The following is a 57671-nucleotide window of genomic DNA, read 5'->3' as shown; positions in this document are numbered from 1 at the left end:
TTGCGCCATTAACGGTTGATTGCTATAGCGGTAACGGCCGGATTGATCGATCGAACTGAATACCGTATGCGGATCGTAGGCATCCATGAATGCGCACGGTCCGTAGTCGATCGTTTCACCGCTGATACTCATGTTGTCGGTATTCATGACGCCGTGAATGAATCCTGCCAGCAGCCAGCGCGCAACCAGCGCCGCCTGACGCTCGATCACCCGGTGCAACAGCGACAAGTAGCGGTTTTCGATATTGTCAAGATCCGGATAATGCCGCTGAATGGCATAATCCGCCAAAATCCGGACAGCCTCGGCACCGCCTTGCCGCGCGGCGTATTCGAATGTGCCGATGCGGATATGGCTGGCCGCGACGCGCGTCAGAATCGCACCGGGCAGCAGGGTTTCCCGCACCACTTGTTCACCGGTGGTAACCACGGCGAGACTGCGTGTGGTGGGGATATGCAGTGCATGCATCGCTTCGCTGATGATGTACTCGCGCAACATCGGTGCGAGCGCGGCGCGACCGTCGCCGCGCCGCGAAAATGGCGTCTGCCCGGAACCCTTGAACTGGATATCGAAGCGCTCGCCTGCCGGAGTGAGATGCTCGCCCAGCAATAGGGCCCGCCCATCGCCCAGCATCGTGAAATGACCGAACTGATGGCCGGCATAGGCTTGTGCAATGGGCTGCGCGGTCTCCGGCACGGCATTGCCGGAAAACAGCGCGGCGGCTTCAGCGGCGGATAATGCGTGCAGATTCAATCCGAGTGATTCGGCCAACGCGTGATTCAATATCGCCACCTGCGGTGCGCGCACCGGCACCGGATTCTGCGGCACGTAAAAATAATCGGGCAAGCGGGTATAGCTATTGTCGAAGCGCCAGCCTACAGCGTTGTCAGCAGGTTGTGTGTTTGGTTTAATCTGTTCGTGTGACATGACCGGAGCCGGATATTTCAATGAGATGTCGATTTTATAGTGGACTCTGTTTATCGGAATTTGTTCTCATTTTACACCCACAGGATGTGAGGAATCGAATTCAAGGCATTTGAGAATTATCACACGGCTGAAATCGAAAATAAGCGATGCGGGAATGACGTGAATATGGAATCTGTCACGCTAAACTAAACAAGAAAAAAGGGGCTGGCACTCACTTATGTCAGCCCCTTCTTTTATTTTTGGTAGGTCGTGGCAGATTCGAACTGCCGACCAACGGATTAAAAGTCCGGCTTCCAAGCAATTTATGGACATTCATAAAAATTTACAGAAACGTTTAGAACTTGATAGTAAGCCGTTCTTCGGGTAACCTGACATTCATGCGCATGTATAAAAATTCATTAAAATGCGCGCAAATTGTAACCCCAAAGTAACCCCGTCGTAACCCCAGGATGGCTAAAAAATTTAATTTCACCAAAGCGGACATTGATTCACTTCCAATTCCGGCACCAGGAAAACGAGACACCTATCAAGATACCAAGGCCAACGGCTTGCAGTTGCGTGTATCGCACACCGGCGTAAAAACATTCAGCGTGTTCAAGCGCATCAAATGCGGGGAACCGGAACGCATTACGCTTGGCCGGTATCCTGACATGACAATCGATCAGGCGCGCCGCAAAACGATGGAGATAAACCTTTCCATATCGGATGGAAATAACCCGGCAGAAGTTAAGCGTAGCGCAAAAGCAGAGATGCAATTCAGTGAATTGTTTTTTGAGTATATCGACCGGCACGCAAAACTGAATAAAAAGACGTGGGGTGAAGATGTTGAGAAATACCGCAATCACCTTGAGAAAAGCATCGGCAATAAAAAACTTTCATCGATCGATCGCGCATCAATATCGCTGATTCACGGCTCAATCACAAAAGACGGATCACCCATCGCCGCCAACAGGGTGCTTGCTCTTATATCAAGCGTGTTTGGCTGGGCAATATCGGTTGACCTATGGGACAGGAATCCGGCCCTTGGTATCCGGAGAAATAAGGAAAAGAGCAGGGACCGGTTCATCCAGGGCGATGAACTGCCGAGATTCTTTGCTGCATTGGCCGAGGAACACAACGAAGTAATCCGCGATTACGTTCTAATATCGCTTCTGACCGGCGCGAGGCAATCGAATGTTTGCGCTATGCGCTGGCAAGACATCAATTTCGAACGGGCAGAATGGCGCATTGAGGAAACCAAGAATGGCACACCGCAAACGGTGGCTTTGTCGCCCGAGGCTATCCATGTTTTATTGAATCGCAAACCATCGAAACCGGCTGTGTTTGTTTTTCCGGGGACCGGTAAGAATGGGCACTTAGCTGAACCACGAAAAGGGTGGGCAAGGATACTCGCTCGATCTGGAATCGATAACCTAAGAATCCATGATCTTCGCCGTACACTCGGTAGCTGGCAGGCTAAAACCGGTGCGTCTCTGGCTATTATAGGGAAATCACTGAATCATAAGCACCAAAACACAACGGCTATTTATGCCCGGCTTGATCTTGATCCGGTGCGTGAGAGCGTGAATACAGCAACAAGCGCTATGTTAACTGCTGCTGGGTTGAAGGATGCCGCCGAGGTGATAAAAATCAGGAAGAAACAGAATAATAACTAAGCTAGTTGTGATCTGAATAGTGCGTTTATAACCATTTCCTTGTCAGCGCCATCGATATTCCAAAGTTCAGCACCAATCTTGTTATCTCGATAATGTGGCTTAAACATATGATCGATTATTATTCTTGCTTGGTAATCTGAAAACACTACTTGATCGGTACTGAGAATTTTTGGCCTGACGTTTAATGGCATAGCATTTTGCTTTCCACCTGAAAACGTAACAAAGCACTTTGGCGGTCTTTTGGCGTATCGTTTTCTTTGGGAATTCCCTATTCTGATCTTCACAGATTCCGGCATATCGAACTGTCCGCCACCAGGCAATATGTTGTAGCCATTCCTGACAGAATCAAATTTACCTATGTAGTAAATTTCTTTGTCGTTAAGATCATTCGGATGACACAATTCTAAAACCTCAAAATAAAATCGTTCTTTCCCGTACTTCCTTATCGCTTTTCCGATGCGGGAATTCCCGTAACGGAGGTGATCATTCCATCTTTTAGAAATATTCCGTGATTGACCGATATACATCTTTCCTGATTGGACATGCTTAATCATATATATGCCGCAAACTCTCATAATGATTAAGCAACCCGCTGCTGATCAATATAATCAAGAATATCTTTTTCTCTGTAAAAAACCTTGCTGCCGATTTTAACGTAAGGAATGTTTTCCTTCTTGGTGCAGCGCCAATTAACCAGTGTTCCAGGCTTTACACCAACCATTTCAGCGGCTTCGTCTGTAGTTAACAGATCTGTTTTTTTAATGATCTCGCTCATTGCTGTTTCAACCATTATTTAATGAATACGTTAATTCAAAAATTTTCTATTAAAAGATAATGATCCTGGTCTTACAGCAACATTATCGCCATTGCAAAGTGAGATGTTCTCGTAAGGTGAGATGGGTACGCAGAACACTATAGCGCCTAATTTATTTCTAGATAAAATAAAATATTCAATTTTTAACGGGCTGCCAATTAATGGAGAGAAGATTATATCCTCTATGTTTTTATATACATCCCCATAAAGCCGAAACTTTACCTGAAGTCTCTCGTATCCGCGGTAGCTGCACTCATATTTCGACCCGCACATACCAACATATAATTTAATGTCATTATTTTCTTCATTTAATTCTTGGTCAAATAGTGAAGATAGCCATTGAATGGCATTTTTAAGCCGTAAGAATATGATTGCTTTTTTTATTACCTCTCCGATTTCTGTTTGGTTCATTTCTAATCCCCTAATCTCATTGCTTGGTGATATAAATGGGTTGATTTGTCATATAAAGATGGAGGTTGTGTTTGTTCTATTTTAAGTGGTCCGTGTGGAGTGAAACTTGTTCTTGATGCATAATGATTTCCTTTTATCCTTAGATTCCTAATCAGTGCGTGCCGTCTTTCAAGATATTTTAGATACCTTTTTTGTGCAGCTTCGTGCTCTTGATAGCCAACTTTCCTATTGCTTACGATGCGTATCCAGCCAAGGTGAATAAAATTGTTATTTGTAACACCATACGCCACTGTATCGTTAATTTTCTGCCCACAGAAATCGCATAAATAGCCGATGAGTCTTGCATTCAAGGTTGATTCGTACTTTGCTGTCCATGCCTTCCATCGTGGATGATGGTTTTTTGAGCAGTAATCTCGCTTTACCCTGTTCATCTTATTTATCCATAATAGTAAAACCAAGTTCCATCATTAACTCAATTTTCTGGTAGTAAGTTCTATGGAATTCAATTCCTTCCAATTCCGCAGTACATTCACCGTGGTAATAATCCAATCTTTTAAATTTAACCAGGCCGAAATTTGGATGCTTAAATATTTGACCTGGAACTATAGTCTGTATTTCTATGGGAAATTCTAGTAAGCATGGCTTAATTTCTTCTAGTTTTATAGGTCTTGCATGAATCCATCCCACTCCGTTCAGTGGAATATAATGATAATTTGAGTCTTTTCTGTAACATTTTATTAGATCTGTAAATTGATACTGTTTCTGATCTTCATAGTTCCACACCCAGCAAAGAATAAGTTTTCCTTTACCTAAACTATCTACCCATCTTTCAGTGGTGCTATCTAATGTGGTCACTTTTCTTGCTCCCGTTGGCTATTAACCAGCGCAATTAACTCATCGCGGAATTTAATTGCTTCCGCGTCCGCATCAAATATCACATAGGTTACAGAATCACCATATTCAATTCTCACGGCGGCTTTTGAACGACAACCTAACACCAAATCGGATGATGGCTCATAAATTACGCCAGTAACAAGGCTTATATTAATTCCGTTACCATTCGGCAGCACATGCAATTTATTCATGATTTAATCCCGTGTGCGTGATGCAAGTGCTGAGACATTACGGCGAATGATTTTCCGCATATCTTGCATGGATACCGTTTCATTTTTGATTTCGGTTTTTTACTTCTTTGCTTGGCTTCTGGATTGCCATTACCTTTTAAGCAATTACTGCAAGTGACCGCGAATCCTTCGCCATTGCCGTCGCCAATAACAGCACCGCATTCTTTGCACAAAGAGCCGTCAAGCATCATTTCTGCAATTTCATCCATGTTCCACCTCCACAAACCCACAATCATCAGTTTTTAAATCAGCAAAATCTATCGGTGGATTGTCGCCGCACCACCACGCTTTTGCGCGAGCCAGCACGTCATCGTTGAAATTGCGAGAGCATTCACGATTGGCGCATTGTTGGCTGCAAAATCGCCTGTCTCGGTAGCAGATCATTTAAAACTTAACCGGCATCAAATTTTTCGGCAAATAAAGCGGGTGCCCAGGATGCCCGTCTTTAGTCAATCTCAAGCAATGCAGACCACGGATTAATTTCTTTACTTCATCGCCACGCCCAAGGTGGGCGCCGTGAGTACCCCAGGCTGCCACGATCACGCTGGAGCTCTGCGCCATTTGCTGAAGGTAATGATCATTTTCCCTTCCAACCGGCTCATGATGCGCTTTCATTACAGCCGGATCGGTGGCTCGAAACGCGAATATGTTGGCCATGTACATGCCGTCGTATCCCCATCCTTTTGCGTAGTTGATGCACCGCCTTACGGTAGGATCGTTTTGCACCTCGTCGGCCGTTGATGGGTTTAAGCCCACGAACATCACAACCTTGTCGCCCGGAGCCCATTCCCGGTAAAGCGTGTACCGGTAATTGCGGCAGGGTGAAAATATGGTTTCTTTGATCATTGTTTAGAGATCCACGCGATGGCCTGCTCTATAGTCCAAAATATCTCGCATCTATCATGATGCAACCATATGATCCAATTGGGCGGTAAGTAGGTGGTTCAAAGAAAGGCTCTCCCGGCAGAACTACGGCTACTGGTTTTCCCATGCCTATCGCCATTCCAGCTTCGATCAATGCTCCCTTGAGCGGGAAATCATTTTTTTCGGCGTATAGGATAAGCCCGTTGCTGCTGCGTATTTCAGATTCTATTCGATGCCACAAATCGGCGAAGTCATCAGTTTGACCTTCCTCTGCTTCGTCAATCCATGACGAAGAAATTCTTAATCCTTGAGCGCGAAGTGCGCGCCACATAGCCGGACGTTCTGGAATGCTGGCTCGTGACGCTACGTAAATTATAGGACCGTTGTTCATACCGCCTCCCGATCAGACTTAATCCTTTTAAACTCAACCACCCAAACAAAAGGATTCAGATCCCACGATCCTTTGCCGTTGATTGATTCCCATAACGATCGATAGCCCCATTTGTAGCAGCCCTGATTGCTGCGCTGATCAAGCATAATTCTTCCGTGGTAATCGCAAACATAACTGCCTTCAGATTTTGCATCATCTTCACTAATATCCTGCAACCGCTCAACACGGATACCGGTTATTTCGAGCGAGATACGGCTTGCCCAGCGCGGCATATGGATTGATGGCATGCATGCGGTACTTATGTTGTCGTCTGGGTCGACAAATTCCAGGATTCCATCTGTCGCCGGATAACTTATTTTGTATCCGTCCCCGGTTTTAAAGTTTGTTTCGGAATGATATTCAATGCCTTCGGCAAACAATGGCTGAAATGTCTCCCTCACCCAAAGCCTGTCACCTGGTTTGCCGTACGGGCAGTACATGACGAGATCATCTATTTTTGGTAGCAACAGGCCATCAAAAGGTTTATTAAGCCAATAGCTGTCACGAATGTAACCATTCTCATCAATTACTGGCTGGTTTCTAACGATCCGGCGAGTATGGGTTTTTCTGTCATCCAGAATAGCCAGTACCATCGGCTGAGAAAACAGAATTGAGCGTTCTTTTGGTGTGCTCATGATTCGCTCGACGCAGGTTCGATGAATTGAATATGATTGGGTGACCATGTGGTAACAGTCCCATCGTGCAATTCAAGAATTGCTACGCTGCAGCTTTGGCCACCTGTGTCGTACTCTACAAGTTCAAGGCCGAACTGATGAAAAGTAACGTTTTCATGGATTAATTCACCGGTTTTCCAGTCGCGTGCATTTACTTTTCTCATGCCGCCACCTCAGCAACATGACCGGCAATAACCCCATCCTGCAACCAATGCACCGAGAATTGCGGCGGAAGTTTTGGAGGTTGCTTCAGCGTGCCGAAGATGATCGCCGTGTCTATTTCATTTTTCTCTGCCAGCTCAATCAGCCAATTCAGGTAATTGCTGCGGCTTTGCATGTCCAGCAGGTCAAATTCGTCGACCATAAAGAACTTGATCCCTGATACATGGCTAATTGCCTCGGCAATCATTGAATCGATCAGCAAGCGCGTAGCTTTTGAACTCAGCGAGTACAGCTTGCAATCATCCTCCAAAATCGTCATATCAGGAGTGATGAAAACATCACCGTAAAATCCGAGTCTTTTTACGCTTTCTGTAATCCTTTTGTTTATTGGATCAAGTGATGCACTAAGCATTTCACTTGGGATCCCATTCGGCGCCAGTGCTGAGGCTATTTTGTCCCATTCCTGCAAGCTGACATGGTGCTCTGCCGCTTTTTTTGTTTTTGCTTCAGCTTCGCTGGCCAGTCTCACATTTCTTTCTATTTCATCCAGCTTTGTTTTAGCATCTTTGCGCGATGTTTTCATTACTTCTATATTGGCTTTAAGCGCTACCAATGCCTGTTCATCTGGAGCGGATTTGTTCTCGGCTTCCATTACCGCAATTCTTTCACCGGCTGCAGTCGCGGTTACAAGATCGCGCTCACCGCTTGCCACAGATTTTTTGAGCAATTCGAGAGTTGCTTCATACGTTTTCAAGTTCATGGCAGCATCTTCATCACCATGCAAATCGCCGCCGCGCTCGATCAGTTTTTCACCATCAAATACGAGCTCAGTTCCGCAAGATGGGCATGAGCAAGAAATTGCACCTGGTTTTGATCCATTGGCTATCAAGCGCGTGTCATCAACTTTGACCATCCACATAGCCACTTCCTGCCGGTCTTTGTCCAGCTTGGTTCTGATCCGGTCAAATTTTTCGTGCTCGGTACGCAGTCTTACAATTTCAGCGTTGCGGGCTGCCGCACCGTTGAATTGTGCTTGCAGTTTCCCCAGCTCTTGATTTGCAGCGTCCAGTTCAGCGTCTATTTTTAACAAGTAATCGGAGACTTCTTCTTTCGAGACATTATCAATAGCTGGTGGCTGCGGTGCTTTCCATCCTTCCGCCTTTTTGTCGCCGTAAATCTCCCCGGTGACAGCTTTCCAATTAGCGCGCGCTTGCTTTACGTTTTCTTCCGCATGCTTTGCCGCGCTGTCGAAGCTTGATTTCAGGAATGGCAACACCTGATCAACCTTGGCCGGATCGCAACCGCGATCAAGAAGCTTTTGCTTTACTTCCGATCCGTCGCTGCGCAGGTTTCCTAGATCGAACAGAAGACTGCGCCGCTCATCCGGTGTGATGCTGCCGAACAGCGACGGATTAAGCACGTATGGCAAGGCGGAATGCAGCGGTGTTTTTAGCTCATGAACGCCGTTGTGCAGATTGATGCAAGCGGTTTTGTCGTCGTCGAAATTTACCAGTGTGTAGCCGATCAAATTATTGTCATGCTTATTGATCAGCAGCGGCCAGTCTTTCTTGAGCGATACCGTATCCGTTTTGCCGGTAAGAGCGTGGATAATGCCGTTTCTTAGGCTGGTTTTCCCGGCCCGGTTGCTGCCGCAGATCAGTGCGATCGGTGCGCGTAGGTTAATCTCAGCATTGCGCACTGCCACATTTCCGAATGATGATATTTTGTTGATTTTCATGATTAAGCAACCTCTTCCTGTGTGGCTTGGTTTTCTTCATGCCACGTATCAAAGCCGCGCACCCATTCAGCAACCAATTCCGAGCGGATGATAGGGCAATCACTTTTCTGCTTGCCTTGCGCCGCTGCTAAGTAACCATCTTCATACGATTGCTGCATTTCCTCTTCGGTTGTTTCTGCTTCTTGGAATTGATCAACTTCACCCAAAACATCCAAAAGCGATGTGATTATTTCCATGCATTGAGCCGAATGCATCGCAAATAACGAATCAAAATAATCATCTTCATTTTCATAATCTGATCTTTCGATTTTTACGTCATCAATATTGATTTTGCTGATGATAAGGTTCTCATCAATTTCAAAAGAAACGCATTTCCTCATTATTTCAAGTTCTATTCTTTTTGGAGTTTTCCCTTGGAATAAATGATTTTTTATTTCTTCAGTCACAATATCTTCATTTTTATAGCTAATCTGCTTTTTGTTCTCATCATCTTGCAACACAAGATTGCTTCCGATTCTGAGTATTGATCCTGCCATCGCATGATCATCTAAGATAATCTTGCGCATAAAACCAATCACACTATTACTAACTTCGATTGGTTTGCCGTGATATTCAATATCCCTTACCAAACGTTTAATTACATCGTCAACCAAACCTTTGCTAGTTGATTCAACGCATAACGTTTTGTGCTTTTCGTTTATCCATACATTTATCAACTTACTCGTCACAAATGCTTGTTCATGCAGTTTGATGAGAATTGCTTCTTTTACGTCTTGCGCTTGCTTCTTACCTGGCTTGAAACCTTGTTCTTTTTTTAATTCTGCTAATCTTTTCTTGACTTCATCAGCTACTACCTGAGCCGGTATCAGCTTTTTCTGTAGCTCACACGTCAAAATAATGTTTTCTCCAATTCTGATGTATGGCAAACCATCACGTAAAACTTTCCACGAATAACCAAGCTTTCCTGGTATCGATAAATTTTTATCGAGCAAGCTAAAATCTGGTATCCAACTTGGATGATTGCTAAATATCGTTAAATTTTTCATGATTCTTTGTCCTTGTTAAGTTGTAATCTATCGTTACTGATCACCGGCAATGCGGTTTATGTGCTCAAGCTGCAAGTCCGATAAATACATCCGCCGCCCAAACTGCGAGAATTTGTCTATTTGCTGTGCAATGAAATTTTCCTCCCAATCGTTTGCTGCATTATTTTTTGCGGTATCTAGTAATTCCTGAAATTCCGCCTCATCATCAAACAGGTCTTGTACTTGCTGGCTCATTTTTTAGCTCCAGGAATTCTCTTATCAATGACTCAGCATATACATTGCTTAGCGGAATAAGCTGGCAAAGCTCGAGAGCGTTTTTCGCTGATTCGTTTTCGAGCAATCTGAACGCTTTTCTGCGATACCTGATCACATCGTTAACGTATTTCCTTGATGTGCCCAACTGATTGCAAATGTCAGTTATATTGCGGCCATCTTTAAGCATTTGAGTTATTTTAGGCATTTTTTGCCGGTCTTTTCTGATGCTGTTTGCATGATTTCTTTTCTTGATTCGTCCAAATTTAACAAGGGTTGCGTAAGTGGTGCATCGCGCGAATCCGTGAACATGCATAATGTCGATTTCTGAAACTCCGCTATCAAATAGCCTCAATATTTCTTTTGCTTTTTTCCCAGACGGAAGTGAATTTTTGTCAAAATTGCGCGTTTCTTCCAGTTTTTTAATTACCTTTGCAAGATGCAATCCGAATGCTTTTATTTCCATTGGCTTGCCGTCTTTAACCGGAATTTTCCCTTCTTTCAAAAGCTCTTTGTAAATAATTCCGCGCCCGACAATTCCGCTCTCTATCTTTGCCTGAATATCTTTTCTTAAATCCCGTGTTGGCTTCAGTCGATCTTCTATGATGCAGTTACCTTTGCGCGAGACTGATTTTACATCAGGAGAAAATCCAGGTGGGCATATTCCGAACCATTGAAGCAGTTTGTTTTGTTGTTGCATGCTCACGGTAGATCACTCCACGTTAAAACTTTGCTTTGATTTTTTATCGCCCGCTGCTTTTTCTGCTTCTGCTTCGGCGATCAATTTCCGCTTAATGGCTTCCTGCTCTTCCTCCGAAGGTATTTCGCCGGTTACAATTGGCTGATCGTGTGTGATTTGCTTTGGTTCGTCGGTTGGTTTTGTTTCAACTATTTCGCCTGTTGATCCATCGATAATGAAAGAATCTCCGTCAATAATTACGTTTTTATCTTGCTCTGTTGCTGCTTCGATCTTCTCAAGATTCATCATTTCAATCGACATTGGAAGATACTTCCAGCCGCGACGGATTACGGTTTTTTTAATCATTTCATCGCGGTCAGTGTCCCACGGTGTTTGTCCGCCAGATTTCACCGCAGAACTACGCGCCTTAATGCTCATAACCTCATCGATGGTCATCCATTCAAAGTGATTTCCGCCATCCTTAAAGTGAGCAATCATGTAAACCAGTACTGGTTCTCCGCGCGCACCTGTAATTTTTGGCTTGTGGCGTACTTTGATTTCAAGCCCGAGTTCCATGTCAAACTCATCATGCTCGTACACAACATAGGCATTGATGTTGCTGATCTCTCCCGATCTTCTGGATAGCGATATAAGTCCGCGATACCCAGGCATCATTTTTATTTCGCCCTTGTATGGGACAAGATACGCTTGGCCAAGCGCTCCACCAATTTCAAGTCCTAGGTGAGAGGCTTGCAGGACAGCATTCACAAAGCTTGCAGGGTTCTGCAATGCTATTTTTGCCAGATAGGAATTGCTGCGTAATTCGTTCAGCGCAATCCGGGCCATTTTTTCAGGTGTTACATTGCTTGCTACAACCGATTTTATTTGTCCAAGGCGTCCTGCCAGAAATTTCGATAACTCACCGATGTCTTTTGGTTTGTCTAAAACTTCGCCTTTAACTGCTGTTTTTAATGCTGCTGTACTCATGATTTTTCCTTAATTTATTTCAACAAAAATGGTCTTGCGCCGGGTTTTGTGTCAGTGAATCTTTTTATAACTTCATCTCTTCCTAATCCTTGTGCAAATTCTGGAGATGAGAACGCGAAATTAAATGCTTGCTTCCAATCAGTTTTGCTGCTTTCCTTGTTAGTTTTCCACGACACCAGCTTTTGCCCGTTATGCATCAACAATGCCGCTTCACCCATTCGTGCCTTGATGCGTGATTTAAGCGTTTCAGCGTGCGCATCATTGGCTTTCAAATCTTCATTTACATGCACCAGCTCGGTGTATAGCGTAAACAACTCTGTATCAGCCTCAATGATTTTCCCCGAGTCGATCCGGTATAACCGGTTAATGTCATCGATAGTCACCGGATCAGGCGAAATACGGTTTTGCACCATGTTCCAGAACTCAACTTCAGCGTTCCGGATAATGTTGATCATCTCTTCGTCACGATTGACGAAGTGAACCCTCAGGTCGTCGGCACCAATCAGCGCAGCAACAACGGTTTTGCTCCTGCGTGCCACCATCTGCCCGTGTAGCACTTGTGCCGTGTAGTAAATCGGTATTTCATCGGTTCCAGGCTCTCCCCAATCTTTCGCAGCGAACGGGTGTACGGTTTTCATTTCACCGTTGATCAATTCGCCATCAACCATTAATTCCATATCGATTTCTGCCGCGATGAAATCATGATCGATGTCTTTAATCCGGTTGTTTCGCGCCACTACACGAACCTCATGGCCGCGATCCTCCAGCTCATCGATCAGCATTTCCATTACGACCGGTTCCCAGCGCTTGCCGCGAGCAAAAATCCGTTCTTTCTGTGGCGTAATTTCATCCTGCCATTCACTTATTTTTTGCTGATACAGCGCAAATTTTGACTTCCACGGCGATACGCCAAGAATAGCCGCAACATCGCTGCCGCCGATGTATGTCCGGCGATCCATCTCCAAAACTTCTTCAATTTGTGCGTTCACAATTCCCCCTCATAATAATTTCGTTCATGCCGCCATCCGTCCAGCCATGAAACGAACAATTCTGTTTCATGCTCTCTATCGTACGGATTGCTGCTTATTGGGCAGCCATTGTCATATGCTGCAACACCATGTTTGAAAGCATGGTCAGCATTGGATAGTTGCTTAGTCATGTGTCAGTGATAAAGCAAAGAACAGCGCGCAGATCGCAAAAACCGCATCAACCAATGATTTAAAATCGTTTTTCATGCCGTCAGTCCAACCTTTGAAACGGCGATTTTTAAATCTTCCAGCTTCACTGCGCGCTGCATCAAACCATCCGTTTCATGATTCAGCGTCATGTTGTTAATTAGCGCTTCGAGCACGTTTACATCCTGCTGAATATTGACGTGCTCAATAGTGTTTGCCGGTATGAATCCTTGCCGCTTTGTTAGCGATTCCTGGATACACTCAAGCATTTTTGGAATATCTAGTGGATAGCTGCGGTTTAACACCAGATTATCCAGATCACGCTCCAAGGCGTCCCACTCGTTTTCGCGGATGCGAAGCGCCACGGCTTGCTGTGATAATTTCATGACTGGCATGCTCATTTGATCACCTGCACAGTTATCAATCGCACGGGATTGGTTACCTTTGCCGCGGCATCCACCATCGCATGCCACGTTGATTGAAATATTCCGGATCACCTGCACAGTTATCAATCGCACGGGATTGGTTACCTTTGCCGCGGCATCCACCATCGCATGCCACGTTGATTGAAATATTCCGGAATAGTGGTATCTAAAATCTTTTGTTATCACTTGCACCCTGCACTTGATCATCTCTTACCTCACGCTGTTAGTTGATTCGTTCGCCTGGATTCCACAGGCCCCACCGAGTGCACGGCTTAAGGAGGTAGCCTTGGGATTATTCAGTCTGTTTGATGCAAGCAGCCGCGACAGCAACCCAGCCGTTGGTGGCTTTACTTGCTGGCAGCATCACGCCTTCGCTGTTTATTGATGTGTATCTCGGGTGAGACTGGGTGATCTGGTTGATTGCCGCATCGCACAGTTTTTCTGATTTATAGCGTGTTTCGTTAACTATTGGCGCTGAGTAAGGACTGCCAAACTGGCCGGAATAAACCGCCATGACACCGGTCATTTTCCAGTAGTCAGCCGCCATAACCGGCGCGGCAATCAACATCAATAAAGCAATTACAATTTTTTTCATGAGATTCTCCAAAGTAGTTTTGATTATCAACCTCACCTGCTTTCACGACTTATGGTGGCTGGTTGATGTTTATAGTATAGAAAATATATACAAATAAAGTCAAGAAAAAATATACTTCCTGCTTACGGTTTCTTATTCGATTAAAATTTAGGCAATAAAAAACCCGCCGAAGCGGGTTTAATTTGGATGAGTAAGCGTTTCTATGACGCTTTTATTCGATACGTTCGCGCGATGCCTAGTATTCCTATACCAGCTATAAGCATTGCGTAAGTTTGTGGTTCTGGAACTGGATTTGGAGCAGGATCCGGAATCGGGTCAAGCAATACATAATCTATGTTGTCAATGGCCGATTGCATGGTGTAATCGCCGTCCGACATAACCACTTTATTGATTCCGCTCCAATCGAATGTGACGAAAGTTGGTGCTAGTGTTGTTGAAAATACATCTACAGAGTAGGTGAGCGTTGTTCCAATATATCCATCAAAATGAGTAATTCCGTCATGCCATGCCTTTGTGACGTACATAGAATGTAAATCAAACGGGGTTTTGCTTGAAAAGTAGACCGAATCACCGCCGCCATTTACGCCGACATTTGGTCCGGATACCATGCCATGCTCATAACCCGTTCCCACCCATAGTGGCTTAGTTCCGTTTATCGCCACAAAAGTATTGCTCCACTCAAAACCGCGATAATTGTCCGGCACCAACGCAGAACTTATCGACGTATCTATGTCATCGAAAGTGATGAGATCGGCACATGCATTAAAGGAAATCGCGCTAAGCAACGCGGCATTTAAAGATCGTAATAATATTTTTTTGTTATTCATCATATCGCTCCTAATATTTTACTGCGAGGTGCAGTTAACAAAGTTTCCGAGTTGATTGCAGTTTGTGTGTATTTGCGGTCCGGTTCCGGACAGCGGGAAAACAGGCTGAACGTAGTTCCTTGTGCCGCTATCAGAGAGCTGTTTTTTTCTCATCAGTACATTGTTCAATGTCGCGGCATGCTTGCTGCAATCTTCTCCACGGCTCTCCAATTCCTTAGCCCACTCTTCCCTTATTACCGCTGGCGCCAGTGTCGCCATAGTTAATTTCTCGCACAGGCCATAATTTGATGTTTGCTTATTCTGTATCTGGCGCGTAGCGGGATCTGCATACATCGAAACGCAGCCAGGGGTAATTAAGATCAAAATAATCGCTGTGATTTGTTTTGCGATGTTCTTCATTTCTCATTGCCTGTTTTGCATCTGCATCGTTCTACTTTGCACCAGTCAGAAAGAAATACAACATCTTCATTTATTGAGTTCTTTTTCGAGATCATCCTCAGTAAAAGTTCCAATGATTTTTCGTGCCTGGAGTCTGTTTCCCTTTGGAATTTTGGTTGTACTTTTTATTATTTCTACTTGATCCATATCCAGTTCATCCAGGTTAACACCAAGCATTAAAGCCAATTGATTGTCCTGATCGTGCGGCAATGGGATCCCTGATTTTCTTGAGAGCTTTACAAGCTGACTGTAAGAAGGTTCGTGCCGTCCTTTTTCCCATGAATTGATATTCCCTTTCGTGCAATTCATCAGATCGGCGAGCTGAAGCTGTGTCAATCCGAGCTTTGCCCTAACCGCTTTAATGAAGTCCGGGATATTGATTGCAATGTCATTCATGTGGTTAATGTATAGATATTCTAAACGATTGCAATCTATTTTTTCTTGACTTCTAGGTATAGAAAAACTATCCTTTGCCTGTGTGTTTTGAATATTCAAAGAATTAATCATGAGCAAAAGTAAAAAAATTATTGTTAATCGGATAGTTACCGCTCTCGGGATCAGAAAAACCGATCTGGCAAAAATGTTCAATGTGTCTAAAGGAGCTATTCATTCTTGGGGTGTTAGCGGAATACCAAGCGAACATTGCAGAAGGATCGAATCAATGCTGGCTGACACACTCGATCCAATGACGCGGATCGATCTGCGCCCGGACGACTGGCAAAAATGGTGGCCAGAATTAAAACAAGACTCAAAAAAAGCAGCATGACAATCCCCCGATAATTCTATGGTTACATGCTTGCACGAAAAACATTATATGAATACGGCAATAGAAAAGAGGTTTTGCCAATGACTTGCAAATACAACGAATTGAATAAGCACGATGCGCTTTATATCGCCGCCAGGTCTTATCCTGGTGGGGTTGAAGCTTTAGCGGCACGCATGGGGATTTCGCCCAACGTGCTTTACAAAAAACTTCGGCGCGCGGTCGATTCTCATCACCTGAATTACGAGGAAGCATCTCAAATCATTGAATTGCTCTCCGATTCCGGGCGCGATCAAATGGTTGATCTGGCTATAAGGTCGTTTATGTGGCGCCACGGTTATGTGGCGTATCGAATTCCAGGTGATTCCGATGATATTAATGATGATGCATTGCTTGCTCAGATATTAAAAATCATCAGCAAGAAAGGCATCTTAGCGAACAACCTAAAAAATGCTCTCGAAAACGATGGAATCATTGATTCAGAGGAATTGAATCAAACAGAGAATGATATTCAACAGTGCATTGCCAGCTTGATGGAACTTAAGAGCAAGGTCAAATCAATGCACGAGAAGCCAAAATCAAAAAAAATGAATAGATTTCGTACGGCCCTCCTTTTAATGAAAGGAAACCACTTATCGCGTGCGCCGGCCGAGTCCGGTGTCAGAATCAGCTCGAAGCTGGTCGGTGTGTTGAAACGTGATTGCAATTTAACCCAAAGGCCAGCCGGATTCCCTAACTGTTCCGGTTGGTCATTTGGCCAGATTATGACGAGGACCAGCGCACCACGCTGTGCGCATTATACAGCCAGTGGCTTACTCACCTTTGCCGCTGGCTGTTTTTTTTGGTAAGTAAGAATGGCTAGAGCTCGCAATATAAAGCCAGGGTTTTTTACAAACGAGGATTTGGTTGAATGCTCATATGCAGCGCGCCTGATTTTTCCAGGTTTATGGATGCTAGCTGACAGAGAAGGTAGATTAGAGGATAGGCCGAAAAAAATAAAAATGGCAATTTTCCCTGCTGACACAATCGACATTGACGAGTTGCTTGGTGAGCTAGAGTGTCGAGGATTTATAAAACGGTATACGGCAGACAACAAAAAAGTAATAAGTATTCCTCAGTTTCTTGAACACCAAAATCCGCACGGCAGAGAACAAGACAGCGTATTGCCTGATGAGAACGGATATTACAAAGTAAATACGCGTAAAAATGACATGGTAACCGGTGAGTATTCACTGGTTAAGTCATTGGTTAACAATGAATCAAGCACAAAAACTGAACAAGCACAATGCAAGCACAGTGCAAGCACAGTGCAAGCACATGATCAGCACCATGCAAGCCCTGCTGATTCTCTGATTCCTGATTCTCTGATTCCTGATTCCAAAGATACTGTAATAACACACACTGTCTATCCCTCCCAACAGAGTAGGGAACCAACACCGGGCGCAAGCGTGTGTCTTGAACTCAAAAAAGTTGGAATTATCGATTTAAACCCGGCACACCCTAAGCTTTTGATGCTGATCGAATCCGGTGCAACGATTGACGAATTCATGCACGCAGCACGGACCGCGAAGGACAAGCAGAAGGGGTTCAAGTACGTCCTGGGCATCGTGGAAGGCCAGCGCACCGAAGCAGCTCAGGCAAAGGACAAGGTGCTGCAAGGCACGATTCAAAACAAGGCGGATGCGCTTTTGAATCGAAACAAAGAATCGACGAGGAATTGGAAACCACCCGAACTGAGGGCACAAAATGACGGAACATGACTTTCAAAAATTCCATGATGGCTTGGTAGGTGTTTACAGTTTTTACGATAAAGAAATCAATGATTTTGCTCTCGATCTTTGGTGGAATGCGTTGAAACAGTACGACCTAGCGGCGATTACGCAAGCATTCGGCCGGCACGTGGTTAACACGGAATCCGGGAAGTGGTTACCGAAGCCTGCCGACATCATCCGCATGCTGCAAGGATCAACGCAAGACGCGGCATTGATCGCCTGGGCGAAGGTCGACAAAGCGGTTCGTCACAAGGGCTGCTACGTCGACGTTGTTTTCGATGATCCACTGATTCACCGGGTATTGCATGACATGGGCGGATGGATACCGTTGGGACAAAAAAACGAGGATGAATGGCCTTTCGTAGCGAAGGAATTTGAAAACCGGTACCGGGGATTCCGTGAACGTAGCGAAATTCCGGAATATCCGGCTGTATTGACCGGAATAGCCAATGCCTACAACAGCAGCAAAGGCTTGAAATTGGAACCGTTCGTGATGATTGGAGACACGGATAAATGCCAGCGTGTGATCACCGGCGGAACGGATAAGCCGCTGATCGGATTTCAGCAGGCAAGCAAAGCTGTTCCTGATCTTCGATTGATTGATAAAACTGAGGTTGCATAGGAGAAAACATGATCAAGATAGTAAAAAAAGTGATAGCGGCGATTAATCCAAAGTTCTCAATCGGAGATGAAGTTAATTACACAAACCCGCAGGGTGTCGATTTTGGAAAACGCAAAATTCTTGGTATCGAAATATGGGAGGAATACCACGGCGATAATCGCGTTCGATATTTTTTATCTGATTCAGATACGCCTTGGTTTCCAGTTGGTGAGACTTGTTTAACAAAGAGCCTGTGAGGTATCAGGCACTAACAAGGATTGAGATTGTGAGCGAAATAGCCAACCTCTACGGATCGCCTAATCAGCGACGGAAAGGACAAGACAGAAGGTGATTTCTTCTGTGGCCTGGTGCCGAGTTGGAAGGTGTCCAAATCCAGGCTGCAACATCAGTCTCAATCACTTGTTAGTCTATCAATCTGGTGATGATAGTGTTGAGGGTACGACGAAAATACTCGAGTTAAGTAAGTTGTATCTGGCGTGACACGACCGGCACCGCACCGGTGTAGCTTGGTTCGATTCCAAGGGCTAACACGTCTCATCCACGTTACGGATGGCTAACATGTTGTTAATTAATTAATAAAATTGATCTTAGAGAACGCACAATATGAACATAAAAGAAAAGGAAAAATTTCAGGATGCTTGGTGGATGCTATCTGTGATTATAGGTATAGGGGGGCCAGTTTTTGGGATTCTATTAGTATTCAGCGGTTTATCTGATTGTTATTTTAACAGACAATAGGCGTCTACTGCCCTAATGTAGAGCTAACATAGAAGCGAGCAACATGGAATTACTGACTGGCTCGCAGTCGCAGGGTGATTCCGTTTCTATGTTGGTGATGGCTATGATGAAAGTCAGGGCAGTCCCGAAAGGTTCTAGAGCCCTTTAGTAAATCATAGGAACTTCAAATCAACACCTAACCTAGCCGGGTAAGAGCTAGGACTAACAATTAAGGCGCGGCGTGGATAGGACACTCGGCAGATGATCACAAGCGGTAGCGGCTTGTTTCGATGCTGCAAGCAATAAGACTAGGCATAGCTGGTATCAAGCCCAGCCGCCTTAATTGTTAGTGAATGCAGCATTAAGAAGCATGTGCTCTTGTCACAAGCCGAGAAGATCGCACCGGCAGCACGTCGGCGCAATGCCCTACGTGACTTTGGGACTGTCCAAGATACCGGAACCGCTTTCCGCCTTTAGAGCATATGACTTGTTAGTGAATGCACGATTAAGCTGACGTGCAGAAGGAACCTCCGTTTGATAGGAAAAGATCGCAACTTACCTTGTAACGCAAACATGTCGGGTAAAGATGTACAGCTCCGGCCACTAACAACCAGATGAATTTCTGGATTCAATGAACGTAACCAGGGTCGCGTAAGTGCCCTGGGATTTAATAACTTGGAGAATGATAGATGGACAATCAGCATAAGCATATTAAAGGTTACAGAGATTTAACTCAGGAAGAAATCGATCTGATTAATGAAGGCAAAGCGCTTGCAGAACAATGCGGGCAATTTATACAGAAATTGGAAGATATAGACTCAACCGACAAACGTAATGTAGCACTGGGAAAAACTAACTTGCAGCAAGGTTTTATGTGGGCAATTCGTTCTGTAGCTAAACCAGAAACATTTTAAGCGTTCCACCGGCTACACGGTGGCCAAAAAGGAAGCTGCACGCTGGATAGGACAGCGAAGTGGAGTCTGAAAGCAGCCATGAATAACTTGACAGGATACGCGCTGCAAATGGACGTTGGAACGCCTGTTATTGCCAGTAACCAATCTGGCCAGCTTCTGACTTGGTTTTTAAATTTGAGGTGAGTATGGCAACAAAACGGCAGGTTTACGAAGCGAAGCAAAAAGCATTCAAAACAACACAGCATAGTTTTACTAAAAAGATATGTTCATATGTTTACTGCTCTGGCTGTGGTTTGGTTGCGCTAAATAACGAAGCGACTAGAAAAAGGATGCAGAAGCCGTGCGAATCAATGGAGGATTAAAAGCTAACCCGCATGGGCACTTGTTGCACTCATTTGATACGAACGGCACAAGCAAGCCTGCATGTAGCAAGTGCCCAGCCGCGTTGGTTTTTATGGTACTGATATGACTAAATGGGCTTGCGGAATAAGAGAAAGAATAATCAAAAACTTAGAAAATAAAATTAAGATTATGAAAGAAAACGGCAGCAATTTGCTGAATTGTATGAACGCAATCTGCGCGGTGAAAACTTTGACGAAATGGTTGATGCGCTATGAATAGACCTCTGTACATATTTGATATTGATGGAACACTGGCGATTATAAATCATAGGGTTAGTATTCTTGAAGATAAAGATAACCCTAACAGATGGCGTGATTTTTATGCTGCTTGCGACAGGGATGAGCCAAATAAACCAGTAATTTTCATAATGAATAACTTGATGCTATCTGGCGCTGATGTGTGGCTGTTTAGCGGAAGAAGCGAAGAGGTACGTGACAAAACAGTGGCGTGGATAGCTGAACACACAGCATTCATGTCATTCAATTTGAATTACGAGCATCTTTTGACAATGCGGCCAGCTATGGATTACACGCCGGATGATGTTTTAAAGGAAAGCTGGTTAGACAATATGCTTGAAGATGATAAAAAAAGGCTTGTTGCGGTTTTCGATGATCGTGACAGAGTGGTAAATATGTGGAGAAGAAGAGGAATCACTTGCTTGCAGGTGGCTCCTGGTGATTTTTAATGCCATGCCAATGCGAGCAATGCACAAAAACGCCAGCGCCAACATACACCGAATCATTCAAGCAAGAATGCCTGAAGCGCCACCGGAAAAGATACCAGGAGAAGGCGCGTGAAGTGATGGTATGGCCAGAAGAGCGGAAATTAAGATATTACGCAATGTTCGCAGAAAAGCACGGCGAAGAAAACACGAAAAAATTTATTGAAGAGGTTAACAGGCAATGGAAGATGAAGGAGGGGAAATAATGAACAAAGAAGTAAAAATAACCGAATTTCGTTTCATGCAAATGCTTGTGGCCATGTTGTCGATAGGTGCATCGGCTGGTTTTGTCGCTGGGTTTTTGGTGAGAGGTTTGGGATAGATGGGCGAGATTATTTTTACGGTTCCAGGGCAACCGGTTCCGAAAGCGCGACACAAAGCAGCAAGGCGCGGCAAACATATTGCCATGTATACGCCAGAGAAAACGGCGAACTATGAAGGTTTGGTAGCACATTCAGCACACTTCGCAATGTCCGGAAGGGAGATGATTACCGGCGCAGTATCGGTTGAGTTGGACATCCGCTTAGAGATACCGCCGTCATGGTCCAAGAAAAAACAGTTATTGGCTATTACCGGAAAATTGGCCGCAACGAAAAAAAGCGACATCGACAATATCACCAAATCCATTTTTGATGGCATGAATGGCGTTGTGTGGCGCGACGATGGGCAGGTCGTAGAATCTACGCAGAAGAAACGTTACGCCGAGACACCCGGGGTGGTAGTAATCGTGCGCGAACTGGTTGAACTTCAGGTGGCTTGATGATTGGTTCAGTGCTGGATCTTCTGGTGTATGGTTTTTTGTTCTTGCCGCCTTGCTTCCTTCCAGATTTGAATTTTGGAAGAGAGACTAGAAGAAAATCAGATATGAATATGATCCATCGTCCGCTATGAAATACGGCATCGCCATCGAAGTAACCCTTATGGCACCAGCTTATGATTGTTCTAGGCGTTACGCCTCTGTGTTCCGCGAGCTCTTTGACTGAAATGAACATATTCCAAAGTTTTGAATAAATATATGTAAATAATAACAAAAGACTATAAAAAATAAAATTCTTGTGCGGGAAATATTTGGGAAATAGCAGATTGCTCAGAAAAAAAGTTGATCAGGAAAGTACAAAGTTGCGAGACAAAGTGCTCGCAGTAGTCAACGATTCCCCGGTGAAACTGACCGGGATAGAAATAGCAAAACGAGCAGGACTCGATTACAAGCAGACAATAGACGCGCTGGACGCGCTGAACAATTACGGCCGCATTCTCCGTATCGGGAAAAAATTCAATACGCGCTGGATGAGGATAGAGAACAGGAAACCCGTGGATGTTTACCGCTGGCTAAATGTGGCATTCTGGATCATGAGAAGAAGACGCTTAAGGAAAGATCAAATCGAATTACCGCCCGGCAAATAAACTCAGATCACCGAATTAATTTACCTGGGGAATGAGAAATGCACGGCGACAATCAGCTAGAGAGAAGAAAGCAAGGACGGTGCGAGTATTCAGAAAAACTGTCTGAAGAGGCAGCAGAACACGCGGTTAAAAAGGTTTTTGCAATACTCGGAGTCGACATTGATCGACCGGAAAGCGTGGAAGAATTCAGGGAAGATTTGAGATTTGGGAAGAAGATGCGTAAGGCTGCTGGCCATGGATCTTTGGCATTCATCGCCGTAGCATCAGCGGCATTTGCTTACGCAGCTTGGGCTGGTATGGTTTCATACATCACTACAAAAATTGGACCGTAAAGCAAAAAGGCCGAAACCTGAGCGGCATGTTAAGCATTCTCGACTTGATAGCGGACTAACGGTAGAGCAAGAAGCCTATTGCCGCTGCCGTGCCGCTGGCATGTCGATTGATGAAGCGCTGATCGCATCAGGGGCAAAAATAAAAAGAAGAACCGCTCTCGGATGGGAGAGGCCGGGCGAAGCCGGTTACAACAAGGACGTCGTAAAACGCATCAACACGCTATCCGAGATAGCGAGCAAGAACGCAATACTGCGTACCGGATTAAATCGAGAGTGGGTTATTTCCAGGTACATGCGGATCGTCGAGAGGTGCATGCAGGCCGAACCGGTCATGAAGATGGTGGAAGGCGAATTGGTTGAGATCGGAGAATACAGATTCGACGCACAGGGCGCAAACACGGCACTGACAAAGCTTGGAGACGTGATCGGATTATTCAATAAGAAAGAAGAAAAACCAGACGATGAGTTTGACCAGCTTTCAGACGAAGAACTTGCCCAGCTCGCTAGAGAACTTGCCGCCCAGACTGGCATGCTTGAAAGTGATGAGGGCACTCAAGAATCGCCAGGACAAAAACAAATTATCGAGATACAAGCCCTACCCGAAACAGATTGATTTTCACACTGCCGGGGAAACCTTCCGTGAAAGATTGTTCCGCGCCGGCAACCAACTCGGCAAGACCCTATCATCAGCCCACGAAGTAGCCTATCACGCCACCGGAAAATATCCGGATTGGTGGAAAGGTAGACGCTGGGCACGCGCAACTACCGGCTGGGCATTAGGAGAATCAATGGAGTCAACGCGAGATACTTTGCAGCGTTTGATTCTTGGCCGCCCTGGTGAATGGGGGACCGGCACCATTCCAGAAAAATCGATCATCAAGATCACGCGCGCACAAGGTATTGCCGATTCCGTTGACTGTATCTTTGTCCGGCACATTTCCGGCGGCATATCCCGCATCTATTTCAAATCCTACGAGAAGGGCCGAAGCAAACTACAAGGCGAGACGCTTGATTACGCCGCGCTAGACGAAGAGCCGCCGCTCGATATTTACACCGAGGTATTGACCAGGACCAACGCCACCGGCGGAATGGTATGGATCACATTCACGCCATTGCTCGGCATGTCCGAGGTCGTGCGCATGTTCCTGGATGAGAAAGAGCGGACAAAAGATCGCGCCGACATTTGCATGACCATCGATGATGTACTGCATTACACCAAGGAAGAGAAAGAACGCATCATTGCCAGCTACCCAGCGCATGAGAAGGAAGCGCGCACAAACGGAATTCCGGTACTCGGCAGCGGCCGCATTTTCCCGATTGCCGAATCAGTGATTACGGTTCCACCGTTTCAATTGCCGGATTTGTGGCCGCGTATCTGCGGCATCGATTTCGGTATTGATCATCCAACGGCTTTGGTGTGGCTGGCATGGGATCGTGATAGTGATACGGTTTACGTATACGACATTGAATCAAAGCGAGGCGTACCAGATGCAACACCTCCGCATGTTGCGCCACTGATCAAACAACGCGGCGAATGGATTCCCGTGGCTTGGCCGCATGATGGATTGCAGACAGAAAAAGGCAGCGGGATCCAGCTCGCGCAGCAATACCGCGATCAAGGCGTCAGCATGCTGCACGAAATGGCGCAACTGCCTGAAACCGGTGACGAACAAGGGCACAAAGTCAGCAGAACCAGCGTTGAAGCTGGGATAAGTCTTATGTTGACGGCTATGCAAGAAGGCCGCTTCAAGGTATTCGCAGGGTTATCAAGCTGGTTCGAGGAATTCAGGCTATACCATCGCAAGGATGGCAAGATCGTTAAGCTGCAAGACGACATCATGAGTGCAACACGCTATGGCTATGTCATGCTGCGCTATGCCATCGAGCCTCCAGACCCACAGAAAAAAGCACTGAACCCAAACAGAGGATACAACTGGCGCACCGGCTAAGGTCGAATAACTCCACGCATTACAAAATACACCAATCAACGATTTCAGGGTGTGAGTTATGCCGGGAGATATACAGTTAAGCAGCGCTGCCATGATCGATCAGGATGGCGATAACGATCAATATGAGAGTGTTGGAGAACAGCCCACAGACCCAATAAATGCCACTCCGGAAGAGCTGCAAGATAAGCCACTGGCACGCGAGCAGGTGGAAAGTTTCATGTTCGAGATCATGCACCAGCCAAGCTGGCGCCGGGAAGCGGACAAGTGTTCGGATTATTACGATGGCAATCAACTATCCGAAGAGACATTAGCAACCCTGGATGAACGCAAGCAGCCAGCGATAATCAGCAATTTAATAAAGCCAACCGTTGACACCCTGCTGGGCATAGAAGCCAAATCACGCACCGATTGGAAAGTAATGCCGGACGACGACGGTTCATGTAGCGACGATTTGGCGGAAGCCTTGTCGTTAAAACTAAAACGCGCCGAAGTTGAAAGCAGAGCCGATAGGGCTTGCTCGGATGCCTACGCAGCGCAATTAAAAGCCGGTTTGGGTTGGGTTGAAGTATCGCGCGAAACCGATCCTTTTAAATGTCCATACCGCATCAAATACGTGCACCGCCGCGAAATCTTTTGGGATTGGCGATCAGAACAACCGGATTTGTCCGATGCAGCCTATCTGATCCGCAAGCGATGGCTGGAACTCGATCACGCCGTAGCGATGATGCAGCAATACGCGACATTGTTCAGAATGACTGCTAACGGATGGTCCGGATACGATCCAATCGTCGATCAAAGCACAGGACTCAGCCAGTCGTTTCAAGTTGAGCGGGACACCAAGCTGTCATACAACGACTGGCGCGACATTCAGCGTCAGCGCATATGCCTATCCGAAATTTGGTATCGCAAATGGGTTAGGGCGTATGTCTTGAAACTGCCAAACGGCAGAGTGATAGAAGCGGATTTCAACAATCCAAAGCACAGCATGGTCATATTGGGAGGTGTTGCGCAAGTCAGTCAGGCAACATTCCAAAAGGTTCGGCTGGCTTGGTATGCGGGTCCGCACTTTCTCTATGATGTGCCCAGCCCGTATAAGCACAATTACTTCCCGTATGTGCCGTTTTTCGGTTACCGGGAAGATCAAACCAATGCACCTTACGGCATGATCCGGGCAATGCTGTCGCCACAAGATGAAATCAATGCACGCCGGTCAAAAGCGCAATGGATTCTGAACAGCCGTCGTGTAATCACTGATTCTGACGCGGTTGAAGATCACGATCTCGCAGCGCAAGAAATAGCAAGGCCGGACTCATACATCATTCTGAACGCCAAACGCAACCCAAACAGCAAGTTCATGGTTGACGCAGGGGGAGAACTGGCGCAGCAGCAATTCCTTTTGATGCAGGAAAGCAAGCAGGAAATCGCCGAAACATCCGGAATACACAAAACCATGATGGGGCAACAAACCGGAGCAAAATCCGGATTGGCCATTAATTCATTGGCAGAACAGGGATCAAACTCAACCGGCGAGATCAACGACAATTTTAGATTCGGTCGCAGAATGGTCGGAGAGCTCATGTTTGAGATGCTGAAAGAGGATTTGTCCAATGGCCAGCAGGTTGTCAGCATCGGCAACGGCAAGAATAAAAAGGTTGTCGTGCTCAACCAGCAATCGGCAGACCCGGAAACCGGGGAACCCGTCGTGCTCAATGACGTATCCGCGGTGAATGCCAAGGTCGTGCTGGATGACATCCCGACATCCTCATCATTCCGTTTGCAACAGCTGCAAATGATCACCGCAGTCGCCAGCAGCTTGCCGCCGCAAGTTCAAGCGTTACTCACCCCATTCATTATCGAATCAACCGACATGCCGGATCGCTTCGAGGTGGCCGAGACGATACGCGACGCGCTGGGAATACAAGATCAAGACCCCGAGCAAAAGCAAGCCATGCTGATGCAGCAGCAGCAGGAAATGGCGCAGCAGAAAGAAACGCAGGACAAGATGATCGCACTCGCAGCGGCAGAGAAGGCCGCCAAAATCCGCGAGACAAACGCCAAGGCAGATTATTTGCTCACCAAGAAATAAAGAATCGTAGCACTTCACCCACAAAGCCCGCCTTGAAGCGGGTTTTTCATTTGCAAAAAGGTCGAATTACTTTTCATGCCCGAAACTTTCCTCACACCTGCAAGCCGCTGATTCCCCGCCTGGGATAAGGCGCAGCGGCTAGACGGTATTCCGAAACCTACTTCGACAACGTGGAGAGAAAGTTTTATGAGCACTGAATTTGACATCAATAACGTTTCTGATGATCCGGAAGAATGGATGAAGGCTTTTAATCAACTGGAAGCAGGGGAAGCATTGCCGCCCGATGCCGACAAAGAACAAAAGCAAGAAACCAAAACCGAGGAAACACAGGAAAGCAAATCTGATGCTAATGACAGCGTAAAGCAGGACAACGATAAGAAGCCAGACAATGATCAGGTTGGAGAGCAGAACAATGAGCCGGATGGCGTAGCCACGAAAGATGGCAAGCATGTCATTCCGTACTCAGTGCTGAAGAGTGAACGCGACAAAGCTGCGCGAGCCGAGCAATTGCTCAAGGAAACGCAGCAAAAATTAGCGGACTTAGAAGCAAAACAGCAAGCCAACGCATCAGGGACGAACACCGGCGAGAACGTCCGCGCCGACGATCAGAATCAGGCAACCGAGGATTTATCAGCCGAAGATTTGGAAGCTTTGAAGGAGGATTTTCCGACTGTCTACAAAGCATACCAAGCCGCGATGGCCAAAACCGCGCAGCTTGAAGCCAAATTGAACCCGGTAGAGCAATCAGTAAAGGAAATGGAGGAGGTAAGCCAGCGAACAACCAAGCAGGATGTTCAGGACGCTATCGACGCCGTTCCCAAGATTGCCCACATTCAGGCAACCGACGCAGAAGCATTTGAGTTAGCGCAGCAGTTTGACAAAACCTTGAGAAATCAGCCGTTTTGGGAAGATAAACCGCTGACAGAACGCTTCAACAAAGTAGCTGAAATGGTTGAAAACGCACTCGGTAGAACTATCGAAGTACCCGGCAGCAATAAAACCAACTCTATGAGCGCTGAACAAATGGCGAAAGCCGCACGGGATAAGGCTGCAAGCATGGCCGCAGCAAGCAAATCCAACGTGCCAACTTCCCTATCCGAATTCCCAGCCGGAACACATGCGGCAGCGGATGAAAGATCAGCGCTAGAAAACATGACGACACTGCAACTCGCTGAAAAGTTTGCAGGAATGTCGGCAGAGCAAATGGATGAATACCTTCAATCATTGTAAAAAATCATAGAGGATTAAAAAATGCCAACTTCTATCCCTGTGGGTTCTGCACTAGCGCGAAAAGCTTACTCTGTTGGGCTTTTCACCCGTGTACAGCACACCCCTGGTTTCATGAATCTAATTAGCGGTGAAATGCCCAAAGAAGGATCATTCGCATCCAAATCGAAAGGCCAAACTTCACCGGATTATCCGATTGTTAAAGCGGGTGATCTGTCCAAAGGCGCTGGCGATACGGTATCGATCGATCTGTTCAATATCCTGCAAGGCAAGCCAGTCATGGGCGATAAACGTATCGCCGGGCGTATGATGCCGCTGACCTATTCGAGCATGGATGTCTTGATCAACCAATGCCGTGCTGGTGCTGATTCCGGTGGCCGCATGACACAAAAGCGCACGGTTCATAACTTGCGAAACATCAGTATGATGGGTCTGCAGGCGTGGATGCAGCGCATGGAAGATCAGGCGTCGCTCGTGCATTTGGCCGGTGCCCGTGGTTATCAGCAAACTAGCGATTGGGTAATACCATTGCAAGCCGATGCTGATTTCGCGGAAATTATGGTCAATACGGTAAAAGCACCTACTAAAAACCGTTATTTCGCTGCTAATGACGCCACCGGACCGGACACCATCGGTTCCAACGATGCATTAACGTTACAAGACGTTGACCGGATTGTTTCCCAGCTGCGTGAATCTCCATCCGTTCTTCAGCCTATCAAGATCAAAGGCGATGATCGCGCATGGAATGAACCGCTTTGGGTCATGTTCGTTACCGAACGGCAATGGTTGTATCTGCAAAGCAGAACCAGCCAAACCACATGGCGCACTGCATTGCAGAATGCCTATGAGCGCAAATCGCCGGGCGTGAAACATCCATTGTTCGATGCATACGAAACGATCATGTGGAACGGTGTGCTGATCAAACGATTGAATCGGTATGCGATCCGATTTACTGCCGGTTCAAACGTAATCGTCGATACCGGCGGTACTGACGGAAACACCTACACGGAAAGCACCGTAGCTGTTTCTTCAACTACCGATAACGACGTTGATCGCGCCATTATCGTAGGTGCGCAAGCGCTGGCGAAAGCATACGGCAAATCTAATTCCGATTATTTCTACGATTGGTCGGAAGAGTCCGTGGATCATGGCAACAGCGTCGAGACAGTGGCCGCATCAATGGGCGGTTGCGCAAAAATCCGATTCAGAATCGACGATGCTGATACGGATTTCGGTGTTGCGGTAGTCGACAGTTACGCGCCTAGCCCTGCATCTTCTGCCGGTAGAACGCTGTTAGGATCGTAATCAAACCAATAATGGCTGATGGGGTTTAATCGCCCCATCATCATTAACTTACAAGGAATACTGAAATGGCAATTATAAACGCATCAACCTTGCAAGATATTGCATATTCCGGTGATTGCCCTCTGGCGGCGCAACACGGCAAAACAACGCTGGCGGCGGCACAGATCAATGACAAAGTGCGGCTAAGTAAACTCTACGCCGGTACGAAAGTTTTTGATGCTAAGCTGATTACCGGAGCGCTTGGATCGGGCGCTACCGTTGATCTTGGTTTTGAGTACGTCAACGGAGAAGCTGGGGGAAGCGCAACTCAGTGGTTAACCGCAGCTGCGGCAACGTCTGCTGGCGCGAATCGTTCCGCTTCCGCGCCGGTTACACTGCTATACGACGCATACATCATCGCAACCATCAAGGGTGCGGCTGCAACCGGTCAAATCGACAGTGTTATTACCTTTGAATTCAGAGGAAAGTAATCTGTTGCGTGCTTGAACGAAAGGGCGATCTTTATGGTCGCCTTTTTTCTAACCAAAGAGGAAAAAGACAATGGCTAAAATGGTGAAAATAATTTATGTAGGAAAGAAACCCAGCGCATTCGATAACGTTGCACGCTCTGGCAAAACCTGGGCAGGGAATGGCGATATTCAGGAAGTGACGAAGGAACAGGCCGCAATACTTCTGAAGTATCCTGATCAATGGGCGAAGATGGAAGAGCCACCTGAGCAACAGGATGAAAACGGCGGCTACAATGATGGTGGAGATGGTAATGACAACGGTAATGATGACGATGGCAATCAGGATGACGGTCAATCAAACACCGTTGACACATCGATTCCACTTGAGAAAATGACCAAGGATGAATTGATCGTACTAGCAAAAGCAAAGTACGGTAAAGACTTGCCGGAAACCATGACCAAGAAGCAGCTGATCGATGAACTGGAAGCGCTAAAAGCCGATCTCGGTTAATTACCTGCCATATACCCGCAGCCCGTAACCAAATTGATTGTTCGGGCTATCGGGATCAAATCTATTCCCCGCACCAAATTCATTATGGACCGATTCAGGACTGAACTGACTGCCAAAACGGCCAAATTGGTTCGATATGGATTCAGGATCGTATTGATTGGAACTTAGTTGTCCCCGGTAATTTCCTTGACTGTCATACAGCCGCGGCGCATCGGTTGCATTGGGATTGTTTGTCGATTGGTTGCTGTACCTGCTACCGTATTCCCCGAACTGATTTAACACGCTGCGCGGGTCAAATTGACTGCCTGCACCGTACTGATTCGCTATCGCGGCAGGTAAAAATTGATTCACGCTATATTGACCGAGGTATTCATCGGCATGCGACAAACTGGGGAAAAGAATCAGTAGTATCAGCAAGAATTTCATTTTTTTACCTCATCGCTCAAAGCAAGTATCAACAGATCATATTCATATTGACCCGGTAAAGGTCGAATTGTTGCAGCGATACCATAATCAATCGCATTAATTTATCTGGGAAATCGATTATGGACGCTTTGGATATTGTTGATCATGATCCTGGTACTTTGTCTATCTCAAGCTCTGCAGCGCAATCTCCTGCGCTTGAAATGGGCGTTTATCAAATTAGCGTCGATTGTGACTGCAGGATAAGAATCGGTGCAGTTGATCCACAAACAGGATTAAACACAACAAAGGGCATTTTTTTCAAAAAAGGCCGCTCGGATTTATTTTCCGTAGGACATCAATACAAGATAGCAGTAATTGCGGCAGCAGGTGCAACTACTGGAACTCTTGAATACCACTGGGTTGGGAGAAGATAGAAATGGTCGGATCATTCCAGTACGTTGACGTTGACGAAGAGACAAAAGAACTCGGTATCCCTCGCTGGTATTATATTTTGGGTGTTCCTGTCGGCTTAATAGACCCAGCTACCGGGCAGCCAGCGGCTTCGGTGGCAGAATATCTGTGGAGTGACTTTCTTAGTCTCGATGCTGCCAATTTTGGCGGCAAGTTTATCCGCATTATCGATAAACACTCATCTCTTAATCTTGCTGGTGGTGTGCTATTCGTCGGAGATTCAACCGTTGTTCCTGCTAAATTTCAGCAGGTAAGCGGCGGACATATTGTTTTCAGCGGTTTTAGTGGTTTCCCTGCTGCGAATGCGGCCAGGAAAGGATGGCGCTGCTGGGACCCAACTGTAGGCATCGACGGCCAGGGGTTTTATTGTGACGGCATAAGATGGCGCCCGGACAATAATTGGATGTTCGCTGAAAAAGTATATTCAGGCTGGACTAAAACAGGCACTGCAGAAGAATTCCCGTTGCAAACGATCATACCGGTGAACAACGGTAAATCATTATTGCAGCCTGGGGATCATCTCATACTAATGCCGTCACTTGGGAAAGCCGGGAGCGTGAATGCAGCAACTATACGGTACCGCTGCGGCGTAAATGGAAATTCTGGGGATACTGCCGTCTATGACAGCGGGGCAACTACCGGCGGCAGTGGTGGATTCTGTTTTGCGGAACGCGTAATGTTCCAGCGTTTGTCGGATTCCGGAGGTAATTCAAGGCTACTCAGAACAGGATACGTATCAACAAATTCGTATTCCGGGTATGTGTTAGTGACATCTCCAAACCCTGTGCTTGGATCACCTATTACATTATCCGGCAGCATGGATTCGGCGCCATTTTATTTCGGGTTCTCGGTGGCTTGCAATGGCAATACCGACACGATCACCCTAAATTCAGGGCAAATAGAAATATTTACCGGAGGCGCTTAGGACATCATGGCTGACGGATTTAGCGTGCTCTCAAATTATCAGGTAAATAGCGCCCCTGCAAAACTGCTTTTAGACCTGGGCGATCTTGGCAACGGAGTAGACTTTGCGCCAGTCTCGCATACCGCTGGTAGCTTGAAGGATTTTGAATCTCATATTACTGGCACGGGTAGCATTGGTGGCGTGGCATTCCCTTCTGCCATTGCCGACAATTTTGGCCCGCACGCAGAATTGTTTTCGCAAATTCTGACATCGCAAAATCTATATTTAGATAGCGAGGGCGGCACACCTAAACTAAGTTCATATAGTTACAACACTATCGCAGAAATATCAGGTGGTACTGCCGACGCCGACAATCTACTAATAGAGTTTGCGGAAAAAGGGATATCGCCGTACGCGCTGACGATCCATATTGATAATGACGGCGGGACATCTGCAAATGGCAGACCGCAATCGCCGCTGATCATGGTCAACGGACGAGGATACTACGCATCGCAAGTGCAGGATATTCCCAGGTTTTATTACGTCGGCTACATAAAGCTAGATGCTGACTTGGGAGCAAAACTCGCTTATCCGAGTAACAATTGGATGAACCCGGCGATAGAGTTTAAAACAAACGGTGCGTACGATTCTGCAAATGGTATTTATCAATACGGCTGGGGAGACCTGAGGCTAATAACCGAATTGTTCAAAGATTCTGGCGGGAATCTATATCTGTCGCTAAAAATGGATAGCAACGCAAACCACCCTACATTACCGTTAATTACATACTGGCAGGAGTACACAGCGCCGTATCCATCCGCAAGCGCCGTAGCATATTCGCCCCAGATTGGCACATGGCTAAAAATTGAAATCGAACATATCCGCGCGGCTAATTATGATGATCTGACAAGTGGTCGAACATGGATGGCCGTGACTGATATGGCAACAATGGTACGCACAAAAATAATCGACAAGATCGGTGGACGGCATATGGGTGCGCTCAATTTGCCGATTGGCCGGTTTATCGTGCAATCGGTTTATTCCGCATCGTCATTTCAGCGCATCACAACAGCAGCGGGTCATCGAATTTGGAACAAATGTCCGTTTATTCAGGCGTAACTATTAAAGGGATTGAAAATGCCAGAACTTTTAATCAAAGAACTGCCAACTATCATCGGAATCGCGGCAATCCTCGGGCTTATCTGGTTCATCGGTCACGGCATCCACGAAAACGGCCGCAAGGTTGAGCGCGCCATCTGGATGGAAAGAGACAACGAACGGATTACGGCTCAAGCAAAGGAACTGAGCGAAGCTATGGCGCGTGTTGCCGCTCAAAGCAAGCAGGATATTAATCACACAATGGGGGTAATAAATGAAAAAGACAAAGCGATTGCAAAGCTTAAAAGCGATATGCGTGCTCAGCGCGCTTCTTCTGGCGGCATGTGGATCACCGCCCAAGCCTGCGATGATAGTGAAGCCGTGCGCGTGCGAGGAAAAACCGACGGTTCCGGCGAGTCTGGTGGAAGAGAACAAATACGACTTCCCGCAGATGTTGAGCGATCTCTTGAAGAAATCGCCGAGCTTGCTCAAGAAACCGTAATTGCTTACAACGCATGTGTGACTGAACTTAAAAATCATGTGACGGTTGTCCCATAAGCGATGAGAACCGATCTTTATTACAAGGGTGGTTATAAGTACCAGCTTCAGCGCCGATACATCATCCAAACAGATATTTGTCCACAGCACGATATTGTCACGCCGTACATTACGCTGCTGATGTCCGGTCTGCTCATTATAGAGGCCGGTTATGCCTGGGACGGCCCGAGCGGTCCGACAATCGATACAGCGAGCACGATGGCCGCATCGCTCGTGCACGATGCCGGGTATCAGCTGATCCGTGAAGGGCATTTGCCGGATTCATTCAAAGATCAGTTTGACCGGTTGCTGAAAGAATTGATTATTGAGGATTCGTACAATTATCAAGGTACTGCAAAGGGATTAATTCAAGCGATTACGCGATTCCGTGCTGAGTATTTTTATGATGCGGTGCACGATTTTGGATGCAGATTTATTCATGACAGGCGGCCGGTGATACACATCAAGACTGGGAGATTGAATCATGAGCGAAAAGAGCAGAAAGAAACAAATCATAGCGGTCACTGCCGCCGTTGTGATTAATGTATTACTACGGCAGGAACGTTTACTGAGGAAAATTGCTATGAATCAGCAAGAATTATTGGACAAACTGAACGACGCAAATGCGAAATCAGAGAAGATTGTTAGTGAAATACGGATGCTGAAAACGGCAGTGGAAAACGCTGATAACGTTTCTCCACAAATCGCAGAAGCCGCTAATCGTCTGATCGGGAATTTGGATGTTGCTGATGCTGAGATTCCTGATGAGGCGCCAGCCCCAGCACCGGAACCGGCACCTGCCGCAGAATTTACACCTGCACCTGAGCCAGCACCAGAAACGGCACCCGCCTAGTTTCCTCTTAAGCCCAAATAAAAGGCCGCTCTTTAGCGGCTTTTTTGTTTTCTCGCAAAAGGTCGAATTGAAAAGCGGATTCCATAATTTCAAATTATGGCTACCACAAAATATTCCGACATTACGAGCGAGGTTCTAGGGCTGCTTGCCGCGTATCCGCCTGACCCAACCGTTGAAAGCGCAACCAAGCACGCGATCATCGAGTTTTGCGCAAGATCGTGGATTTGGAAGCACCTGCCCGATCCAATCGATATTGATGCAGGCGAAAACGGATACACCATTGATTTGCCGCCAGGGTCCGAACTGGCCGTTGTACTTAACGCAGCTTTCGATGGCTATAAATTAAAACCTCAATCGACCGAGTGGCTTGATCAAGAATCGCCGCGCTGGCGCACTGATAGCGCACAGCCAAAATACTACACACAGATAGACACCGAGCAAATCCTATTGGCACCAGTGCCAGATTCCACCATTGCCGGTGGCTTGGTGCTGACCCTGGCTTTGAAGCCGAGCATTACTTCCGTGAGTTTCCCCAAATGGATTGCCAGCAAATATCTGTACGACATCGCCAATGGCGCGGCCGCGAATCTGATGCTGATGTCCGGCAAAGGATGGACCGATCCGCAGAATGGCACATACCGGAAATCGCTGTTTGATGCGGCAATATCTGGCGCCAATGCATCTTCAGCCAAAGCGCTCGGCCGTGGCGCGATCAGAACCACTGCTTACTTCTCATAGGTGCGATCAGAGTCATGGCCACCACCATAACAGCACAATCAATCGTAGACAAAGCGCAAATCCCATTGCAGGACACCACCGGCGTTCGTTGGCCGGATGCGGAATTGCTCGGCTGGCTGAATGACGGACAGCGCGAAATAGTGGTTTTAAAACCCAATGCATTCGTGATCAACACGACCATGAAACTTGCGGCCGGCACGAAACAGGGATTGCCATCCAATGCAGCCCAGCTGATCGACATCGTGCGCAACATGGGCGAGAGCGGTTCTACACCAGGGCGGCCGATCCGCATCACGGATCAAAAGATCATGGACGCGCAAGTGCCGAATTGGCACCAGCAAACCGCCAGTGCGGAAGTAAAACATTTCATGTACTCGGTGCTTGATCCTAAGCATTTCTATGTTTATCCGCCGCAGCCTACGGTCAATCAGAACTACGTGGAAATCGTCTATGGCGCGATACCGGACGATGCTGTTTTGGCAAGCGTCATCTCGCTTGATGACATCTACCAGAATGCATTGCTCGATTACATCCTGTTCCGCGCATTCAGCAAGGAATCAGAGTTAGCAGACCAGACCAAGGCCGGATTACATCAACAGAACTACATCGCGTCACTGACCGGAAAAATCAAGTCAGAGATCGGCGCCAGCCCTAACACCCATTTATCCACCACCGCGAAATAAAGGAGACACGCCATGCCCGGTGCTTTTACAAATTACCTGGAAGAGAAGATAGTCGAGCACTTCCTAAGAAATAACGCCATTACTCCGCCTTCAACCGTGTATATAGCGCTCTTCGAGTCTGATCCTGGCGAAGCATCCGGAGGAACTGAAACGGCTTATACCGGATACGCGCGGCAATCAGCGGCATGGACCGCAATTGATGTGAACGGACAAACCAAGAATTCCGGCGTGGTCACATTCCCGGCTAACGGCAATGCGTCGGCGAGCGTTACAATTACACATATTGTAGTGTACGACGCTGCAACGGCCGGTAATCGTTTGCTATATGCACAGATGAACGCGCCAAAAACATTGGCTCCTGGAGATGTTCTGGCTTTTGCTGCCAATGCGCTGGTATTCGGGCTTGATTAAGGCGATCGGCCGTGAATAGCAAAAGCATCAATGGTTTTTCAGTTAACGGCAATGGATCGCCTTCTTGGGTGATCCATGCCGCTGCTGTCGCCATTGCTACAGCCACGGCCGTCAGCATAGAGCCCAAGCGCACCGCATATGCTTCCGTATTGGCCAATGCTGCGGTAACGGTTACTGTCAGCGAAAATAAAATCGTTCATGGTTTTGCGGTTGGAAATGCTACGGCATCAGCTGATATTGATCCTAATGTTACTTACGCGGGATCTGTAAATGCGACGGCTACCGCAACAAGTAATGTTTTTGCATTGCGGACATTACTGGCAGAAGCGAGCGGAAACGCAACAGCCGACGGTTATGCGCTGGTTGCGCAGGAGCTCGGCGAAGCCTCAGTTACTTGTGGCTGTTCGGTCATTAATGCCGATGCGCACAGAGTAAAACCGGGAGCGTCCAGTGTCACGGCATCCGCAACAGGAACAGTATCCGGGGCTGATGTCACCCGATACGGCAGCGTCTCGGCAAACTGCAATGCACTCATTGCCAGCATCGATGCTTCAATAAAGCTCAGTGGCGATAGTTTTTATCGCAACGACGGTTATTGCAACGCCATTGCTTCAGCTACGGCAACAATCGACGGCACGAAAACGAGCGTATCAACGACGCTTGGGGTATTCAGTTTCGGCAATTCCGATGCTTTTAATGCCAATGCGCACATTGTCCATCCTGGGGCCGCGAGTGCAAATGCATCAAGCACCGCACAGCCTACGGTTGCCACTATGCGATTCTTCCCGACGGTATCGGCTACCGCTCAGGCCGCGGTAATCAATGCAAACGGTGTGCGCATGGTAATGCCGACCGTATCCGCAGGTGCCGCAGCCACAGCGAACAGGCCAAAGGCCAAGATGAAGTATGCCGGGTTGGTCAACGCATCAGCAAATGCCGTGGCGGTAAATGCGCTCGGCGGGAAACTGTTTTACAGCAACGCGAGCAATCAAGCAGGGGCGGTTATATCAAATTGCAATGCAACGGTCATTCAATATGGAAGTGTCACGGCAGCATTGGCCACGGCTATCGTGGGCAGAGCCTACGGTATTGCCAACTCGGAGATAAGCGCGCCGGACGACCGCTATATGATTGTTGATCCCGTTGATCGCACCATGATTATTGATCCCGATGATAGAACCATGTTGGTGGCCGCATGAATCTAGGAAGCTTTACGAAACAGCCGATCGATGTCACCGATTACGACGTTGATTACAGTCAGTGGTTGACCTCCGGGGATAACGTCGAATCTGCGAGGGTTTCAGTAACCCCGGACGGATTAACCGTTGAATCGATATTCGTCAACGATCCAAAGGTGAAAATTTGGGTATCCGGCGGCGCGAGCGGATCGAAATACAAGCTCACCATCACAACGACAACGGCGGATGGCCGCGTCAAGCAGGATGAATTTAAGATAACGGTTAAAGACACCTAAAAATGGGACAACAGCTATACAAAAACAATGCATTCGGTTCTTTGTCTGGCGGCATATCGGATTCATCGACCGTGATCTCATTGGCAACAGGACAAGGTGCGCGTTTTCCGTCTCCAACCGGCGGTGATTATTTTCTTGCAACATTGATCGGTGTTGACGGCAACGGCGCAGAAAACGCCTGGGAGATTGTCAAAGTAACCGCGCGGGCTACCGATGGATTGACGGTTGTGCGCGGCCAGGAAGGAACCACGGCCGTCGCGTGGTCTGCTGGTGCGCGCATTGAAATGAGAATTACAGCGGGCACGTTGAGCAACATCGCCACCAGCAGCAATAACGCGATGGCTTATGTCAATTCATCGGCTACGCTGGCGCCAAAGATACATTACTTTATCGATTCAACATCTGGCAGTTTTGCTGTCAATATGCCGTCATCACCGTCGCTTGGCGACATCGTTGAATTATCGGACGCTTTGTCCAGCTGGGCGGCAAATCCGGTAACTCTCAATCGCAACGGATCGAATTTTGTCGATCCTTTTGGCAATTCTCAGGCTGAAAACTTCATTCTCAACGTTGCAGGTCTGACTTTATCGTTCATCTACACAGCATCAGGCTGGAGGGCTATCTAAAATGCAATTGTCAGATTTCAATCCAATAAAGAACACGAGCGGCTTGATTGCGGGCGAATCATTGACCTTCAAGGATTTGGTCTATCTGGATGCGACCGACGGCAAAGGCAGAAAAGCGGCAATAGCCAACTTTGCGGCTGTCGGCAATGTTGACTTGGGAACCCAGCAAACAAATGACAGCACGGGAATGATCATTGCGCAAACCAATGTATCTTCTGCTGTTACCGCTGCTTTTAGCCGTCAAGCCGTCGTGAATAACGAGAATGGTGAAATATTCACGCTATCCAATCCTTTTTTGTTGAATAAGTTTTCCGCCAATGGTTCGCTGGTCAATAGCGTTTCCATATCGGCTTTGGCATTCACAAATGACCATATTCTTAAACTCAGCAACGGCAACATTGCGTGCATTGGAAAGGATGCGTCATCCATACAAATAGCGGTATTTGATGCAAATCTTGTTACTGTTAAAGCATTAACCGCCATTACCGCGTCGAACAATACCTATTTTTCGGCTGTGGCATTATCGGGCGGCGGTTTTGCCGTTGTGTTTCAGGATAGCTCTTCGCCATTGAACAGCAAGCTGGCGACGTTCGATAATTCAGGCAATGCCGTGCTCTCGCCCACGACGATATGGACAAGAACCGGAGCAAGCGGGAACCAATATCACAAAATGATTCAGCTGAGTAATGGCAACTTAGCAATTGCCGTTTCCAGCGTTAACACATCCTCTAGCATAGGACTCTATTATGGCGTTGTAACCACGGCCGGTGTGTCAGTGCTTTCATTCACTTCACTGGATACCACGTCGGTTTCAATATTCCCTGAAATGGCGATAATGAACGGTTATTTTGCCATCTCAAGGCCAAATGGAACCAACCAGAAAGCCTATGTGTTCAACAATTCAGGTGTATTGCAAGGCAGTGAATTCACGTTCGCATCGACCGCTGGTAGCGGCAATTCCAATATAACCAAGTTGCTATCGGACGGAACTGATTTCTGGCTGATTTGGCATCGCAACACTGATTCTAAATGTGTTACCAGCAAATTACCGGTAACTGGAACCGGCGGAACCACGACGATCACGACCATTTCGCCATCACAGTACGGGCTTTATCTGGATGCGTTTTATGAAAACGGTCTTATCTGCGCCATTTCAATGTCCGGATCGTCGGCTTTATCTCCCGTGATGTGGGTGATTTCAACCAAGACAGGCAGTTTATTGGCCAGCAGCGACACTAAGTTTGGTGTTGCGCCAAGCACTACAAACGGCTTTTATCCTAGAGTCATACCGGGCGGAGATCGTTCTTTCATCGCCATGTATGACTACACAAACAGTGGTGCCACTAATTTATGTGTTGGCAAGTACGCCAGAACGGCAATCATCGGGGCTGCTCAGAACTCAGTGGCTGCCGATGCGGCCGTCAGAATGTATTCCGAGGCCGGAGCCTATGAGATTAATCCTATCGGCGGTGTTGCGACCGGTTTTAATCACGCCGCAAATCCAATCACGGGCAATGCCGGTGCAATTTTGCCGTTGAGCGTTACATTAAAAGGAGTAGGGGGTTAGATAAATGGCACAAATCAGACGTATCAGCTCTGGAGAAGTCATTGAAGTTTCCAGCACTCCTGTTTTTCATAATGGTGTTTGGGATTGCGGCAATCAAAGATTAATGGATTCCACGGGCACAGAATACGAACCGGTAAAGTTACCAGCCAAGGTTTCGGTCATAGAATTCAAATTGCTTTTCACAATAGAAGAGCGAGTGGCGATCAATGCAGCCAGGGAGACGAATGCAGTTGTCCAGGATTTTTACGCACTATTGGATGATCAACGCACGGAAACGGTTGATTTATCTCTTTCTGCTGTACAAGAAATGCTCAATTACTTGGTTGATCAAAGCCTGTTAAATCCTGAAAGAAGAACTCAAATACTTTCGTACGTTCCGCAATAAATGGCACAGGAGCGCATCAATGGCAGGTTTCAAACTCAATGTGTTTTCCGGCATAAGGCCACGCGCGCCGGAATCACTGTTACAGGAAAACGAAGCGACTGACGCAAAGAATTGCGATTTTGCCTATGGTGAACTGCGCAATACCAAAGGTGGTTTTGAATACCTGACGCTATCCAATTCACCCAAGGGCATATACACGGATAACGGATTAACCTTCTATTCGTGGCTCAATGACGCCGACGCTGTGCGTTCTCCGCTGGTCAACGATCCATTCGACCGAGTTTATTTCACACAAGACAATCTTATCCGTGTTGCTTCAAGAACAGGGACGAGAGTCAACGGAGGTCCGCCGTCGACATCTTATCGCGTGGGCGTTCCACGTCCGTCGGTTGCACCTTCCTTGGTTACTTCGGTCAATGTGCCCGACGCGAGCAAAGCCAATATTGTTTTTACGTTTCATTGGGAATCTGTCGGGGTTAAGTACCAGGAACAGACGATAAATCCAACCATATTATCCGACAGCACGGCGCAATTCACGCCACCGGCACGGGATGAGAGCACGCCATCAACGGCTTTTCCCGTACTGCGCATGACAGCCAGCTGGAAATCAGACGACACGCTGATATTCGATATTTACACCACCAATTCATCATTCGACAGCTCAACCAATTTATACACGCTCGACATTACCAAAGACCCAGGCGACGGTGTTACGACCTACACAGCAAAAATAACGCTGACGATCAATGAAGCGGACAAGGAAGCGCGCGCTTACGTTTACACCTACGTCAACATTTACAATGAAGAGGGGCCGCCAAGCAGTTACGCGATAACGACGCTGCTGCCCACATTCGAGGTGGATGTCACGGTTGTTAAGGACAGTATTTCAGATTATGCGCCGATCAAGGAAATACGCATTTATCGCACGCCATCGGGTGCGGATGTCACCGATTTCTATTATGTCGGATCGCTCTACGTGTTGTCGGATTCCGGCTCGCTGGTGTTCAGGGATAACGTTGCCGGTGCAATGCTCAATGAACTGCTGTCATCGACCAATTATTACGCGCCTCAGCCTGTCAGCGGGTTATCCATACTTCCCAATGGCATATTGATGGCGTTCGATCAGAAAAATATATACCTGTCCGAACCCTACAAGCCGTGGGCATGGCCACCCGGATACGCGAAACCGTTGCCTTATGAAATCATGGGGCTCATCGTGGCCGGATCGGGCGCGATTGCGACAACCAAGTCACAGCCTTATCTAGTGTCCGGTGTGTCTCCGGATGCCATGACGGTGAGTAAGATCAATATCGATCAAGCCGGGGTTTCCAAGTGGTCTATGGCTGTGGCGGATGGCTTGATTGTGTATGCGAGTCATGACGGCATTGTGTCTATCAATGGCGTAACCGGAAGCTTGGTCGAAAGCCAGAACTTTTTTACGCGGGAAGTGTGGCGGCAGCGCTACGGCAGTGGATTGTCATCCATGCATTTCGCTGTATGGGATGGCCGTCTGGTGGTTTATTCGCACGATAACGCATTTACGCCGTTCATGATCCGGTTTGATGAAGCCGGTGGAACCATGACGGATTTGCCGGATTTCGTGGCCAAGTGCTCGTTCGTCAATCCGGTATCCGACCAGTTTTATTATGCCAATGGCAATAAGCTTTATCAGTTCGCCGGTGGTTCGTCGCAGAATGCGACATGGCAATCGGCAGAAAAGGTTTTATTGCAGCCCTTGAACTTCGGCGCAGCGCAGGCCGTCGTTGAAGGGAATTGGACTATCGAGTTTTGGGCGTATGTAAAAAACTATGCAACCGGATTTTTTGAGTATCAATTGAAACACTCTCAAGCCGTCGCAACCGGTCAAACGGATTTCAGGTTGCCATCAGGGTACGAATCCGACCGGTACCGGATCAGGATTACCGGGAATGGCCGGTTTCGTGAGTTGCGTGTAGCGCAAACGTTCAAAGAATTGGTCGCGCTATGAGTGATCTTGCCGACAGATTCAAGGGGATACCTGGAATACCGGATGGTGTTCTGAATGCGATTGCCGATGAGAATGTGCGCACCGTGCTGCGCGCCATCGCCGACGGCTGGAATGTGCGCAATGGCGTATCCGGTAACGGCGACAATGCTTTTATCACTAAGAAGGATGTCGAGAATCTGCGCATCGGTTCAGGCGGCAGCGCGCAAACGCTGAAATCGCTGCTGCAAACCGTAAGCAATGATCAATCCGGAAATTCCGGCGGCGGCACATCGATAAAACCCGGTGACATAGATGGCATATTGTCCGATCTGCAAACTCAGATCATCAATTCAGCCGTATTCCGTGACCTGGGTGAGCGCGTCGATTACATCGATAAGCCGGGCGGCATATTCGATCAGATCGGTCAAATTGAAGTGGTTGCCAATAATGACCGGCAATCGCGCATTGATGGCGACACTGCGCTACAAACTAACATTGACAATCTCGGGGTGCGGGTAGATAACTCGGAAACGGCTATCCAATCAGAAACCACCCAGCGGGTAAATGCCGACAATGCCATCACTGAGCATGTCAATACGCAATACGCAAGCGTCAATGAAAATATAGGACTCATTCAGACCCAACAAACCACGACAGCAAACAATGTGGCGGCTCTGTCCACCAAGACAGATACCATGCAGTCAACCATCAATGGCCACACTGCATCCATAGCCGCAGAATCGACGGCGCGCGCGGATGCCGACGGGAAACTATTTTCTCAATACACGCTCAAGCTCGATGTAAATGGATTGATCAGCGGGTTTGGCTTGTCATCGTCGGATAGCAGCAGTGACTTCCTGATCCGTGCAGACAGATTTTCGATAGTATCGCCCACCTACAACAAGAACAGCCCGAACGCTCAGAAAATAAGAATACCGTTCATCGTTCTTACCACGCCGCAAGTGATCAATGGCCGGACGGTACAGCCCGGCGTTTATATCGAGAGTGCAGCGATCAAAGACGGAACGATCGATACCGCAAAGATCGGTGTTGCAGCGGTCGATACGCTGACCATCAAAGGCAATGCCGTAACCGTGCCGGTGGGCGGTTCCGGTTACGGATACGCGCCGGCCGCTTATTTGTATATGGGGCAGCCGGGTAAAATTCTGGTTCTGGCGATGGCGAACTGGATTTCACCGCCAGGGGAAGCAGCGGCAAGTGGATATTTGAAAACATTGTGCGATGGCATTTACGGACCGGAGGTAGGAATATCGATGGCCGATCAGTTTTCCGGTTCAGCGGTTGCCATTGGCGGATACGATGTAGGGGCCGGGACGCATTCAATATCATTTCAATACAGCATATCGGGCGGAGCTAGAAACCTGGGCGCTACCGGTTTATTTGCAATAGGGTTGCAGCGATGAAAAAGTATGTGCTGTACGAGAAAAAAACCGGGAAGGTGCTCTCATCCGGAACATCCTTTTATGTGGAGAGGTTGGAAACCGATGAACTTGGCGTAATCATTGATGAATCTGTCAATGATGTGCAAAAAGTGTACGTGCGTAATGGCCAGATCATGCACATGACCGATAAACCATCACCGTTCCACGAATGGGATTATGTGCGCTCCGCCTGGGTGTTTAGTGAAGAATTGGCTTGGCGCGATGTCCGCATGAAAAGAAACACACTGCTTCAGCAAAGCGACTGGACGCAATTACCCGATGTTCCAGCGCTTACGATGCAAGCATGGATCGATTACCGCCAAAAGCTACGCGATATTACAAACCAGCAGGATCCAATGAACATCGTTTGGCCGTCAAAGCCATCGAATTAATTATTGATGCCTATGATAACGATCAGAAAGGCCATACCAAGCGACACCAGTGAATTATGCAGAATGGCGCTTGCCATGCACGAAACTTCACCCATAAAGGATGAAATTCCGCTGGATGTCAGGAGCTTTATCAGCAAAGTTGCCGATCTGTCGACAGGCGGTTATGGCGTTGTGTTCGTGGCAGAAAAAGAAGACGGCGCGTTATGCGGCATGATCGCCGGTGAAATAATGCAATTATGGTTCAATCCGGATTACAAAGTGGCGCAAGAGGTTTTTTGGTGGGTTGATAAAGACCATCGCGGGTTGCTGTGGAGATCACTGCTTAATTTTCTGGTGAGCTGGGCGACTGAAGAGGGCGGAAACAAACTCAGCATGCGCAGCAGCATGTTCAACGACAACATGAGCAAGCTGGAAAGAATTTACAAGAAATTAGGATTTATTTCATATGATGTTTTCTACATCAAGGAGCTGAAATAATGGGGTCGATTTTTGGTGGCAACAAAGCGCAGAAAGCAGCCAAGAACGCTGCTAACCTGGAAGCGCAGATAGCAAAAGAACAGTGGGATATGTATAAAAACATTTACTCACCAGCAGAACAGCAGCTTGTCAATCAGGTGCAAAATTACGATACGCCTGAAGCCTACGAGCGAGCGGCAAGCACTGCATCGGGTACTGTGGCGCAACAATTCGGCAAGATGTATGACAGGCTCGGCCGCGTGCCTGGGCTTGACCCATCTTCACCGGCCGCAACTGCCGCATTAGCCGATTTAAACCTCGGTCAAGGATTGGCGGATGTGGCGGCGCAGAACGATGCGCGCCAGAATGTCAGGGATACGGCATTCCAGCGCAGGGCGGCCGTTGTCGGCATCGGGCGCGGCATACCTGGACTATCGATAGCTGGATCAGGCGACGCATCACGCAACCTGCAAAATATTTCAAACTCTCAATTCAGCAAAGGGATTGCCGGTCTTGGTGCAGTCACAAATTTTGCGAAGGATTTGGGCAAGGCTGGAGGACAGGTAGCCGGTTTGTTTGCTGCTTAATTAAAGGGGATTACAACATGCCAATAGGCGGATTAATAAACGGAATGTTCGAGGGTATCGACGCAGCCAGAGAACGGGCATACACCAATGAGATGCGCAAGGCGGCAGTTGCATCGCTACCTGACGCAACCGCAGAAATGAATAGCCGGGCGCGGCTCAATACTGCGATCAATCAAAGCGGATTAAATCTGGTTGCTCCGCGAGAGCAAAATGCACTCAAGCAGCTACAAAATGAAGGCGCCGGATTGGATGCGGCAGCAGCACGTCAGACGGACGAACTTGCAACGCAGGCAAACACTGCGCTGATTAATAAAGTGCTTTCTGATCACGCTGTCGAGGATGTCCCGAATGTAGTGGCCGAGCATCGGAACAAACGCCTATTCAGCAATGTGGATGCGCAGATGGCAGGTATCGCCAAGTTATCCGACCTGCTGAGGATGGGAGATAAGGGCAAGGTCATCAAATTCATGAACGACATGCGCAAGGCCAACCCTGAAATTGGACTAGATGGCGATGTGCATAACGTTACCGTGACCGACGATCCGCAATCAGGCGATTATTTGTTTTCAGCGCTGGATAAGCAAGGCAACCCATTATTGCAGATGACTGCATCGCAAATGCAATCCATTAATGACATGGTGCGTCCACGAACCAAGGATGATTTCAAGGTTATGAAACCGGGTCAAACTCTGGTCAAGACAAGAAACGGTATTGCGTCTCCGGTTTACACCGCACCAGAATCGCAGCAACAAAAGAATGCCAAGAAAACATCGCTCGAACAAAACCTGAACATGCTGACTACCAGGTTCGGCATGAATGAAAGGGATGCGCTTGCCTACCTGAACACATCCAAGACCGTGAGCCGAGAGCAATTCATTTTGAAAGGCATGCAGGACTTGATTGCCATAGGAAAACAACCATCCGATGAGGATGTAGCAAACTTTGGCAGATTGTACGATAGCACCCGCTCGCAGCCAGCAGAAGCATCGAATTCACCAGAAACCACTAAGCTTGATCCCAAGATAAAAAGCCTGCTCGGGCTTCCGCCATAATCACGAAAGAGGAATGACATGGGATCATCGGAAATTGGATTAAGCGATTTTTTCTCTAAACAAGATGGTTCCGGAAAACAAAAACAGTCAACACCAAGCAAGGGGCTTTCGCTTCCCGATCTAAATCAGATCGTCACAAGCGAAGGCGCCGATCATCTAAAGCCAGTCATCCAGGCTATCTACAACCAAGAATCAGGCAGCGGTTCAAATGCGCGCACCAGCAGCGACGGCGCGCGCGGCGGCATGCAGATCATGCCCGGCACATTTCAGCGTTATGCCAAGCCAGGGGAATCCATCAACAACCCGGACGACAATATGCGCGTTGGTGTGCGCATCATCAAGGATTTGGGCGACAAATTCGGAAATGACCCGGCGAAGATTGCAACCGGGTATTTCTCCGGCGAGGGCAATGTCAATAAAGAGCGCGGACAAGCATTCAAAAAAGATCACGCCGACGGAAACGGCAAGCGCGTATCGAGCTATGTCGGCGATATTCTGGCGGCATTGGGCGGTGTATCGGATGCGCACGCTGAAAGTATGCCAGAAGCTTCCAAGCCTGATCTGGATAAGGCGCCCAAATGGACTGATATAGTCATTAACCCCGAGTTTTCTAAGCTATCGCAAGAGCAGCAATCGCTTGCAAAGAAGGCCTATTTTGATCATTACATACGGCCGCACGCTGGCGGACAGGCTGACAGCCTACTGCAACAATTCATGGCCGCACCCAATGAGCCGCGTGACCGCACGATGGGCGAAGTTGCGTCCGATACCGGGGCGCAGTTGCTTGAGGGTATGCACAACATACTGGGCGCAGTTCCGAACCTTTTCGCTCCTGAAGGTGATATAGCCGGGTATTTCAATCAGAAATCCAAAGATGCGCAAGAGCTGCAATCCGATCCTTTGAAAGCGAGAATCGCGCGGGCCGATGCAGCCATAAAAGAAGCGGACAAAGACGGTGTGATGGCGCAGATCGCAGAAGCGGCCGGCCAGTATTTCAGTGATCCTGCGCTGGCTGCCCGTTTCATCGTTACCAACCTGCCTAGCATGATTCCCGGTATTGGCGTAGCAAAATTAACGCAGATGGCTGCTAAGGCGCGGGGAGCATCGGCGGCCACAGCTGGTGCGCTGGCAACTACGGCGGCGGGAGCTACAGGAGCGGTATTGAATGCCGGTGGTGCGCGCGGTGAAGCATTCAACGACATCAAAGAAACGCTGATCAAGCAGGGTATGGACCCTGATCAGGCGGAAGAAGAAGCATTGAAGGATTCCAGGGTATCGGCTGCCGTCGGCGGTTTGGCTGGATTCGTCAGCGGCAAAACAGGTTTGGAAAATAGCCTGTTTGGCCAAGGAACATCGAAGAGCGCAGTCAAGGCATTTGCCAAGGGCGCGGCGGCGGAACTCGGCGGCGAGCAGTTGGAAGAAGTTGCGCCGAAGGTTGCCACCAACTACATGGCTGGACAGTACGATAACCGGAGGTTAGGCCAGGATGTCGGCAGAACCATCATTGAAACCGGCATTGCTTCCAGCCCAGGCGCGACATTTTCAGGTGGTGTGTCGGCGGCCAATACCTTTAGGCAGCCAGAGCAGCCAGAGCAGCCAGAGCAGCAGCAGGTTGATCCGCAGGACGAGACTCAGCAAGCACAGCCGGAGGTGCAACCTGGAGCAACACAGGAACCAAGCCAGCCACAAGCCGATGCGAGCGAGCATCCTACCGTGCAGACAGCCAATTCCATCGTGCGCGATCTGGCGCAACAAGCCGGGATACCGGAAGAAGTAGTGTTGCCTAAATCGCCGCTTTCACCGGAAAACTTGTCACAAAAACTGAATCAGAATACCGGTTTTGATAAGGATGTTTTGAATTTTGCGGAAGGACGCTTAAATCAATTATTGGAAAAGCGTGACGGCCATATCCAGACGGGCATCGGCGATAACGGTCTGTCCGATCAAATGATAGAAGGACAAGGCTTATCGCCGCAGGAACAGCAAGAATTGGATGCGCTGCAATCAATGCGCGGCAATGTGTCAGGCATTAAAGACTTGTACGGCTTGAACCCGCAACAAACGCCGGAAGAAAAGCAGCCGGAATCGGTCAAGAAATTGAATCCGGTAGAGTCTGCGCCAGTTGCAGATCGCAGCGAGGATGACTTGCGCCAGCAAATGCGCAATGCCAACGATGGCAGAGTAAGAAACGCTATCGCTGAAGAATTGCGCAACCGTGACCGGGAAAAATCGGATCGTGAGGCAGCCGATAACTTGGTGACAGTTTCAGAGAAGCGGGCGAAAAAAACCGGCGAAACCGGCGATTCCAGAGTAAATGACCAAATCGAAAAGGCTCAAGAAACGATTCAGCACGTTGAAGCTGCGCACCATGATGTAGCCAATAAAGTAAATGCTGCAGCGCACGAGGCAGCAACGTCGCCGGAGAACGATAGGCCGGAGCCGACAGAAGCACAAAAACAGGCTGGTAACTATAAAAAAGGACACCTTAATTTTGATGGCCTGGATATAAGCGTCGAAAATCCTGCCGGTTCAAAACGATCCGGTACCGATCCAAACGGCAAACCGTGGTCTGTCGATATGACGGCTCATTACGGTTACTTGAAGCGCAGTGAAGGAGCCGACGGCGATCAGGTGGACGTGTATGTACCTGAAAATCCGGTTCCTGGTTCACCAGTCTATGTGTTTGACCAATTCAACCATGACGGCAAGTTTGATGAGCACAAGGCCGTTGTTGGTGTATCAACGCAAGAAGAAGCGCAAAAAGTTTATGACGCGCATTTTTCTGATGGTAGCGGACCGCAACGCCGTCGCGGTGTCACTGCAATGTCGGCAAGTGATTTCAAACAGTGGGCGCAAAACGGGAACACCCAAAAGCCACTATCAAAGCCAAAGACTGAACGCGAAGCCAAGGAACGCAAGAAGCCAATCAAGGACACTATAAACACAGAGCAATCAACCAGCAAAGTTGTTGCCGATACCGGCACGAAGAAGGCCACCAAGAAAGAAGAACACAAGCCAAAAACCGAGAAAGAATCCAAAGCGCGCCGCGCAAAACAAAAGGAGATAAGCAATGCAACTCAAGCCAATGAAACCAAGCAAACTGAAACGCCGGGAACAGCAGAGACAGCAACGCCAAAAGAGCCAGATGTAGCAATCGAGCAACAAGACACTGCGCAATTCGCCAAAAACAAGATTTTCACAGCGGCCAAGGTAGCGGCTGCGCGCGCACGCCTCAAATCAAAACTAAATACGCTCAATTCTGGCGTTGACCCTGAGTTATTGCAGGACGGCATAACGCTGGCTGGCGCTTATATCGAGTCTGGATTCAGGACGTTCGGGGAATATTCCGATGCCATGATTAATGACCTGGGTGAAAAGGTGCGCCCGTACCTGCGCAGTTTTTACGAAGCTGCGCGGCATTATCCGGGGCTTGATACTACCGGCATGACGACGGCGGCAGAGCTAGACCTTATGGAAAAAGAGGGAACCGCAAGCCACGTCAAGCAAGCAGAAGGTAATGAAATCGCCATTGGAACGATTGAAAAGCCTAAGAAACGTACCAAAGAGCGCAAGAAAACAGACTTGGTTCTTAAAAATGATTACGGTGTTTCCAGCATAGACGGTTATGACAACGAAACCGGCGAGGGTGCTAGCGGTGTTGTCAAAAGACAATTTTTGAGCGACACAAAGAAATACCTTGAAGGCGTTCAGAAGTCTCTAGCGGCGGCGGGGTTTGTGCCTCACGCGAGAAATGGGAAAGCGCTTAAACCGGTTTCGGTGAACGAGGGCGGCATTGCTGTTTCAGGTGACGTGACATTATCCATGTTCAACCCTGAAAAGCAGCGCGGCATATACATTCATATCGGCGGAACATCTTTACGCGGCACTGTTCCAACTACTAAATCTGGCGTGTCGGTAATGATGCGCGTTACCAAAGAGAATGATCCTTCCGGCGGAGATAATAACCGCTGGATGCCGGTCAACATGACAGATCAAGAACTGGCAAATGCAGCCAGCATAGAAGTTGAGAAGGTTGCCGACAGAGTAAATCCTGTTGCAAAAACACCCGATCAGTTACAAGATACTACCAAACCACAGGAGGTAGTGAATGCAAACCCTATATCAACCGAAAGCGTATCCGCCGGAAATAATGCAGGCGATACAGAAAATGCCGCCACTGGCAACGGACATAGCAAACCGCTGGATAATGGGGTGGCCGAAAACGGTGAAAGCACTGATAGCGACCGGGGAGTATCTGGAAGCGCTGACAGTGCAGGAAGAAAACGAGCGAAAAGCACTCAGCGATCCGAGCCTGAATCACCTGTCGAGCTGGGAGAAAGCCGAAGTGATGGGGCTGACGCAAGCGCCGCCGACACCGAGCGAGGAGCCGGACGAGGAAGCGTAGAGCAAGATCATTCGATTGACGCTGAAGAAATTGGAAAGGGCGGTCTTGCCAAGAAATACCGCGATAATGTCGATGCGATAAAGCTTCTCAAGAATCTGGAAACCGAGGGCAGGAAAGCCACTCCGCAAGAGCGTAAAACGCTCGCCAAGTACGTCGGATGGGGAGCCATGAAAGGCCCGTTTGATCCGGAAAACAAGGCATGGGAAAAACAACATGCCGAACTGAAAGAACTGCTCACCGATTCAGAATACAAAGCCGCTCGCGCATCCACCAGAAACGCGCATTACACCAGCCCGGTAGCGGTCGGCGCCATGTACTCGGCGCTGCAACGCCTGGGGTTCAATGGCGGCCGATTGCTGGAACCATCATTAGGTGTTGGTAATTTCTTTGGTTTGATGCCGAAGGATTTGCGTAACTCATCGCAGTTGCACGGTGTAGAGTTGGACTCATTAACCAGCCGGTTAGCCGCGGCGCTGTATCCAAAAGCCAAGATTGCGCAAAGCACTGGATTTGAGGATTTCGATATTCCGTCAGAATATTTCGACGTGGTAATAGGCAATCCGCCATTCGGTAACGAGCCGCTCGTAGACAAGGAACGCAGCGCATATTCTGGTTTCAGTATTCACAATTACTTCCTGGCCAAATCCATTGATAAGCTGCGCCCAGGCGGCATTATGGCCGTCGTCGTGTCGCACAATTTCATGGATGCGCAAGATGGCCGCGTGCGTAAATGGATTGGTGAGCGCGCCAGCCTGATCGGTGGCGTGCGCTTGCCTAACACCGCATTCAAGGAAAATGCAGGTACTGAGGTCGTTACGGATATTCTAGTTTTCCAGAAGAACGATCCGAACGGCTTGAATAAAAATGCTGCGCCTTGGCAGGACGTTGCCGACCAGACGAATATCAACAGCAAGACCGATGAACCGGTAACGCACAAAGTAAATCAATTCTTCGTGTCTCAACCGCAATACGTTCTTGGCAAGCCATCGGCAGCCGGAAAAATGTACTCGGCCAATGAGTACACAGTGGAATCCACTGGTGACATCGGTAAGCAATTGTCCGAATGGGTCGACTCGCTGCCAAAAGACATATTTACCAGCATCGCCAGAACCAATGATTCAAAATCAACCGATATGGCCGTTCCTGACGGTATCAAGGTTGGTTCGTTCTATGTGGATGCAAGCGGCAAAGTAATGCGCCGCGGTGCCGATGTCATGGGCGAAAAAACCGCCGAAGCATGGCAGCCAAAATCCGAAGCGCAATTAGGCCGCATGAAAGGCATGATCGCCATCCGCGACACGCTACGCACGCAAATGCGCATGGAGCGTTCGCCCGATGCCACCCATCAGGAAATAGAAGACAATCGCGCCGAACTCAATCGAGTCTATGACGATTTCATCAAGAAATATAAATTCATCAACACCGTAACCAATCGCGGCATATTCCTGGACGATACCGAAGCGCACTTGATTCAGGGATTGGAATTCGATTATGACCGTGGAATAAGCAAAGCCGTAGCCGAAAAGGAAGGGATAGAGCCGAAAGCACCCAGCGCGAATAAAGCGGACATATTTAAGCGCAGAGTCGCATTTCCGCCGCAGGATTTCTTGAAGGTATCGACCGCAAAGGATGCCTTGCTTGCATCGCTGAATTATCGCGGCGGCATTGATTTGCCGTACATGTCCGAGGTATACGGAAAATCGCCAGAGGATATTATTCAGGAGTTGGGTGATGTGGTATTCGATGATCCGCAATCAGGGATTGTTGCTGCTGACGAATATCTGTCCGGCGACGTTAAGACAAAATTGCAGGAAGCCAAAGACGCTGCGCAGGCCGACAAGAAATACACTCGCAACGTCGAAGCGCTGGAAAAGGTAATTCCAAAAGACAAAACACCGAGCGAAATCAGCGTAAGTATCGGCGCATCTTTCGTGCCGGCCGATGTGTATCAGCAATTCATCAAGCATATATCCGGTGTGGATGCTGATGTGTCCTACATCAAAGCAACCGGGCAATGGGTGACGGCGCTCAATAACCAGGGCGATACCACATTGAATACGGCCAAGTTCGGCACTTCTGATTTGCCCGCAATATCCTTATTTCAGTTGACGATGCTAGGGCGTGGCGCGGTAGTCAAAAAAACCGTGCGCAATCCTGACGGATCAACAACGACCTATGTACTGGAACAAGAAACCGAAGCCGCGCGGGAAAAGCAAAACACAATCAAGGCGGAATGGCAGAAGTGGTTGTGGCAGGATGCGGAGCGTGCCGACAAGATCGCTTCCATCTATAACGACAAGATGAATCGCATCGTGCTGCGCAAATATGACGGCTCGCACATGAGCTTCCCCGGCATGAATCCGTCCATCGAGTTGCTTGGCAATCAGAAAAACGGTGTGTGGCGAGGTTTGCAGTCTTACCGGGTGCTCTTTGATCATGTGGTTGGAGCTGGCAAAACATTTGCCATGACCGCACTCGCAATGGAAATGCGCAGGCTTGGCATTGCGCGCAAGCCGTTTTTTGCAGTTCCGAACCATCTTACCTTGCAGTGGATGAACGAATTCACGCGCCTGTATCCAGGATCGAATGTACTTGCGGCCACACCGGAGGATTTCAGCAAGGATAATCGTGAGCGCATGTTTGCCAAGATCATTACCGGCGATTGGGATGCGGTCATTGTCGGACATTCTTCCCTGAAGAAAATCGGCTTGCCACCGGAAACCGAGTCGGAGGTATTGCAAGAACAGATTGACGAACTGGCGGCATCCATCGAGGAAATGAAACGTGCGCGCGGCGATAGAAGGATTGTCGCGGACATGGAGCGCATCCGGAAGAATCTGGAAGCCAAGATGAAGGATAAGCTGGCCGCGATTGGCGAGCGCAGCAAGGTGGTGACGTTTGATGAGTTGGGCATCGATGCCATGATGATCGATGAAATGCACGAGTTCAAGAACTTGGCTTATCACACAACCATGGACCGCAATCCCGGTATGGGCAACCCTGCCGGGTCATCGAAAGCTTTTGATCTGTTCGTCAAAACACAATGGCTGTTTAATACCTTCGGAGAAAAGGCGCCCTATGTGACTGCGACCGGAACACCGGTATCGAATTCCCTGGTTGAGATGTTCAACATGCAGCGCTACATGCAATATCCAACATTAAAGCGCGAAGGTTTGAACGTGTTTGATGCCTGGGCGAAGCAGTTTGGCAGCGTGGAAAACGTCTACGAAGTAGCGCCATCCGGATCCGGCTACCGGCAATCGACACGGTTTGCCAAATTCACCAATTTACCGGCATTGATGTCGCTCTATAACACATTCGCTGACACCATCACGCTGGACGATCTGAAGGTGCAGGAGGAAGCGCAAGGGAAACGATTTCCGGTACCGAAGATTTCTGGAGGGCGTCCGACGCTGATCGTAGCCAAACGCTCCCCGGCGGTAGCCGCATTGATGGGCGTGCCAAGAGCGCAGGTAGATGACAACGGGAATATCGAGTTTTCCGCCGATCTGAATAAGGAAATCAAAATCCAGCATGATGAGAAGTCGGATAAATACGATGCTTATGTTGGTGATAATCATGTCGGCAAATTCGATACCGAGCAAGATGCACGGTTAAAAATCGCTGAATTGGCGCTATCCCCGGTCGTGTCTGTTAATCCGGATTCCATCGTTGGGCGTTTTGCCAATCTGCGCCAGTTGACCAGGGATACAAAAGGCAAGGTTAACGCACTATCCTTGACCGGTGAAGCTAATAAAGCCGGGCTTGATTACCGGCTGATTAATCCGTCAGCGCCAGATTTTAAGGGATCGAAAATCAATCTGGCCGTTGATAACATGATGCGGATATACAAGCAGTGGCAATCCGATCGTGGCACGCAGCTGGTGTTTTGCGATCTGTCCGTTCCGCTATCGGCACGCTCCAGTTTCTCGAACAAACCGCGCAGGCTGTATGTCCGCAATGAATCCGGTGCACTGGATATGAAGCGCGGCACCATGCACACGATGCCGGGACACGAAGATTTGCCTTATTTCATCGTTCAGCGCGGTAGCGGCAAGGATTCAAAACGCTTTGATGTATACGATGCGGCCAGTGGTGCGGCCATACTGACCGACAGCCGCAGCAAACAGGATGCAATGGATGCAGCCAACGGCATGCTGTCCAACGATGATAAGCGAAACGATTGGATTACCAAGCGTGAATCTACCGGTGAGATAGAGCAGGAAGCGATAGACGATTTCAACAATGAAAATGAAGTTGAAACTGAAAACCTGGAATTATTCACCCGAGAAGATATTGCCGGAATGTCCGGAGCTACGAAGTTTTCTGTATACGATGACATCAAGAAAAAACTGATTGCCAAGGGCGTGCCGGAGCGTGAAATTGCGTTCATACATGACTACTCGACACCGGTAGCCAAGAACAAATTGTTCAAAGCCGTCAATGAGGGCGAGATCAGGTTTCTGTTGGGTTCGACACCCAAAATGGGTGCGGGCACGAATGTGCAAAAAAGGCTTGTGGGTTTGCATCACATCGATGCGCCGTGGCGGCCGTCCGATCTAGAGCAGCGCGAAGGGAGAATTATCCGCCGCGGCAACGAGCTCTATGAGCGCGATCCAGATGGATTTGAGGTTTTCATCGGGCGATATGCTACGGAACAAACCTACGACACCCGGCGCTGGCAGATTCTTGAGCACAAAGCGCGCGGCATTGAGCAGCTGCGCAATTACGACGGCACGATCAATGAAATCGAGGACATTGACGGCGAAGCGGCAAACGCTGCCGACATGAAGGCGGCTGCTTCCGGCGATCCGTTGATCCTGGAAGAAACCCGGCTGCGCAACGAAGTCCGCAGACTGGAGAAGCTGCAAGCCTCGCATGCCGATGAGGTTCTGGCGATGACCAGAAAAGCGCGCGATGCCGAGTATTATGCGAAAAAGACTGCGCCAAGCATTATTTCCGAAGCGCAAGGATTGCTGGATGAAGCCAAGAAACACAAACTCGATAGCGAAGGATTCTCGCCGATAGCCGTTCAGGGCAGAAAACCAAAAGCAGACAAGGAATCTGCATACAAAGAGCTGGCGAGCGCATTCAATAGCGTGCGTGAGCACATCATCGATACGGCTGATGTTCAATATCGCGGTATCGATTTCAGGCTGGAGCACTTAGCCAGTTCTGTGATTCTGCGCACACCTACCGGCAGTTCTGGCGTATGGATGATGTCGGATGCATTCTCTCCGTCCGGCATGGTGCAGCGCATGAAAAATTATATCGATCGGCTGCCTGACACCATTCAGGACGCCAAAGCGCACGCTGATAAATCGATAAAGGATGCGGCCGCGCTGCGAGAACAAGCCAAGCAACCATTCCAACAAGCCGGTGATCTTGAGAAAACCAGGGAAGAGCATAAGCGCGTACAGCGCGCATTGATGGCCAAGGGTCCGCAAGTACCCGATGAACAGAAAGCTTTGCTTGTTGCTGGAATAGAAAAACAGAAATCCAGATTGCGGACGTTAGGCTATGGCGATGCGTTGGATGAGCTTCTCAGCAATGCCGATCAGGCTTCACTTCTTCTTGGAAATCCTGCAAATGTTGGGGGGGTCGAGATCGATGTCGCCCGGTCTACAGTTGATCGGATTGTCGCTGCTAACCAGAAAGTCTGGAATATCGATATATCCACGGTTGCGACGTTTGATGATCTGCCGGACAACGTAAAAAACAACATAGCAAAAAACTATGGTGAGGATGCCGCCAAGAATGCAAAGGGTCTGGTTCATAACGGCAAAGTGTATGTTATCGCCAATAATAATGAAAGTGAAGCCGACATAGAGCAAACCCTTCTGCATGAGATCGAGGGGCACATGGGTGTCCGTAGGCTGTACGGAAGCGAGATCACAAAAAAGTTGAATGATCTGTATATCGCCATCGGCGGCAGAAAAGGATTGATAAAACTGGCAAACGACCGTGGTATTACGGGTAGTCTGGTTGATTATGCCGACATGCTCAAGAATACCGAGCTGCCGAACGAAACCAGAATCAAGATCATGATGGATGAAGCGCTCGCTCATTACGCGCAAACACCGAAGTTTGGCGATAAGGTAAAGGCCATCGTTGGCATGATCCGGGCATGGTTGAGAGATCACAAATTCGCCAAGCTGGCTGAGTTTGGTGAAACCGATCTGTTGAACATATTGCGCCAGGGACGGCAGAAGTTAAAAACCGGCGATGGTGGCAATGATTCAGCGTTGATGATGGGAGATAGGAAGAGCGGCATTACAGAAACCATAACCATCGACGGCATTGATCGGCCAACGCGCAACAGCAACGGCAAGCCAATTTATCCAACGGTTGAAGGTATTCGTAACTTCTGGAAGTGGTTTGGTGACAGTCGAGTTGTCGATGATCAAGGTAGGCCGCTGGTTGTTTATCATGGGACTGATAAAGACTTTAATGAATTTAAAAAAGATTCATTCTTCTCAGACGATGTTAATAATGCAAAGCCTTATGGCAACAGAGTCGTTGAGTCATATCTAAAAATAATAAATCCAGAGGTGGCGGATTACTCAGGGGCGCAAGATAACGATAAGGATTTTGATATTGAAGAAGCAAAAGATAACGGTAATGATGGTTTAATTATTTTAAATGCAGATGACGGTTACCATGTTGGTAATCAATACATTGCTTTTCACCCAAATCAAATAAAATCCGCCACCGGTAACACCGGCGCATTCAGCGAGAACGACGAAAGCATCCTCTTCAGAAAAGGCGGAAAAGAGCCTGATGATTACTCATCATCGGTTGATAGCGCGCAGGAAAAGCTATTCA

Annotated in this window: 61 protein-coding genes and 1 pseudogene (2 of these 62 only partly in view); 39 read left to right on the top strand and 23 right to left on the bottom strand. The window is 48.0% G+C overall.

Going from position 1 to position 57671, the window contains the following annotated elements; all coding sequences use genetic code 11:
• Window positions 1-924, bottom strand: the 5' portion of a protein-coding gene (locus HRU77_01740; protein ID QOJ19530.1) for a YdiU family protein. 573 nt of this gene lie to the left of the window's left edge; only the first 924 of its 1497 coding nucleotides appear in the window; its start codon is at window positions 922-924; its stop codon lies off the left edge, out of view.
• Between the two features lie 449 nt (window positions 925-1373).
• On the opposite strand from HRU77_01740, the gene HRU77_01735 reads away from it, so the two are divergent.
• The gene (locus HRU77_01735) at window positions 1374-2579 is read left to right on the top strand and encodes a tyrosine-type recombinase/integrase (protein QOJ19529.1); all 1206 of its coding nucleotides are present in this window, start codon (window positions 1374-1376) and stop codon (window positions 2577-2579) included.
• On the opposite strand, the gene HRU77_01730 is transcribed toward HRU77_01735, so the two are convergent.
• The 21 genes from HRU77_01730 to HRU77_01630 all read right to left on the bottom strand — a co-directional run bounded on the left by HRU77_01730 (window position 2576) and on the right by HRU77_01630 (window position 15715).
• Window positions 2576-3133, bottom strand: a complete 558-nt coding sequence (locus HRU77_01730) for a GIY-YIG nuclease family protein (protein QOJ19528.1) — start codon at window positions 3131-3133, stop codon at window positions 2576-2578. The two genes, HRU77_01735 and HRU77_01730, sit on opposite strands and share 4 nt — an antisense overlap.
• Window positions 3134-3159: 26 nt before the next feature.
• Window positions 3160-3354, bottom strand: a complete 195-nt coding sequence (locus tag HRU77_01725) for a helix-turn-helix domain-containing protein (protein ID QOJ19527.1) — start codon at window positions 3352-3354, stop codon at window positions 3160-3162.
• A gap of 30 nt (window positions 3355-3384) precedes the next feature.
• Window positions 3385-3804 carry a hypothetical protein gene (locus HRU77_01720; GenBank protein QOJ19526.1) on the bottom strand — a complete coding sequence of 140 codons (420 nt, stop codon included), beginning with the start codon at window positions 3802-3804 and terminating at the stop codon, window positions 3385-3387.
• 432 nt (window positions 3805-4236) lie between these two features.
• Window positions 4237-4659: a hypothetical protein gene (locus HRU77_01715; GenBank protein ID QOJ19525.1), complete on the bottom strand. Its 423-nt coding sequence runs from the start codon at window positions 4657-4659 to the stop codon at window positions 4237-4239.
• A complete protein-coding gene (locus HRU77_01710) occupies window positions 4656-4889 on the bottom strand; it encodes a hypothetical protein (protein QOJ19524.1) in 234 nt (77 codons plus the stop codon). Before HRU77_01710 ends, HRU77_01715 begins: the two co-directional genes overlap by 4 nt.
• A complete protein-coding gene (locus tag HRU77_01705) occupies window positions 4886-5137 on the bottom strand; it encodes a hypothetical protein (GenBank protein ID QOJ19523.1) in 252 nt (83 codons plus the stop codon). Before HRU77_01705 ends, HRU77_01710 begins: the two co-directional genes overlap by 4 nt.
• Before the next feature lie 175 nt (window positions 5138-5312).
• Window positions 5313-5774, bottom strand: coding sequence for a DUF1643 domain-containing protein (locus tag HRU77_01700; protein QOJ19522.1), 462 nt, complete (start codon window positions 5772-5774; stop codon window positions 5313-5315).
• 28 nt (window positions 5775-5802) lie between these two features.
• A complete protein-coding gene (locus tag HRU77_01695; GenBank protein ID QOJ19521.1) occupies window positions 5803-6183 on the bottom strand; it encodes a hypothetical protein in 381 nt (126 codons plus the stop codon).
• Window positions 6180-6857: a hypothetical protein gene (locus tag HRU77_01690; protein QOJ19520.1), complete on the bottom strand. Its 678-nt coding sequence runs from the start codon at window positions 6855-6857 to the stop codon at window positions 6180-6182. The genes HRU77_01695 and HRU77_01690 overlap by 4 nt, the downstream gene beginning before the upstream one ends.
• Entirely contained in the window at window positions 6854-7060 is a 207-nt protein-coding gene (locus HRU77_01685) for a hypothetical protein (protein QOJ19519.1), read from the bottom strand. The genes HRU77_01690 and HRU77_01685 overlap by 4 nt, the downstream gene beginning before the upstream one ends.
• Window positions 7057-8796 (bottom strand): AAA family ATPase, encoded by a 1740-nt coding sequence (locus HRU77_01680; GenBank protein ID QOJ19518.1) that lies wholly within the window; start codon window positions 8794-8796, stop codon window positions 7057-7059. Before HRU77_01680 ends, HRU77_01685 begins: the two co-directional genes overlap by 4 nt.
• Window positions 8797-8798: 2 nt before the next feature.
• Entirely contained in the window at window positions 8799-9842 is a 1044-nt protein-coding gene (rdgC, locus tag HRU77_01675) for a recombination-associated protein RdgC (protein QOJ19517.1), read from the bottom strand.
• Between the two features lie 33 nt (window positions 9843-9875).
• Window positions 9876-10076: a hypothetical protein gene (locus HRU77_01670; GenBank protein QOJ19516.1), complete on the bottom strand. Its 201-nt coding sequence runs from the start codon at window positions 10074-10076 to the stop codon at window positions 9876-9878.
• Entirely contained in the window at window positions 10048-10800 is a 753-nt protein-coding gene (locus tag HRU77_01665; GenBank protein QOJ19515.1) for a hypothetical protein, read from the bottom strand. Before HRU77_01665 ends, HRU77_01670 begins: the two co-directional genes overlap by 29 nt.
• 6 nt (window positions 10801-10806) lie before the next feature.
• The gene (locus HRU77_01660; GenBank protein ID QOJ19514.1) at window positions 10807-11760 is read right to left on the bottom strand and encodes a recombinase RecT; all 954 of its coding nucleotides are present in this window, start codon (window positions 11758-11760) and stop codon (window positions 10807-10809) included.
• A 14-nt stretch (window positions 11761-11774) separates the two neighbouring features.
• Window positions 11775-12749: a YqaJ viral recombinase family protein gene (locus HRU77_01655; protein QOJ19513.1), complete on the bottom strand. Its 975-nt coding sequence runs from the start codon at window positions 12747-12749 to the stop codon at window positions 11775-11777.
• Between the two features lie 242 nt (window positions 12750-12991).
• Window positions 12992-13321 carry a hypothetical protein gene (locus HRU77_01650; GenBank protein QOJ19512.1) on the bottom strand — a complete coding sequence of 110 codons (330 nt, stop codon included), beginning with the start codon at window positions 13319-13321 and terminating at the stop codon, window positions 12992-12994.
• A gap of 331 nt (window positions 13322-13652) precedes the next feature.
• A complete protein-coding gene (locus HRU77_01645; GenBank protein ID QOJ19511.1) occupies window positions 13653-13955 on the bottom strand; it encodes a hypothetical protein in 303 nt (100 codons plus the stop codon).
• A 200-nt stretch (window positions 13956-14155) separates the two neighbouring features.
• Window positions 14156-14785, bottom strand: coding sequence for a PEP-CTERM sorting domain-containing protein (locus HRU77_01640; GenBank protein QOJ19510.1), 630 nt, complete (start codon window positions 14783-14785; stop codon window positions 14156-14158).
• A 15-nt stretch (window positions 14786-14800) separates the two neighbouring features.
• On the bottom strand, window positions 14801-15181 hold the full coding sequence (locus tag HRU77_01635) for a hypothetical protein (protein QOJ19509.1): 381 nt from the start codon (window positions 15179-15181) through the stop codon (window positions 14801-14803).
• 66 nt (window positions 15182-15247) lie between these two features.
• A complete protein-coding gene (locus HRU77_01630) occupies window positions 15248-15715 on the bottom strand; it encodes a helix-turn-helix transcriptional regulator (GenBank protein ID QOJ19508.1) in 468 nt (155 codons plus the stop codon).
• Window positions 15716-15725: 10 nt separating this feature from the next.
• On the opposite strand from HRU77_01630, the gene HRU77_01625 reads away from it, so the two are divergent.
• The 17 genes from HRU77_01625 (at window position 15726) to HRU77_01545 (ending at window position 30394) form a co-directional block, all read left to right on the top strand.
• Entirely contained in the window at window positions 15726-15986 is a 261-nt protein-coding gene (locus HRU77_01625; GenBank protein ID QOJ19507.1) for a helix-turn-helix domain-containing protein, read from the top strand.
• A 26-nt stretch (window positions 15987-16012) separates the two neighbouring features.
• Window positions 16013-16831 carry a hypothetical protein gene (locus HRU77_01620; protein QOJ19506.1) on the top strand — a complete coding sequence of 273 codons (819 nt, stop codon included), beginning with the start codon at window positions 16013-16015 and terminating at the stop codon, window positions 16829-16831.
• A 6-nt stretch (window positions 16832-16837) separates the two neighbouring features.
• Window positions 16838-17743: a hypothetical protein gene (locus tag HRU77_01615; protein ID QOJ19505.1), complete on the top strand. Its 906-nt coding sequence runs from the start codon at window positions 16838-16840 to the stop codon at window positions 17741-17743.
• Window positions 17730-18377, top strand: a complete 648-nt coding sequence (locus HRU77_01610; protein QOJ19504.1) for a hypothetical protein — start codon at window positions 17730-17732, stop codon at window positions 18375-18377. Before HRU77_01615 ends, HRU77_01610 begins: the two co-directional genes overlap by 14 nt.
• An 8-nt stretch (window positions 18378-18385) precedes the next feature.
• Complete coding sequence (locus HRU77_01605) at window positions 18386-18613, top strand: hypothetical protein (protein QOJ19503.1); 228 nt, start codon at window positions 18386-18388, stop codon at window positions 18611-18613.
• Window positions 18614-19783: 1170 nt separating this feature from the next.
• Window positions 19784-20008, top strand: coding sequence for a hypothetical protein (locus HRU77_01600; protein QOJ19502.1), 225 nt, complete (start codon window positions 19784-19786; stop codon window positions 20006-20008).
• Window positions 20009-20621: 613 nt separating this feature from the next.
• On the top strand, window positions 20622-21095 hold the full coding sequence (locus tag HRU77_01595) for a hypothetical protein (GenBank protein QOJ19501.1): 474 nt from the start codon (window positions 20622-20624) through the stop codon (window positions 21093-21095).
• Window positions 21096-21453: 358 nt separating this feature from the next.
• Window positions 21454-21891 (top strand): RusA family crossover junction endodeoxyribonuclease, encoded by a 438-nt coding sequence (locus HRU77_01590; protein ID QOJ19500.1) that lies wholly within the window; start codon window positions 21454-21456, stop codon window positions 21889-21891.
• Between the two features lie 323 nt (window positions 21892-22214).
• A complete protein-coding gene (locus tag HRU77_01585; protein ID QOJ19499.1) occupies window positions 22215-22535 on the top strand; it encodes a hypothetical protein in 321 nt (106 codons plus the stop codon).
• 98 nt (window positions 22536-22633) lie between these two features.
• Window positions 22634-22867: a hypothetical protein gene (locus HRU77_01580; GenBank protein QOJ22025.1), complete on the top strand. Its 234-nt coding sequence runs from the start codon at window positions 22634-22636 to the stop codon at window positions 22865-22867.
• A 100-nt stretch (window positions 22868-22967) separates the two neighbouring features.
• The gene (locus tag HRU77_01575) at window positions 22968-23480 is read left to right on the top strand and encodes a hypothetical protein (protein QOJ19498.1); all 513 of its coding nucleotides are present in this window, start codon (window positions 22968-22970) and stop codon (window positions 23478-23480) included.
• The gene (locus HRU77_01570) at window positions 23410-24816 is read left to right on the top strand and encodes a DNA packaging protein (protein ID QOJ22024.1); all 1407 of its coding nucleotides are present in this window, start codon (window positions 23410-23412) and stop codon (window positions 24814-24816) included. The genes HRU77_01575 and HRU77_01570 overlap by 71 nt, the downstream gene beginning before the upstream one ends.
• A 58-nt stretch (window positions 24817-24874) precedes the next feature.
• Window positions 24875-26902, top strand: coding sequence for a phage portal protein (locus tag HRU77_01565; GenBank protein QOJ19497.1), 2028 nt, complete (start codon window positions 24875-24877; stop codon window positions 26900-26902).
• A gap of 186 nt (window positions 26903-27088) precedes the next feature.
• Window positions 27089-28132 (top strand): hypothetical protein, encoded by a 1044-nt coding sequence (locus tag HRU77_01560; GenBank protein QOJ19496.1) that lies wholly within the window; start codon window positions 27089-27091, stop codon window positions 28130-28132.
• A gap of 111 nt (window positions 28133-28243) precedes the next feature.
• On the top strand, window positions 28244-29434 hold the full coding sequence (locus HRU77_01555; GenBank protein QOJ19495.1) for a N4-gp56 family major capsid protein: 1191 nt from the start codon (window positions 28244-28246) through the stop codon (window positions 29432-29434).
• Window positions 29435-29499: 65 nt separating this feature from the next.
• Window positions 29500-29904: a hypothetical protein gene (locus HRU77_01550; GenBank protein ID QOJ19494.1), complete on the top strand. Its 405-nt coding sequence runs from the start codon at window positions 29500-29502 to the stop codon at window positions 29902-29904.
• A 70-nt stretch (window positions 29905-29974) separates the two neighbouring features.
• Window positions 29975-30394, top strand: coding sequence for a hypothetical protein (locus HRU77_01545; GenBank protein QOJ19493.1), 420 nt, complete (start codon window positions 29975-29977; stop codon window positions 30392-30394).
• Here HRU77_01545 and HRU77_01540 read toward each other — a convergent pair whose 3' ends face one another.
• Window positions 30395-30820: a hypothetical protein gene (locus tag HRU77_01540; protein ID QOJ19492.1), complete on the bottom strand. Its 426-nt coding sequence runs from the start codon at window positions 30818-30820 to the stop codon at window positions 30395-30397.
• Between the two features lie 119 nt (window positions 30821-30939).
• Between HRU77_01540 and HRU77_01535 the strand changes: the two genes are divergently transcribed.
• The 21 genes and pseudogenes from HRU77_01535 to HRU77_01435 all read left to right on the top strand — a co-directional run.
• Entirely contained in the window at window positions 30940-31233 is a 294-nt protein-coding gene (locus tag HRU77_01535) for a hypothetical protein (GenBank protein QOJ19491.1), read from the top strand.
• 2 nt (window positions 31234-31235) lie between these two features.
• Window positions 31236-32195 (top strand): hypothetical protein, encoded by a 960-nt coding sequence (locus HRU77_01530; GenBank protein QOJ19490.1) that lies wholly within the window; start codon window positions 31236-31238, stop codon window positions 32193-32195.
• Window positions 32196-32201: 6 nt separating this feature from the next.
• Complete coding sequence (locus HRU77_01525) at window positions 32202-33293, top strand: hypothetical protein (GenBank protein ID QOJ19489.1); 1092 nt, start codon at window positions 32202-32204, stop codon at window positions 33291-33293.
• 18 nt (window positions 33294-33311) lie between these two features.
• Complete coding sequence (locus HRU77_01520; protein ID QOJ19488.1) at window positions 33312-33830, top strand: hypothetical protein; 519 nt, start codon at window positions 33312-33314, stop codon at window positions 33828-33830.
• Window positions 33831-33833: 3 nt separating this feature from the next.
• Window positions 33834-34235, top strand: a pseudogene (locus tag HRU77_01515) (hypothetical protein).
• Between the two features lie 58 nt (window positions 34236-34293).
• A complete protein-coding gene (locus tag HRU77_01510) occupies window positions 34294-34662 on the top strand; it encodes a hypothetical protein (protein ID QOJ19219.1) in 369 nt (122 codons plus the stop codon).
• Window positions 34663-34758: 96 nt separating this feature from the next.
• A complete protein-coding gene (locus HRU77_01505; GenBank protein QOJ19487.1) occupies window positions 34759-35400 on the top strand; it encodes a hypothetical protein in 642 nt (213 codons plus the stop codon).
• A gap of 14 nt (window positions 35401-35414) precedes the next feature.
• Window positions 35415-36083, top strand: a complete 669-nt coding sequence (locus HRU77_01500) for a hypothetical protein (protein ID QOJ19486.1) — start codon at window positions 35415-35417, stop codon at window positions 36081-36083.
• 12 nt (window positions 36084-36095) lie between these two features.
• On the top strand, window positions 36096-36494 hold the full coding sequence (locus HRU77_01495) for a hypothetical protein (protein ID QOJ19485.1): 399 nt from the start codon (window positions 36096-36098) through the stop codon (window positions 36492-36494).
• An 11-nt stretch (window positions 36495-36505) separates the two neighbouring features.
• Window positions 36506-37693 carry a hypothetical protein gene (locus HRU77_01490; protein ID QOJ19484.1) on the top strand — a complete coding sequence of 396 codons (1188 nt, stop codon included), beginning with the start codon at window positions 36506-36508 and terminating at the stop codon, window positions 37691-37693.
• Window positions 37690-37968, top strand: a complete 279-nt coding sequence (locus HRU77_01485) for a hypothetical protein (GenBank protein ID QOJ19483.1) — start codon at window positions 37690-37692, stop codon at window positions 37966-37968. Before HRU77_01490 ends, HRU77_01485 begins: the two co-directional genes overlap by 4 nt.
• A 2-nt stretch (window positions 37969-37970) precedes the next feature.
• Window positions 37971-38594, top strand: a complete 624-nt coding sequence (locus HRU77_01480) for a hypothetical protein (GenBank protein ID QOJ19482.1) — start codon at window positions 37971-37973, stop codon at window positions 38592-38594.
• Window position 38595: 1 nt separating this feature from the next.
• Window positions 38596-40161 (top strand): hypothetical protein, encoded by a 1566-nt coding sequence (locus HRU77_01475; GenBank protein ID QOJ19481.1) that lies wholly within the window; start codon window positions 38596-38598, stop codon window positions 40159-40161.
• Window positions 40162-40165: 4 nt separating this feature from the next.
• Window positions 40166-40546, top strand: a complete 381-nt coding sequence (locus tag HRU77_01470) for a hypothetical protein (protein QOJ19480.1) — start codon at window positions 40166-40168, stop codon at window positions 40544-40546.
• A gap of 19 nt (window positions 40547-40565) precedes the next feature.
• Entirely contained in the window at window positions 40566-42533 is a 1968-nt protein-coding gene (locus tag HRU77_01465) for a hypothetical protein (protein ID QOJ19479.1), read from the top strand.
• A complete protein-coding gene (locus HRU77_01460) occupies window positions 42530-43936 on the top strand; it encodes a DUF1983 domain-containing protein (GenBank protein QOJ19478.1) in 1407 nt (468 codons plus the stop codon). The genes HRU77_01465 and HRU77_01460 overlap by 4 nt, the downstream gene beginning before the upstream one ends.
• Entirely contained in the window at window positions 43933-44346 is a 414-nt protein-coding gene (locus tag HRU77_01455) for a hypothetical protein (GenBank protein ID QOJ19477.1), read from the top strand. Before HRU77_01460 ends, HRU77_01455 begins: the two co-directional genes overlap by 4 nt.
• Window positions 44347-44358: 12 nt before the next feature.
• Entirely contained in the window at window positions 44359-44823 is a 465-nt protein-coding gene (locus tag HRU77_01450; GenBank protein QOJ19476.1) for a GNAT family N-acetyltransferase, read from the top strand.
• Window positions 44823-45389: a hypothetical protein gene (locus HRU77_01445; GenBank protein ID QOJ19475.1), complete on the top strand. Its 567-nt coding sequence runs from the start codon at window positions 44823-44825 to the stop codon at window positions 45387-45389. Before HRU77_01450 ends, HRU77_01445 begins: the two co-directional genes overlap by 1 nt.
• A gap of 17 nt (window positions 45390-45406) precedes the next feature.
• On the top strand, window positions 45407-46441 hold the full coding sequence (locus tag HRU77_01440) for a hypothetical protein (GenBank protein QOJ19474.1): 1035 nt from the start codon (window positions 45407-45409) through the stop codon (window positions 46439-46441).
• Window positions 46442-46459: 18 nt separating this feature from the next.
• Window positions 46460-57671: the 5' portion of a PLxRFG domain-containing protein gene (locus HRU77_01435; GenBank protein ID QOJ19473.1), read on the top strand. The gene runs 2753 nt beyond the window's last position; 11212 of the gene's 13965 nt are visible here — the first part of the coding sequence; it begins with the start codon at window positions 46460-46462; its stop codon lies beyond the right edge, outside the window.

This window comes from Gammaproteobacteria bacterium (genome assembly GCA_015709615.1).
Classification (GTDB): Bacteria; Pseudomonadota; Gammaproteobacteria; order Burkholderiales; family Nitrosomonadaceae; genus Nitrosomonas.
Note: the sequence above shows the minus strand (reverse complement) of the source record. Positions and strands in the feature narration are given on the sequence as shown.

Bases quoted from the DNA above. Each gene is read 5' to 3' on its own strand.
- HRU77_01735 (QOJ19529.1), top strand. From the start codon at position 1,374: ATGGCTAAAAAATTTAATTTCACCAAAGCGGACATTGATTCACTTCCA.
- HRU77_01730 (QOJ19528.1), bottom strand. From the start codon at position 3,133: ATGATTAAGCATGTCCAATCAGGAAAGATGTATATCGGTCAATCACGG.
- HRU77_01725 (QOJ19527.1), bottom strand. From the start codon at position 3,354: ATGAGCGAGATCATTAAAAAAACAGATCTGTTAACTACAGACGAAGCC.
- HRU77_01720 (QOJ19526.1), bottom strand. From the start codon at position 3,804: ATGAACCAAACAGAAATCGGAGAGGTAATAAAAAAAGCAATCATATTC.
- HRU77_01710 (QOJ19524.1), bottom strand. From the start codon at position 4,889: ATGAATAAATTGCATGTGCTGCCGAATGGTAACGGAATTAATATAAGC.
- HRU77_01705 (QOJ19523.1), bottom strand. From the start codon at position 5,137: ATGGATGAAATTGCAGAAATGATGCTTGACGGCTCTTTGTGCAAAGAA.
- HRU77_01700 (QOJ19522.1), bottom strand. From the start codon at position 5,774: ATGATCAAAGAAACCATATTTTCACCCTGCCGCAATTACCGGTACACG.
- HRU77_01695 (QOJ19521.1), bottom strand. From the start codon at position 6,183: ATGAACAACGGTCCTATAATTTACGTAGCGTCACGAGCCAGCATTCCA.
- HRU77_01690 (QOJ19520.1), bottom strand. From the start codon at position 6,857: ATGAGCACACCAAAAGAACGCTCAATTCTGTTTTCTCAGCCGATGGTA.
- HRU77_01685 (QOJ19519.1), bottom strand. From the start codon at position 7,060: ATGAGAAAAGTAAATGCACGCGACTGGAAAACCGGTGAATTAATCCAT.
- HRU77_01680 (QOJ19518.1), bottom strand. From the start codon at position 8,796: ATGAAAATCAACAAAATATCATCATTCGGAAATGTGGCAGTGCGCAAT.
- rdgC (QOJ19517.1), bottom strand. From the start codon at position 9,842: ATGAAAAATTTAACGATATTTAGCAATCATCCAAGTTGGATACCAGAT.
- HRU77_01670 (QOJ19516.1), bottom strand. From the start codon at position 10,076: ATGAGCCAGCAAGTACAAGACCTGTTTGATGATGAGGCGGAATTTCAG.
- HRU77_01660 (QOJ19514.1), bottom strand. From the start codon at position 11,760: ATGAGTACAGCAGCATTAAAAACAGCAGTTAAAGGCGAAGTTTTAGAC.
- HRU77_01650 (QOJ19512.1), bottom strand. From the start codon at position 13,321: ATGAAATTATCACAGCAAGCCGTGGCGCTTCGCATCCGCGAAAACGAG.
- HRU77_01645 (QOJ19511.1), bottom strand. From the start codon at position 13,955: ATGAAAAAAATTGTAATTGCTTTATTGATGTTGATTGCCGCGCCGGTT.
- HRU77_01640 (QOJ19510.1), bottom strand. From the start codon at position 14,785: ATGATGAATAACAAAAAAATATTATTACGATCTTTAAATGCCGCGTTG.
- HRU77_01635 (QOJ19509.1), bottom strand. From the start codon at position 15,181: ATGAAGAACATCGCAAAACAAATCACAGCGATTATTTTGATCTTAATT.
- HRU77_01625 (QOJ19507.1), top strand. From the start codon at position 15,726: ATGAGCAAAAGTAAAAAAATTATTGTTAATCGGATAGTTACCGCTCTC.
- HRU77_01620 (QOJ19506.1), top strand. From the start codon at position 16,013: ATGCTTGCACGAAAAACATTATATGAATACGGCAATAGAAAAGAGGTT.
- HRU77_01615 (QOJ19505.1), top strand. From the start codon at position 16,838: ATGGCTAGAGCTCGCAATATAAAGCCAGGGTTTTTTACAAACGAGGAT.
- HRU77_01610 (QOJ19504.1), top strand. From the start codon at position 17,730: ATGACGGAACATGACTTTCAAAAATTCCATGATGGCTTGGTAGGTGTT.
- HRU77_01605 (QOJ19503.1), top strand. From the start codon at position 18,386: ATGATCAAGATAGTAAAAAAAGTGATAGCGGCGATTAATCCAAAGTTC.
- HRU77_01600 (QOJ19502.1), top strand. From the start codon at position 19,784: ATGGACAATCAGCATAAGCATATTAAAGGTTACAGAGATTTAACTCAG.
- HRU77_01595 (QOJ19501.1), top strand. From the start codon at position 20,622: ATGAATAGACCTCTGTACATATTTGATATTGATGGAACACTGGCGATT.
- HRU77_01590 (QOJ19500.1), top strand. From the start codon at position 21,454: ATGGGCGAGATTATTTTTACGGTTCCAGGGCAACCGGTTCCGAAAGCG.
- HRU77_01575 (QOJ19498.1), top strand. From the start codon at position 22,968: ATGTCGATTGATGAAGCGCTGATCGCATCAGGGGCAAAAATAAAAAGA.
- HRU77_01570 (QOJ22024.1), top strand. From the start codon at position 23,410: ATGAGGGCACTCAAGAATCGCCAGGACAAAAACAAATTATCGAGATAC.
- HRU77_01565 (QOJ19497.1), top strand. From the start codon at position 24,875: ATGCCGGGAGATATACAGTTAAGCAGCGCTGCCATGATCGATCAGGAT.
- HRU77_01560 (QOJ19496.1), top strand. From the start codon at position 27,089: ATGAGCACTGAATTTGACATCAATAACGTTTCTGATGATCCGGAAGAA.
- HRU77_01555 (QOJ19495.1), top strand. From the start codon at position 28,244: ATGAATCTAATTAGCGGTGAAATGCCCAAAGAAGGATCATTCGCATCC.
- HRU77_01550 (QOJ19494.1), top strand. From the start codon at position 29,500: ATGGCAATTATAAACGCATCAACCTTGCAAGATATTGCATATTCCGGT.
- HRU77_01545 (QOJ19493.1), top strand. From the start codon at position 29,975: ATGGCTAAAATGGTGAAAATAATTTATGTAGGAAAGAAACCCAGCGCA.
- HRU77_01540 (QOJ19492.1), bottom strand. From the start codon at position 30,820: ATGAAATTCTTGCTGATACTACTGATTCTTTTCCCCAGTTTGTCGCAT.
- HRU77_01535 (QOJ19491.1), top strand. From the start codon at position 30,940: ATGGACGCTTTGGATATTGTTGATCATGATCCTGGTACTTTGTCTATC.
- HRU77_01530 (QOJ19490.1), top strand. From the start codon at position 31,236: ATGGTCGGATCATTCCAGTACGTTGACGTTGACGAAGAGACAAAAGAA.
- HRU77_01525 (QOJ19489.1), top strand. From the start codon at position 32,202: ATGGCTGACGGATTTAGCGTGCTCTCAAATTATCAGGTAAATAGCGCC.
- HRU77_01520 (QOJ19488.1), top strand. From the start codon at position 33,312: ATGCCAGAACTTTTAATCAAAGAACTGCCAACTATCATCGGAATCGCG.
- HRU77_01510 (QOJ19219.1), top strand. From the start codon at position 34,294: ATGAGCGAAAAGAGCAGAAAGAAACAAATCATAGCGGTCACTGCCGCC.
- HRU77_01505 (QOJ19487.1), top strand. From the start codon at position 34,759: ATGGCTACCACAAAATATTCCGACATTACGAGCGAGGTTCTAGGGCTG.
- HRU77_01500 (QOJ19486.1), top strand. From the start codon at position 35,415: ATGGCCACCACCATAACAGCACAATCAATCGTAGACAAAGCGCAAATC.
- HRU77_01495 (QOJ19485.1), top strand. From the start codon at position 36,096: ATGCCCGGTGCTTTTACAAATTACCTGGAAGAGAAGATAGTCGAGCAC.
- HRU77_01485 (QOJ19483.1), top strand. From the start codon at position 37,690: ATGAATCTAGGAAGCTTTACGAAACAGCCGATCGATGTCACCGATTAC.
- HRU77_01480 (QOJ19482.1), top strand. From the start codon at position 37,971: ATGGGACAACAGCTATACAAAAACAATGCATTCGGTTCTTTGTCTGGC.
- HRU77_01475 (QOJ19481.1), top strand. From the start codon at position 38,596: ATGCAATTGTCAGATTTCAATCCAATAAAGAACACGAGCGGCTTGATT.
- HRU77_01470 (QOJ19480.1), top strand. From the start codon at position 40,166: ATGGCACAAATCAGACGTATCAGCTCTGGAGAAGTCATTGAAGTTTCC.
- HRU77_01465 (QOJ19479.1), top strand. From the start codon at position 40,566: ATGGCAGGTTTCAAACTCAATGTGTTTTCCGGCATAAGGCCACGCGCG.
- HRU77_01460 (QOJ19478.1), top strand. From the start codon at position 42,530: ATGAGTGATCTTGCCGACAGATTCAAGGGGATACCTGGAATACCGGAT.
- HRU77_01455 (QOJ19477.1), top strand. From the start codon at position 43,933: ATGAAAAAGTATGTGCTGTACGAGAAAAAAACCGGGAAGGTGCTCTCA.
- HRU77_01450 (QOJ19476.1), top strand. From the start codon at position 44,359: ATGATAACGATCAGAAAGGCCATACCAAGCGACACCAGTGAATTATGC.
- HRU77_01445 (QOJ19475.1), top strand. From the start codon at position 44,823: ATGGGGTCGATTTTTGGTGGCAACAAAGCGCAGAAAGCAGCCAAGAAC.
- HRU77_01440 (QOJ19474.1), top strand. From the start codon at position 45,407: ATGCCAATAGGCGGATTAATAAACGGAATGTTCGAGGGTATCGACGCA.